Annotated in this window: 55 protein-coding genes and 1 riboswitch (2 of these 56 cut by a window edge); of the genes, 4 read left to right on the top strand and 51 right to left on the bottom strand. The window is 38.9% G+C overall.

All coding sequences use genetic code 11. From position 1 onward, the window contains the following. A protein-coding gene (gene plsY / locus IGJ99_RS05750) for a glycerol-3-phosphate 1-O-acyltransferase PlsY (RefSeq protein ID WP_226076324.1) crosses the window boundary here: on the top strand, nucleotides 1-368 show its 3' portion. Its footprint begins 268 nt before the window's first position; the window shows 368 of its 636 coding nt (coding positions 269-636); the start codon falls outside the window, past its left edge; the stop codon is at nucleotides 366-368. A gap of 137 nt (nucleotides 369-505) precedes the next feature. Here the strand turns inward: plsY and IGJ99_RS05745 are convergent, their stop codons facing one another. From IGJ99_RS05745 to IGJ99_RS05690, 12 genes are all read right to left on the bottom strand, one after another. Then, nucleotides 506-1,381: an aldose 1-epimerase family protein gene (locus IGJ99_RS05745; protein WP_010735737.1), complete on the bottom strand. Its 876-nt coding sequence runs from the start codon at nucleotides 1,379-1,381 to the stop codon at nucleotides 506-508. A gap of 66 nt (nucleotides 1,382-1,447) precedes the next feature. Next, nucleotides 1,448-2,239 (bottom strand): GTP-sensing pleiotropic transcriptional regulator CodY, encoded by a 792-nt coding sequence (gene codY / locus IGJ99_RS05740; RefSeq protein ID WP_010735738.1) that lies wholly within the window; start codon nucleotides 2,237-2,239, stop codon nucleotides 1,448-1,450. A 15-nt stretch (nucleotides 2,240-2,254) separates the two neighbouring features. Continuing rightward, entirely contained in the window at nucleotides 2,255-3,652 is a 1,398-nt protein-coding gene (gene hslU / locus IGJ99_RS05735) for an ATP-dependent protease ATPase subunit HslU (protein ID WP_010735739.1), read from the bottom strand. A gap of 11 nt (nucleotides 3,653-3,663) precedes the next feature. Then, the gene (gene hslV, locus IGJ99_RS05730) at nucleotides 3,664-4,212 is read right to left on the bottom strand and encodes an HslVU peptidase proteolytic subunit (protein ID WP_010735740.1); all 549 of its coding nucleotides are present in this window, start codon (nucleotides 4,210-4,212) and stop codon (nucleotides 3,664-3,666) included. A gap of 24 nt (nucleotides 4,213-4,236) precedes the next feature. Then, the gene (gene xerC / locus IGJ99_RS05725; protein ID WP_438770673.1) at nucleotides 4,237-5,133 is read right to left on the bottom strand and encodes a tyrosine recombinase XerC; all 897 of its coding nucleotides are present in this window, start codon (nucleotides 5,131-5,133) and stop codon (nucleotides 4,237-4,239) included. A 277-nt stretch (nucleotides 5,134-5,410) separates the two neighbouring features. After that, the gene (trmFO, locus tag IGJ99_RS05720) at nucleotides 5,411-6,736 is read right to left on the bottom strand and encodes an FADH(2)-oxidizing methylenetetrahydrofolate--tRNA-(uracil(54)-C(5))-methyltransferase TrmFO (protein WP_023519489.1); all 1,326 of its coding nucleotides are present in this window, start codon (nucleotides 6,734-6,736) and stop codon (nucleotides 5,411-5,413) included. 22 nt (nucleotides 6,737-6,758) lie between these two features. Next, nucleotides 6,759-8,837 (bottom strand): type I DNA topoisomerase, encoded by a 2,079-nt coding sequence (gene topA, locus IGJ99_RS05715; RefSeq protein ID WP_023519488.1) that lies wholly within the window; start codon nucleotides 8,835-8,837, stop codon nucleotides 6,759-6,761. A 126-nt stretch (nucleotides 8,838-8,963) separates the two neighbouring features. After that, nucleotides 8,964-9,821 carry a DNA-processing protein DprA gene (dprA, locus tag IGJ99_RS05710; RefSeq protein ID WP_409173813.1) on the bottom strand — a complete coding sequence of 286 codons (858 nt, stop codon included), beginning with the start codon at nucleotides 9,819-9,821 and terminating at the stop codon, nucleotides 8,964-8,966. Between the two features lie 55 nt (nucleotides 9,822-9,876). Further along, entirely contained in the window at nucleotides 9,877-10,644 is a 768-nt protein-coding gene (locus IGJ99_RS05705; protein WP_010735745.1) for a ribonuclease HII, read from the bottom strand. Next, complete coding sequence (gene ylqF, locus IGJ99_RS05700) at nucleotides 10,637-11,497, bottom strand: ribosome biogenesis GTPase YlqF (RefSeq protein WP_438770672.1); 861 nt, start codon at nucleotides 11,495-11,497, stop codon at nucleotides 10,637-10,639. Before ylqF ends, IGJ99_RS05705 begins: the two co-directional genes overlap by 8 nt. 120 nt (nucleotides 11,498-11,617) lie before the next feature. Continuing rightward, nucleotides 11,618-12,394 carry an aminoglycoside phosphotransferase family protein gene (locus IGJ99_RS05695; RefSeq protein WP_010735747.1) on the bottom strand — a complete coding sequence of 259 codons (777 nt, stop codon included), beginning with the start codon at nucleotides 12,392-12,394 and terminating at the stop codon, nucleotides 11,618-11,620. 677 nt (nucleotides 12,395-13,071) lie between these two features. Continuing rightward, nucleotides 13,072-13,716, bottom strand: coding sequence for a helix-turn-helix domain-containing protein (locus IGJ99_RS05690; RefSeq protein ID WP_438770671.1), 645 nt, complete (start codon nucleotides 13,714-13,716; stop codon nucleotides 13,072-13,074). Nucleotides 13,717-14,074: 358 nt separating this feature from the next. Between IGJ99_RS05690 and IGJ99_RS05685 the strand changes: the two genes are divergently transcribed. Beyond that, on the top strand, nucleotides 14,075-14,473 hold the full coding sequence (locus IGJ99_RS05685; protein WP_010735749.1) for a VOC family protein: 399 nt from the start codon (nucleotides 14,075-14,077) through the stop codon (nucleotides 14,471-14,473). A gap of 52 nt (nucleotides 14,474-14,525) precedes the next feature. On the opposite strand, the gene lepB is transcribed toward IGJ99_RS05685, so the two are convergent. The 14 genes from lepB to IGJ99_RS05615 all read right to left on the bottom strand — a co-directional run bounded on the left by lepB (nucleotide 14,526) and on the right by IGJ99_RS05615 (nucleotide 27,486). Further along, nucleotides 14,526-15,077 (bottom strand): signal peptidase I, encoded by a 552-nt coding sequence (gene lepB, locus IGJ99_RS05680; protein WP_010735750.1) that lies wholly within the window; start codon nucleotides 15,075-15,077, stop codon nucleotides 14,526-14,528. A gap of 248 nt (nucleotides 15,078-15,325) precedes the next feature. Further along, nucleotides 15,326-15,553: a YozE family protein gene (locus IGJ99_RS05675; RefSeq protein ID WP_010735751.1), complete on the bottom strand. Its 228-nt coding sequence runs from the start codon at nucleotides 15,551-15,553 to the stop codon at nucleotides 15,326-15,328. Further along, nucleotides 15,550-16,068, bottom strand: a complete 519-nt coding sequence (gene msrA / locus IGJ99_RS05670) for a peptide-methionine (S)-S-oxide reductase MsrA (RefSeq protein ID WP_010735752.1) — start codon at nucleotides 16,066-16,068, stop codon at nucleotides 15,550-15,552. The genes IGJ99_RS05675 and msrA overlap by 4 nt, the downstream gene beginning before the upstream one ends. A 32-nt stretch (nucleotides 16,069-16,100) precedes the next feature. After that, nucleotides 16,101-16,757, bottom strand: a complete 657-nt coding sequence (locus tag IGJ99_RS05665) for a YpmS family protein (RefSeq protein WP_010735753.1) — start codon at nucleotides 16,755-16,757, stop codon at nucleotides 16,101-16,103. Then, nucleotides 16,750-17,646 carry an SGNH/GDSL hydrolase family protein gene (locus tag IGJ99_RS05660; RefSeq protein ID WP_438770670.1) on the bottom strand — a complete coding sequence of 299 codons (897 nt, stop codon included), beginning with the start codon at nucleotides 17,644-17,646 and terminating at the stop codon, nucleotides 16,750-16,752. Before IGJ99_RS05660 ends, IGJ99_RS05665 begins: the two co-directional genes overlap by 8 nt. A 242-nt stretch (nucleotides 17,647-17,888) precedes the next feature. Next, the gene (locus tag IGJ99_RS05655; protein WP_409173808.1) at nucleotides 17,889-18,731 is read right to left on the bottom strand and encodes a DegV family protein; all 843 of its coding nucleotides are present in this window, start codon (nucleotides 18,729-18,731) and stop codon (nucleotides 17,889-17,891) included. 264 nt (nucleotides 18,732-18,995) lie between these two features. Beyond that, nucleotides 18,996-19,508 (bottom strand): dihydrofolate reductase, encoded by a 513-nt coding sequence (locus IGJ99_RS05650; protein ID WP_010735756.1) that lies wholly within the window; start codon nucleotides 19,506-19,508, stop codon nucleotides 18,996-18,998. Between the two features lie 14 nt (nucleotides 19,509-19,522). Next, nucleotides 19,523-20,470 (bottom strand): thymidylate synthase, encoded by a 948-nt coding sequence (locus IGJ99_RS05645; protein WP_010735757.1) that lies wholly within the window; start codon nucleotides 20,468-20,470, stop codon nucleotides 19,523-19,525. Nucleotides 20,471-20,480: 10 nt separating this feature from the next. Beyond that, nucleotides 20,481-22,367 carry an ABC-F family ATP-binding cassette domain-containing protein gene (locus IGJ99_RS05640; protein WP_010735758.1) on the bottom strand — a complete coding sequence of 629 codons (1,887 nt, stop codon included), beginning with the start codon at nucleotides 22,365-22,367 and terminating at the stop codon, nucleotides 20,481-20,483. A gap of 221 nt (nucleotides 22,368-22,588) precedes the next feature. Beyond that, on the bottom strand, nucleotides 22,589-24,685 hold the full coding sequence (locus IGJ99_RS05635; RefSeq protein WP_010735759.1) for a cation:proton antiporter: 2,097 nt from the start codon (nucleotides 24,683-24,685) through the stop codon (nucleotides 22,589-22,591). A 12-nt stretch (nucleotides 24,686-24,697) separates the two neighbouring features. Beyond that, nucleotides 24,698-24,973, bottom strand: coding sequence for a hypothetical protein (locus IGJ99_RS05630; protein WP_010735760.1), 276 nt, complete (start codon nucleotides 24,971-24,973; stop codon nucleotides 24,698-24,700). Between the two features lie 228 nt (nucleotides 24,974-25,201). Next, entirely contained in the window at nucleotides 25,202-25,657 is a 456-nt protein-coding gene (locus IGJ99_RS05625; protein ID WP_010735761.1) for a hypothetical protein, read from the bottom strand. Nucleotides 25,658-25,922: 265 nt separating this feature from the next. After that, entirely contained in the window at nucleotides 25,923-27,128 is a 1,206-nt protein-coding gene (locus tag IGJ99_RS05620) for a CCA tRNA nucleotidyltransferase (RefSeq protein WP_409173805.1), read from the bottom strand. A gap of 19 nt (nucleotides 27,129-27,147) precedes the next feature. After that, entirely contained in the window at nucleotides 27,148-27,486 is a 339-nt protein-coding gene (locus IGJ99_RS05615) for a nucleotide pyrophosphohydrolase (RefSeq protein ID WP_010735763.1), read from the bottom strand. Between the two features lie 247 nt (nucleotides 27,487-27,733). Between IGJ99_RS05615 and IGJ99_RS05610 the strand changes: the two genes are divergently transcribed. Next, nucleotides 27,734-28,615, top strand: coding sequence for a YitT family protein (locus tag IGJ99_RS05610; RefSeq protein WP_153830375.1), 882 nt, complete (start codon nucleotides 27,734-27,736; stop codon nucleotides 28,613-28,615). 724 nt (nucleotides 28,616-29,339) lie between these two features. Here the strand turns inward: IGJ99_RS05610 and IGJ99_RS05605 are convergent. The 10 genes from IGJ99_RS05605 to IGJ99_RS05560 all read right to left on the bottom strand — a co-directional run bounded on the left by IGJ99_RS05605 (nucleotide 29,340) and on the right by IGJ99_RS05560 (nucleotide 39,774). Further along, nucleotides 29,340-29,900, bottom strand: a complete 561-nt coding sequence (locus tag IGJ99_RS05605; protein ID WP_023519477.1) for a YpiB family protein — start codon at nucleotides 29,898-29,900, stop codon at nucleotides 29,340-29,342. Nucleotides 29,901-29,905: 5 nt separating this feature from the next. Next, nucleotides 29,906-31,165, bottom strand: coding sequence for a tetratricopeptide repeat protein (locus IGJ99_RS05600; protein ID WP_096081468.1), 1,260 nt, complete (start codon nucleotides 31,163-31,165; stop codon nucleotides 29,906-29,908). Further along, nucleotides 31,166-32,212: a hypothetical protein gene (locus IGJ99_RS05595; protein WP_137072176.1), complete on the bottom strand. Its 1,047-nt coding sequence runs from the start codon at nucleotides 32,210-32,212 to the stop codon at nucleotides 31,166-31,168. Nucleotides 32,213-32,439: 227 nt separating this feature from the next. Next, complete coding sequence (locus tag IGJ99_RS05590; RefSeq protein WP_002290178.1) at nucleotides 32,440-32,715, bottom strand: HU family DNA-binding protein; 276 nt, start codon at nucleotides 32,713-32,715, stop codon at nucleotides 32,440-32,442. 246 nt (nucleotides 32,716-32,961) lie between these two features. Then, nucleotides 32,962-34,272 carry a ribosome biogenesis GTPase Der gene (gene der / locus IGJ99_RS05585; RefSeq protein WP_010735768.1) on the bottom strand — a complete coding sequence of 437 codons (1,311 nt, stop codon included), beginning with the start codon at nucleotides 34,270-34,272 and terminating at the stop codon, nucleotides 32,962-32,964. 211 nt (nucleotides 34,273-34,483) lie between these two features. Then, nucleotides 34,484-35,716, bottom strand: a complete 1,233-nt coding sequence (gene rpsA / locus IGJ99_RS05580) for a 30S ribosomal protein S1 (protein ID WP_010735769.1) — start codon at nucleotides 35,714-35,716, stop codon at nucleotides 34,484-34,486. 133 nt (nucleotides 35,717-35,849) lie between these two features. After that, nucleotides 35,850-36,530: a (d)CMP kinase gene (gene cmk / locus IGJ99_RS05575; protein WP_010735770.1), complete on the bottom strand. Its 681-nt coding sequence runs from the start codon at nucleotides 36,528-36,530 to the stop codon at nucleotides 35,850-35,852. 126 nt (nucleotides 36,531-36,656) lie between these two features. Further along, nucleotides 36,657-37,292 (bottom strand): SAG1386/EF1546 family surface-associated protein, encoded by a 636-nt coding sequence (locus tag IGJ99_RS05570; protein ID WP_010735771.1) that lies wholly within the window; start codon nucleotides 37,290-37,292, stop codon nucleotides 36,657-36,659. Nucleotides 37,293-37,376: 84 nt separating this feature from the next. After that, nucleotides 37,377-38,768, bottom strand: a complete 1,392-nt coding sequence (locus IGJ99_RS05565) for a RecQ family ATP-dependent DNA helicase (RefSeq protein ID WP_023519474.1) — start codon at nucleotides 38,766-38,768, stop codon at nucleotides 37,377-37,379. Next, the gene (locus tag IGJ99_RS05560; protein ID WP_010735773.1) at nucleotides 38,755-39,774 is read right to left on the bottom strand and encodes a helix-turn-helix domain-containing protein; all 1,020 of its coding nucleotides are present in this window, start codon (nucleotides 39,772-39,774) and stop codon (nucleotides 38,755-38,757) included. The genes IGJ99_RS05565 and IGJ99_RS05560 overlap by 14 nt, the downstream gene beginning before the upstream one ends. A gap of 29 nt (nucleotides 39,775-39,803) precedes the next feature. On the opposite strand from IGJ99_RS05560, the gene IGJ99_RS05555 reads away from it, so the two are divergent. Then, nucleotides 39,804-40,025: a ferredoxin gene (locus IGJ99_RS05555; protein WP_010735774.1), complete on the top strand. Its 222-nt coding sequence runs from the start codon at nucleotides 39,804-39,806 to the stop codon at nucleotides 40,023-40,025. Nucleotides 40,026-40,282: 257 nt separating this feature from the next. Here IGJ99_RS05555 and IGJ99_RS05550 read toward each other — a convergent pair whose 3' ends face one another. The 15 genes from IGJ99_RS05550 to IGJ99_RS05480 form a co-directional block, all read right to left on the bottom strand. Beyond that, on the bottom strand, nucleotides 40,283-41,014 hold the full coding sequence (locus IGJ99_RS05550; RefSeq protein WP_023519472.1) for an alpha/beta hydrolase: 732 nt from the start codon (nucleotides 41,012-41,014) through the stop codon (nucleotides 40,283-40,285). A gap of 213 nt (nucleotides 41,015-41,227) precedes the next feature. After that, nucleotides 41,228-42,568 carry a M20 family metallopeptidase gene (locus IGJ99_RS05545; RefSeq protein ID WP_438770669.1) on the bottom strand — a complete coding sequence of 447 codons (1,341 nt, stop codon included), beginning with the start codon at nucleotides 42,566-42,568 and terminating at the stop codon, nucleotides 41,228-41,230. Nucleotides 42,569-42,944: 376 nt separating this feature from the next. Further along, complete coding sequence (locus IGJ99_RS05540) at nucleotides 42,945-44,468, bottom strand: YfcC family protein (RefSeq protein ID WP_010735777.1); 1,524 nt, start codon at nucleotides 44,466-44,468, stop codon at nucleotides 42,945-42,947. A 556-nt stretch (nucleotides 44,469-45,024) separates the two neighbouring features. Further along, nucleotides 45,025-45,636: an ECF transporter S component gene (locus IGJ99_RS05535; RefSeq protein WP_019723230.1), complete on the bottom strand. Its 612-nt coding sequence runs from the start codon at nucleotides 45,634-45,636 to the stop codon at nucleotides 45,025-45,027. A 127-nt stretch (nucleotides 45,637-45,763) separates the two neighbouring features. Then, nucleotides 45,764-45,886, bottom strand: a riboswitch (FMN riboswitch). A gap of 84 nt (nucleotides 45,887-45,970) precedes the next feature. After that, on the bottom strand, nucleotides 45,971-46,687 hold the full coding sequence (locus IGJ99_RS05530) for a pseudouridine synthase (RefSeq protein WP_010735779.1): 717 nt from the start codon (nucleotides 46,685-46,687) through the stop codon (nucleotides 45,971-45,973). Further along, a complete protein-coding gene (gene scpB, locus IGJ99_RS05525; RefSeq protein ID WP_010735780.1) occupies nucleotides 46,687-47,262 on the bottom strand; it encodes an SMC-Scp complex subunit ScpB in 576 nt (191 codons plus the stop codon). Before scpB ends, IGJ99_RS05530 begins: the two co-directional genes overlap by 1 nt. Then, entirely contained in the window at nucleotides 47,246-48,016 is a 771-nt protein-coding gene (locus IGJ99_RS05520) for a segregation/condensation protein A (RefSeq protein ID WP_409173800.1), read from the bottom strand. The genes scpB and IGJ99_RS05520 overlap by 17 nt, the downstream gene beginning before the upstream one ends. Continuing rightward, a complete protein-coding gene (locus IGJ99_RS05515) occupies nucleotides 48,013-48,381 on the bottom strand; it encodes a GNAT family N-acetyltransferase (RefSeq protein ID WP_019723231.1) in 369 nt (122 codons plus the stop codon). Before IGJ99_RS05515 ends, IGJ99_RS05520 begins: the two co-directional genes overlap by 4 nt. Before the next feature lie 19 nt (nucleotides 48,382-48,400). Further along, nucleotides 48,401-49,288: a site-specific tyrosine recombinase XerD gene (xerD, locus tag IGJ99_RS05510; protein ID WP_023519470.1), complete on the bottom strand. Its 888-nt coding sequence runs from the start codon at nucleotides 49,286-49,288 to the stop codon at nucleotides 48,401-48,403. Nucleotides 49,289-49,384: 96 nt separating this feature from the next. Beyond that, a complete protein-coding gene (fur, locus tag IGJ99_RS05505) occupies nucleotides 49,385-49,858 on the bottom strand; it encodes a ferric iron uptake transcriptional regulator (RefSeq protein ID WP_023519469.1) in 474 nt (157 codons plus the stop codon). Nucleotides 49,859-49,962: 104 nt separating this feature from the next. Continuing rightward, nucleotides 49,963-50,826 carry a CvfB family protein gene (locus tag IGJ99_RS05500; RefSeq protein WP_010735785.1) on the bottom strand — a complete coding sequence of 288 codons (864 nt, stop codon included), beginning with the start codon at nucleotides 50,824-50,826 and terminating at the stop codon, nucleotides 49,963-49,965. 280 nt (nucleotides 50,827-51,106) lie between these two features. Beyond that, the gene (locus IGJ99_RS05495) at nucleotides 51,107-53,161 is read right to left on the bottom strand and encodes a cell division site-positioning protein MapZ family protein (protein ID WP_438770668.1); all 2,055 of its coding nucleotides are present in this window, start codon (nucleotides 53,159-53,161) and stop codon (nucleotides 51,107-51,109) included. A gap of 290 nt (nucleotides 53,162-53,451) precedes the next feature. Then, nucleotides 53,452-54,561, bottom strand: a complete 1,110-nt coding sequence (gene rpoD, locus IGJ99_RS05490; protein ID WP_010735787.1) for an RNA polymerase sigma factor RpoD — start codon at nucleotides 54,559-54,561, stop codon at nucleotides 53,452-53,454. A 23-nt stretch (nucleotides 54,562-54,584) separates the two neighbouring features. Continuing rightward, the gene (gene dnaG / locus IGJ99_RS05485) at nucleotides 54,585-56,426 is read right to left on the bottom strand and encodes a DNA primase (RefSeq protein WP_137072163.1); all 1,842 of its coding nucleotides are present in this window, start codon (nucleotides 56,424-56,426) and stop codon (nucleotides 54,585-54,587) included. A gap of 168 nt (nucleotides 56,427-56,594) precedes the next feature. Next, nucleotides 56,595-57,671, bottom strand: the 3' end of a protein-coding gene (locus tag IGJ99_RS05480) for a cation-translocating P-type ATPase (protein ID WP_438770916.1). Its footprint extends 1,293 nt past the window's final position; only the last 1,077 of its 2,370 coding nucleotides appear in the window; its start codon lies beyond the right edge, outside the window — the gene reads right to left on this strand; the stop codon is at nucleotides 56,595-56,597.

The raw sequence follows: 57,671 nt of genomic DNA, 5'->3' as shown, positions 1-57,671 counted from the left end.
TAGGACATACATTTCCAATCTTTGCTAAGTTCAAAGGTGGCAAAGCAGTGGCGACAAGTGCCGGTATGTTATTAGGCTTCAATCCACTGTTCTTTCTTTATTCATCAGCAATTTTCGTGATCAGTTTATACTGCACGAGCATGGTAAGCTTAACGAGCATGATCAGTGCGGTCTTGATCACTTTATCCACCATCTTCTTACCATACATTGCACCAGCAATCTTACCAGAACCAAATTTACTTTTGACGTTGATTGCTTGTGGTGTCTCCGCTTTTATTTTTTACCGTCATAAAGACAATATCAAGCGTATCAAAAATAAAACAGAAAGCCGAATCCCATTCGGTTTGAATAGTAGCAAAAAGAAATAATCTTTTTGATGAATGATAAAAAACAATGCCTTCTAAACAAATGACTGATCGATTGCTCAACAATTCGTTCATTTGTTCAGAAGGCATGTTTTGTTTCATCGAACTAGATCAAGAGAACACATGTAATCGACTTGTGTTTACTTGACAGTGATCGAATATTTCGTCTTGAATAATTCGTGAGCGCCTAATTGATTGATTCCTGCTTTTTCGTTCAACTGCCCATTACTATCAACAGTGTCTGCGATTCCAAACCACGGCTCGATACAAACAAATGGTGCTTCTTTAGGATAGGGCGACCATATCCCAACGTAAGGCATATCTTTGTAACTGAGGGTGACACTGTGACTAGACTTTTCACTACGGATACTGTAAGCATTCAAACCCCTTGTTTCAAATACTAACGCATCCTGGTCAAACAGCTCCCGAAATAACGCAAGGTTGGTGTTCGTTTGTCCAATCGTTTTTTGTTCCATGTCGATGAATGGTCCAGCTAATGGTAAACGCAAACGTGATTTTCTAGGAGAGAAAGCCAAATAAAAGTCTTCAAAAGTCAAACCTTCTTCTAATGGCACATTGAATGCTGGATGACCGCCAATCGAGAAATACATCTCTTCTTCCCCAATATTTTCAACTTGATAATGAACAGTGATCCCGTCTCCCCCTAATTCATAAACAAGTACCAATTCAAAATCAAACGGATAATTCTCTTTTGTTTCAGGGGTACTTTTCAGGACAAACTTCGCACGTTCTTGTTCGTGCTCCACCATCTCAAAATCCATATCACGAGCAAAACCATGTTGACCCATTGAATACGTTTTTCCTTGGTACACATATTGATCGTTTTTCAAACGTCCAACAATAGGGAAAAGAACGGGGGCATGTCTTCCCCAATACTTAGGATCGCCTTGCCAAATATATTCTAGATCATGTTCTTTTGATTTCAAACTGATCAATTCTGCTCCATGTTCGGAAATTTCAGCAATCAGCTGATCATTTTGAATAATAACAGTCATCGTCATCCTCCATCTTTTCTCAGACACTCACTTCTTCGAGTAGCAAGCCTCTGAAAAATCTTCCTTTTAATAACTATGCTTCGTCAGCTCATCTTTAAAACGAGCATTCAATACTTTTAAATACGTGCCTTTCATTCCCAAAGAGCGGGATTCAATGATTCCAGCTGATTCTAATTTACGTAAGGCATTTACGATGACCGAACGAGTAATACCGATCTTGTCCGCAATATTTGAGGCAGTCAATCGGCCTTCATTACCTTCTAAAGCATCAAAAATGGCTTGAACTGCTTTTAATTCACTGTATGACAACGTATTGATCGCCATTTGGACAGCGGTCGTACTGCGAACATCCGCTTCGATATCTCGTGATTTTTGATAAAGGATCTGCATCCCTACTACTGTCGCGCCGTATTCTGCTAAAACAAGGTCTTCATCGTTAAAGGCTTGTTCCATTCTTGCTAAAATGATCGTTCCTAAGCGTTCACCAGCGCCAAAGATCGGCACTACTGTCGTCAATCCAAAAGGATATTTTTCGCGACTTTCAAATGGAAATGCCGTCATATCGCTTGTGATTGGGATATTGGACTCTGTTTTCGTGATCATATCGACTGTTTCTGTGTAGGCATCAGGAAATTGTTTTTGCACAAACATTGTTTTCACACGATCATTGTTCACATCGTGCCGTTCATTATAACCAAGTAAAACCCCTTCACTGCCAATGATATACGTATTGCTGTCTAAAACAGCACCTAAAGTGACCGCCATTTTATCGTAAGGTAAATCCGCCTGCATATCAAACGTATTTTTTTGTTGCAATAATTTGTTTATCTTTCGAGTGTTCGTCAACAAATCCGTCATTTTTTTCCTCCGATTTTATAATATATAGCGACTTAGATCTTCATTTGCCGCAATTGATCCTAATTTATCATTGACATAGGCTTCTGTAATGGTAATTTCTCCCATTTGCATTTCTGGCGCTTCGAATAACAAGTCTTCCAACAATTTCTCTAATATCGTGTGTAAACGTCGTGCACCGATATTATCGGTATCACGATTCACATCATAAGCGATTTGGGCAATCCGTTCGATTGCTTCTTTAGTAAATGTGACAGTCACATTTTCAGTACCAATCAAGGCAATATATTGTTTGACTAACGCATTGTTTGGTTCAGTCAAGATCTTGACAAAGTCCTCAGCAGTTAAGTCATCTAACTCAACACGGATTGGGAAACGACCTTGTAATTCAGGAATCAAATCGCTTGGTTTTGATAAGTGGAACGCTCCTGAAGCGATAAATAAAATGTGGTCTGTTTGTAAGGTACCGTATTTCGTATTGACTTGTGAACCTTCAACGATCGGCAAGATATCTCTTTGGACACCTTCTCTTGATACTTCCCCAGATTGTTGCGATTTAGAAGTGATTTTATCGATTTCATCAATAAAAATGATGCCGCTTGATTCAGCTAATTTGATTGCCTCACTATGGATATCCGCATCATTGACTAATTTTGCTGATTCTTCTTTGATCAATAATTCTAAGGCTTCTTTGACGGTCACTGTTCGTTCGATTTTTTTCTTCGGCGTCAACGCACCAAGTGTTTCATTCAAATCGATTCCCATTTGTTCCAGTCCATTGTTCATCATCGGTGCTGGTTTTTTTTGATCTTGGACTTCGATCGTCACTTCTCGGTTGTCAAGCAAGCCTTTTTGCAATTGTTCTAACACCGTGCGACGATTCACTCGAATCTCTTCTGTGACTTCTTCTTGTGTTTCTGCCGGTTGTTGCGAAGCATTGAACATATTCATCATTTGCTCAAACTGGTTGTTTGATTGTTTTTGTTCTTTTTTGATACCTGGTACAAGGATCTTCACTAATTGTTTTTCCGCATTTTTCTTGGCTTGTGGACGAACACGAAGATACTGATCTTTTTCAACGATCTGGATTGCATTTTCGACAAGATCACGAACCATCGATTCCACGTCACGTCCTACGTAACCAACTTCAGTAAACTTCGTTGCTTCAACCTTAACAAAAGGTGCGTTGACGATTTTTGCCAGACGACGAGCGATCTCTGTTTTACCGACCCCAGTTGGCCCGATCATCAACATATTTTTAGGTGTGATATCTTGTTGCATCTTTTCATCTAATTGAAGACGTCGATAACGATTTCTAAGGGCAACTGCCACTGATTTTTTTGCTGCTTGTTGGCCAATGATATATTGATCTAATTCACTGACGATTTGTTTTGGTGTTTGTTTTAATTCATACATGTCATTCACCTCTATAATTCTTCTACAATAATGTTGTGATTTGTAAAGACGCAGATGTCTGCTGCAATATTCAACGCATTTTCAGCAATCTCTTTTGCACTCATCTCATTTTGTGCATAGTTTTTCATTGCTCGTGCGGCAGCTAACGCAAAGTTCCCACCAGAACCAATGGCTAAGATCCCATCATCCGGTGTAATCACTTCACCTGTACCAGAAACTAGTAACATTTCTTTGTCATTCATCACGATCAACATCGCTTCTAGCTTTTGCATCGACTGTTGTGTACGCCATTCTTGGGCTAATTCAACGGCTGCTCGTTGGAGATTTCCGTTGTATTCATTTAGTTTACCTTCAAATTTTTCTTCTAAAGTAAACGCGTCAGCAACGCTTCCTGCAAAGCCAACGACTACTTCATCGTTGTAAATGCGACGTACTTTTCTCGCACTGCCCTTCATCACGACAGATTCGCCCATCGTTACTTGGCCATCACCTGCCATCGCGAATTTCCCGTTTTTTTCAACTGCACAAATGGTTGTTGAATGAAACTGTGATTCTACCATAGATATTTCCTCCTAATAATGTGATCACGCTCGTGGATGGAAAGAGCGATAATTTTTTTGTAAGCTTTCTTTTGTGACATGCGCATAGATTTGAGTCGTTGATAAATTTGCATGACCTAAAAGTTCTTGCACTGTACGCATATCGGCACCATTATTCAATAAGTGCGTCGCAAAAGTATGACGTAACATGTGAGGATGGATATCACTATCCAAACTACTCTTTTTAATGATTTGATTTAATACATACTCGATCCCAGTAGGTGTGATTGGTTCTCCATGATGATTCACGAAGACATAGTCATGTGACTTATGGTATTTCGTCATTAAGACGCTGCGCCCTTTGGCAAAATACTCTTGCAAAGCATCTTGCGCAAATGAACCCAACGGCGCATAGCGTTCTTTATTTCCTTTTCCATGGATCAACATCACCTCTGAGCCAAAATCGATGGCAGACATCGTCAATTGGCTACATTCACTCAAACGGATACCTGATCCATATAGTACTTCTAATAATGCTCGATCTCTTAATGCTAAAGGACTATCCCCTGTCACACTTTCAAATAAGCTTTGCACCTCATTCTCATAAAAAAAACGAGGAAGTTTAACATTTTTTTTCTTCAAATGAACATACGAAAATGGATTTTCAGCGATTTTTTCTTCACGAAGAAGGTATTGATAAAATGAGCGTAAACTCGCAATTTTCCGACTCACCGAATTTCGACTGTACGACTTATCAGATAGATAACTTAGATAAACTCGTACATCCAAATAGCTGACTTTCAGTAGATCCGATTCCCCCGATTCCGCCAAGAATCGTTGAAAATCATTGATATCTTCTTCATAGGCAGATTTGGTTTTTTCTGAATACCCGCGCTCTATGATTAAATAACGCAAAAAATCTTCTTGTAAAGTTGGCTTCATTCTTTTTACACCTACCTTTAGATCCCAAAATAAATTTAGCATAGCCCCAGAGAAAAAACAAACAAATTGTCAGAATTTAACTAATATTTCTAAGTTTGTTCACAATTCAATTCGTTTGCTTGACAATTAAGGGATGAGCTGTCCAGAATCAACATAAAAAAACCATGGTTATTATATAAATTGGCATGAGTTCAGTCAATAACCGAGAAATAAGCCGAAGTACTCAAAAATGGCAAACACCATCCTGAGACACTTCGACTTATTACATAACATCCATTTAACGAGAAGCAAATTCTTTATTCAAGACTTCTTGCTTCACTTTTTCATTGGCTGCTAAGGCACGTTGTGCAATTGCTTCATACCGAGATTTTTTATCACGGATTCGTTCAGGTAATTCTGGGAATAATCCGTAGTTTGCATTCATTGGTTGGAAATGTTTGCCTTCCGCATGTGTGATGTAGTAGGCCATACTTCCCATGGCTGTTTCTTGTGGCAACGTCACAGGTTCCAATTCTTTCGCTAAGCGAGCAGCGTTGATCCCTGCAAGCAAGCCACTTGCCGCACTTTCAACATAACCCTCTACACCCGTCATTTGTCCTGCAAAAAATAGATCTTCGCGTTTAGTCGATTGATAAGTCGGCTTCAAGAGTTCTGGTGAATTCATGAAACTGTTGCGATGCATTACACCATAACGGACAAATTCTGCATTTTCTAATCCTGGGATCATGCGGAACACGCGCTTTTGTTCGCCCCATTTTAAATGCGTCTGGAACCCAACGATATTATAAAGAGAAGCGGCTGCATTATCTTGTCTTAACTGGATGACTGCATATGGTCTTTTTCCTGTTTTAGGATCTTCTAGGCCGACTGGTTTCATTGGTCCGAATAGCATTGTCTTAAAGCCACGTTGCGCCATTACTTCGATTGGCATACAACCTTCAAAATATTTTTCTTTTTCAAAAGATTTCAATTCAGCAACTTCCGCATTGACCAAGGCTTCATGGAAAGCTTTAAATTCTTCTTCGGTCATCGGACAGTTTAAGTAAGCCGCCTCGCCTTTGTCATAACGTGATTTTAAATACACCTTGTCCATATCGATCGTTGATTTGTCGACGATCGGTGCCGCAGCATCGTAGAAATAGAAACCGTCTGAGCCATTGAATGCTTTGATGCTTTCTGCTAAAGGATGAGAAGTCAGAGGTCCTGTCGCTATCACCGTGATTCCTTCTGGTATCTCAGTGATTTCTTCATTCACCACTGTGACTAAAGGATGCTCTTTGACCTTACGAGTGATAGTTTCAGAAAATGAATCGCGGTCCACTGCTAAGGCACCGCCTGCAGGTACAGCTGTTTCATCTGCTGAATGGATGATCACTGAATCTAAGCGACGCATTTCTTCTTTCAATAAACCAACTGCGTTCGCAAGACTATTCCCTCTTAGAGAATTGGAACAGACTAATTCAGCAAAATTATCTGTATGATGCGCTTCTGTCTTCTTAACTGGTCTCATTTCATATAACTTTACAGGTACACCCGCTTGAGCGATTTGCCATGCTGCTTCGCTTCCAGCTAGACCTGCACCTACTACATTGACGATTTTCAACTAAAAACCTCTTCTCATTTCTTTATTTTTGAACATCTTCTTCGTAATCGCCATTCGTACAAACCACTTGTTTGCCGCCTTTGACTTTTTTCTCGACCAAATAATGGTCACATTTCGGACAATTTCTGCCGATTGGTTTTTCCCAAGAGGTGAATTCACATTCTGGGAAACGAGAGCAGCCATAGAATAGACGATTTTTCTTAGATTTACGTTCGATGACTTGTCCTTCATGACACACAGGACAAGTGACGCCGATTTCCTTGACGATTGGTTTGGTGTTTCGGCAATCTGGAAAATTACTACATGCATAGAATTTACCATACTTCCCTAATTTTATCACCATCGGATGCCCACACAAATCACAATCAAAACCAGCTGGTTCATCTTTGATCTGGATTTTCTCGATTTTTTCTTCGGCATTCGATAATTCTTTTTCAAATGGTTTATAAAAACGATCGACGACTTCGATCCATTCTTCTTTTCCTTCTTCGACTTTATCCAAGTCATCTTCCATTTCAGCTGTAAAATGGATATCTACGATTTGTGGGAAGAACTCACAGATCAACGAATTGACGATCTCACCTAATTCGGTTGGTTCAAAACGTTTTTGTGTCAACTTCACATAATATCGTCGTTGGATCGTATCTAACGTTGGCGCATAAGTCGAGGGACGACCTACCCCGTTTTCTTCCAATGCACGGATCAATGTCGCTTCACTATAACGTGCAGGCGGTTGTGTGAAATGTTGTTTCGGTTCGATATCGACAGATTGCACCGTATCGCCTTCTGCTAACTCTGGCAAAATGTTTTCTTTTTCTTCTTTCCCATCATCGCGGCCTTCAACATACACTTGCATGAACCCTTTGAATTTGATTTTTGAGCCATTCGCAATGAATCTTACATCATTTTGTTCCAACGTGACTTTCATCGTATCCAATACAGCTGGCGTCATTTGACTTGCAACAAATCGTGACCAAATCAATGTATATAATTTCAATTGGTCTTTATCCAAGTATTGTTTCAACTCATCTGGTGTACGTAATGCACTGGTTGGACGCACTGCTTCATGGGCATCTTGTGCCCCTTTAGAGTTCGTTGCTTTACGTTCCGAATGACTGGAGAATTCTTTTCCGTATGTTTCTTCGATGAACGTTGCGACTTCGGCTTTAGCAGTATCGGCGATCCGTGTAGAATCGGTACGCATATACGTGATCAACCCGATCGTGCCTTGTTTTCCAAGTGAGATTCCTTCATACAACTGTTGCGCCACCATCATGGTTTTACGTGTTCTGAAATTCAATTTACGAGCGGCTTCTTGTTGCAAACTACTTGTCGTGAATGGGTTCGCAGGATTTCGCTTGCGTTCCTTCTTTTCGACTTTTGTTACTGCAAACTCTTTACCAGTGATCCGGTCAGTCACTTCTTTGACAGTTTCGGCATCGGACAATTTTTTCTTTTTGCCATCGACTCCCCAAAAGTTTGCTTTGAACTTCTTACGTTCTTTCTTAAAGTTTCCGTCAATACTCCAATACTCTTCCGGCGTAAAATCACGGATCTCTTTTTCGCGTTCAATGATGATCTTCAATGCGATCGACTGGACTCGACCAGCACTCAAGCCTTTTTTTACTTTACGCCATAAGATAGGACTAATCGAATAACCAACGATACGGTCAAGCGTTCGACGTGCTTGTTGCGCATCGACAAGATCCACATCGATCGTACGTGGTTCTTTAAATGCCGCTTTGACTGCATCCTTGGTGATTTCATTGAAGACAACACGATTTTTATCGTTGAGATCCAAGCCTAACAAGTAAGCCAAATGCCAAGCAATTGCTTCCCCTTCTCTATCCGGGTCACTTGCGAGGTAAACTTTTTGCGCTTTTTTTGCTGCTGCTTTTAGACTTTTGATGACATCGCCTTTTCCTCGAATCGAGATATAATGCGGTTCATAATTATTTTCAAAATCGATCCCCATCTTACTTTTAGGTAAGTCACGAATATGTCCTACACTAGCCATTACTTTATAATTACGGCCAAGATATTTTTCAATCGTCTTGGCTTTTGCAGGTGATTCTACGATCACTAAATATTTATATGCCATTCCTGAATGGACTCCTTTCCATTTTCGGGTTCCTACTATATATATGTTACAAGGACTTTTACAAATCGTAGCTTATCATATCCATTCAGAAATCGTTTGTCAAGGAAAGCAATAATAAATCAATCGTTATGATTCCAATTCATTAAGGATATCTTGTCCTGAAAAGGTACATATCGCTCCATCTTGGATCAATTGGTGACAACCAGTGGATTGACCTGTCAAAATATTCCCAGGGACAGAAAAAATCGGACGTCCAATCTCTAAGCCTTGCTCTGCTGTGATCAATGATCCGCTTTTTGCTTTTGCTTCAATCACACAGATTCCACTTGATAAAGCGGCAATCAGACGATTTCTCATAGGAAAATGAAATTTTTGTGGACCAACATCTGGTAAAAACTCACTTAATACAAGATGATCTCTAGCAATCCCTCGTTGCAACTGCTGATTTTCTTTCGGATAACTATGATTGATACCCGTACCGATCACTGCAATCGTTCTGCCTGAACAGCGGATCGCTACTTGATGCGCATAAGTGTCTACGCCTTTCGCACAGCCACTAACAACTAGATAGTCTTGGTCAATCACAGGAGTGATCACTCGCTCTACGATTTTTCGCGCATAACCAGATGTTTGTCTACCACCAACGACAGCGATCATTTTTCGTTTCATCAGCGAAAGATCCCCTTGATAAAATAATAAGATCGGGGGATTTGCCAAATGAAGCAATTGTGAAGGGTAGATCGGATCAAGAAAAGTTATGTATGGATTCTCTCCTATTCTATTCCGCCAAGTATAGTTGATCTGGCTCCAATAGTCATAAAAAATTGCTCTAGAGCGATTGAAGTGCGAAACTGTCAACATATCATCAACCGACAACCATTCTTTCTTTTCACTTAATAGATGACGGATCACACGCCATTTTTGCTCTCCGCTCAGTCCTTTGACTAATGCCAACTTTGTAATAAATTCATTGTATATAACCATAAAGCGCCACCTTTTCTAATCTTTTTTATAAGATACGTAAAAAGTGGCGCATCGCTTATGATAAATATTGTTTGACTGGTGCAAAACTTTTACGATGGATTGGCGTGATGCCATGTTGTGCTAATCCTAACAGATGTTCTTTTGTTCCATAACCTGCATTCTTGGCAAAACCATAGCCAGGATATTGTAACTCGTATTCTTTCATCAAACGGTCGCGATAGACTTTTGCAATGATACTTGCAGCAGCAATCGAAATTGAACGGGCATCTCCTTTGATCAATTTATTTTGTGCAATCGGCAGATCTAAAGTCATCGCATCGATCAATAAATACGTAGGTTCTGGTGTCAATTCTTTAAGAGCTTCACACATCGCTAATTTACTTGCTTCGTAGATATTGACACGATCGATCGTCTGCTCATCGATCACACCAATCCCGACGGAGAGGGCTTTTTCTTGAATCTGTTCATACAGTTCTTCACGTTTTTTTTCAGATAATTGCTTGGAATCGTTCAATCCGTAAATCTCTACACCTTTAGGTAAAATAACAGCTGCGGCTACAACAGGGCCAGCCAAGGGGCCTCTTCCTACCTCGTCGATCCCTGCAATCAGGTCATACCCTTGAGCATATCCTTCATTTTCGTAGAAGGACATCGTCTCATATTTCTCACGAAGCAAAGCTTCCTTTGCTAAGCGTTTTTCAAAAGAGCTTAACGCTTGTTGGACACCTTTTCTTGTGTCTAATCTTAGTTGTGTGACTATCGGATCATCAAGCGTTGTGAGTTGTTTCAGTTTTTCTTTGATACTCTGGATCGATTCACTCATGAGTAGTCTCTTCCATTTCTTCACAACGATCTAAAGTATAGCGACCAAGTTTCCCTTGGCGGATATCAAAAACGACTAGCTCGCTCCCACGGTCATAATCTTGGCGATACCCTCTACGTTCCGTGATCGTCATCAATAACTCAGGTGCAACTTGTTGCTCTTCTTCTATTGATAGTCCATAACGTTCGCTGATTTTATTAGGGTAGTAACGGGCAAAGAAATCTAAGCCGTAAATTGCTAGATCATCAAGGTGTACCAATTGGTCTTTGATTGCACCAGTCAAGGCTAGTTTTTTACCGATTTCTTCATCTTCAAACTTAGGCCATAAAATACCAGGTGTATCTAATAGTTCTAATTCACTTCCTAAACGAAGCCATTGTTGCCCTTTCGTTACCCCAGGCTTATTCCCTGTTTGTGCAATCTTTTTGCCCACTAAACGATTCATCAATGTCGATTTTCCTACATTAGGAATTCCTAGGACCATCGCGCGGATTGCTCGAGGTTTGATGCCACGAGCTGAGTCTCTTTCGCGTTTTTCTTTCAATGCTTCTTTTGCCGCAGGGATCAACGCTTTGATTCCTTTACTTTCTTGAGCGGTGATTGCTAAGGCTTGATGTCCTTGCTTTCTAAAGTATTGTTGCCATAATTTTGTTTGTTGCGGATCCGCTAGATCAGCTTTATTCAATAAAACAAGTCTTGGTTTTTGTTGGATGATTTGATCTAACATTGGATTACGTGAAGACAAAGGTAGTCGTGCATCAACTAACTCAAAGACGATATCAACATATTTCATCTTTTCTGAAACTTCACGTCTAGCTTTCGCCATATGTCCTGGGAACCATTGAATAGTCATTGGTGTTTCCTCCTCTAAAACTTAAAATCTAAAAAAGTTGCTCTTTACTTATACAGTACTTGAATGAACTACACTTCTAGGAGTATACAAGAAAAAAACTAAAAATCAAACGGCTTATTCTCAAGTTTCTTCATTTTGCAACTTTCTAAGAATTTTTTTCTCATTATCGAGCAACCATTGAATATCTTGCTCATATTTTTTTAGATGGCCTTCTTGTATATTTTTTTGAAAATTTGCTTCCCCGCGACTCGCTGCTTTAGTGATGAAGTCCATCATATAAGAAAGTCGCTCGATCATCGTAGGAATCAAATTTGGATACTCGGACTCATCTAGTCTGTATGCTTCAATAAATTTTTTTAAACGATGACACGTTTCATCCGTGATTGGATCTCCTTGATTCATCTCTAAAGGTACCCAGCGATAGGCGGCATAGCTTACATCCCAGGTTCTTGATCCTGGTGTGATCGTGTCAAAATCAATGATACCAATGGCTATACCATTTTTCGTTGTCACATTGTATGGCGCAAAATCATTGTGACACATTACCTCACGCTCTCCGAACGAATGTAGCATCCACGGTTCTGTGCCACTTAAGGAAGTAAGGTATCCTTGATTTTGGTCGTGGAAATCTCTTAACAACCGACCTGCTGAACAAATGGCACTGTCCGTCAACAATTGAGGGGGCAAAGGATAATCATAGACCTCACCTGCGAGATAAGATACCACTTCATTTCCTTGCTCATCATAGCCTAGTGGTTCTGGCACATAAGTTACACCTTGGTTCCTTAGGTAACTTAAAAATTTTTGGACCTCCTCCGACCAGACTTTCTTAGGACGAATCACTTGCTCTTCTTGGATCACTACACCGTCTCTTCCTTTTGGTTTCTTTTCGATCATCTAGCTCCTCGCTTTCGACTCTTTTCTTCAGTTTACCATATCGATTCCACCTCATGTTCTAAAAATGGAAAGAGAGACGTCCTTTCAACAAGCAAGTTTCCATTTGTTAAAGTCATTCAAGGAGAATGTTGGCTATCCTAGAAATATTTACCATTGAAACAAGTCTTCTATTTCATAGTTATCTCAGAACGTGTACCGACATATTATGCGAAACTCTGGAGAAGTGAATCCATGCTTATTCAGATCGTAAACTGGACAAAAATATTTGATGAGGAGGGAATACCTTAACAGGATAAAATCCTTTGTCCGATCTACTCACAAGAGGAATACTTTATATTTCTGATTCCTAGCCGATCTTTTGGCGTACGCCATGAGTCAGTTTTAAGAAATGTCAAACGGTCAATCAGCCAACGTTAGAAAGCAATCAATGTAAAAAAGAATTTGCATAGTAATGAAAAAAGTAAGCTCCGTAAAACAATCGACTGAACGATTCGTTTCATGAAGCTTACTTTTTAACCTGATCCGACTCGAAGTATACAGCTCGTTGACAAGAAGATTCCCCTGATTTCTAAAAGTTTTTTAGAAGATTTTTATTTTGCCATACTTACCTTCACTAACCATAGAACTCCTTCATTTGTCCTCATACAGCTATTTTTGAATACTTCTTGCAATACGCTTTATTTTTTATAATTCACACTAATTTTATTCACTTTTGTAAACATATCTAAATCTACTTCAATCAGTCCATCATGTACTAATTTCCGCTGATTGACATCAGAATCAGCAGTCTTATATAAATCAAGGTTTACAAATCCTTTTTGATTACTTCCGTCAACATAGTAGCCAACATATTCACTGTCTTTAGGTATAGTAAAAAGAACAGTCATTTTCTTGTCTTTGAGGGTAATATCTTTGATGTCTTCTTTGTTAAAGAGCGCTACCTCTTCTGAATCGGCGTTTTCAACTGCATTCAAGACAATCGTCGGTTGCTTAGAAAATGAAAAAAATAAAAGCGACATGACTGGAACAATCGAACAAAGTGTTACTACAAAAAACAATTTTCCTCGCTTTTTTTTCTGATTCATCGCCATTTCTTTAGTAGTATCAATCATCGTCTCAGTCATAGTAGAATTTTCCAATAGTTCGTCTAAAGACACACCTAAGCTGGTCGATATTTCCACTAGTGTATGTATGTCTGGGTAATTTCTGCCGATTTCCCAATTAGAAATAGCTGAACGACTAACATTTAATCTCTTTGCCAATTCTTCCTGTGTAATTCCTGCTTGATGCCTTTTTTCTTTTAATATTTTACCAAAATCCACAACATCGCCTCCTTATTCTATCTCTCATTATAACCATTTCATAAAAGAACTTAAAAGCGAATTATTGAAACGAATTGATATATTTCCGATTATTCGATGTCACAATCTGTGACACCTTGTAAAACAAGGATTCTTGCTATTGAAAATGTGAAACAAAACACTTATTATCAAGAGGTGAACGTCCACTAAAAAATAACAAAAAAGGAGTACTTATGAAAAAATTATTTTTATAGTACTGTTGATTATACATTTAGCGGATACGTCCAATAAAATAAAAAATTCTTCCCCAAGTTAAATACTTTGACAACGCTTACCGACGAGCGCATGATAGAGGAAAATTGAAAGGAGCTGTAGCAAGATGAACACAATGGTTTTTGTCAATTTCCCTGTGCAAGATGTTGGTCGCTCGGTCGAATTCTATACAAAATTAGGATTCAAACAAAATAAAGAATTTTCAACTGAGGAAGCAAGCGCAATGGTTTGGGATGACACATTTTGGGTGATGCTCTTGACACATGACTTTTACAAAAAATTCTTGAAAAACAAAGAAATCGCAGACACAAAAAAAATGAGCGGTGCACTGATTGCTTTTAGTTTAGCAAATGCTGCAGAAGTCAAACGTTTTGGTGAAATTGCAAAAGAAAATGGTGGTAGCTACCATACAGTCGAGATGGGAATACCGGAAGAAGAAATGTATTCTCTTGAAGTACAAGATCCTGATGGAAACACATTGGAACCAATGTGGATGAAAATATAATCAAAAAAAGAAGACTTTCCAACATATTGCTATTGGGAAGTCTTCTTTTATTTTACCTGATCCATTTGATTTCATTTAATGGGTAATACACAAATCTCGCTTTTCCTAAAATTTCATCTCTAGATATTGTTCCAAATGAACGACTATCTTTTGATACACGACGATTATCCCCCAAAACAAAATAGCTATCTTCAGGTAATTCTGTATATCCTGTCAACTCTTCCAAGGTAAAATCGGTAGTATAAGGTGCATTTTCATGGTCCGAACGGATATTTTTACTTAAATAAGGTTCTTCGATTGGCTGGCCGTTGATTTTTAGTTGGTCCTTTTCATAACTAATAGTTTCTCCCGGTAGACCAATGACTCTCTTGATATAGATCGTGCCATCTGAAAGTTGGAAAACGACTACATCAAATCTTCTGATTTCAGAGAATTTTTCCATAACGACCATATCACCTTGCTTAAGGACATTCTCCATCGAGTTTCCTTCCACTGGTACTGGGATCAATATAAATCCCCGTAAAATAAATGCAATCACTATGGAACAAAGTAAAAATTTAATAAATAACCAAAAACGGTCAATATAACGCTGCTTTTTTGTCAAAGCCCATCAATCCATCCCTCGTAAAATCTTAACCTATTATCCTCATTATATAGAATAACTACAGAAAAAGCGAATGGTTCAATAATCATTTACAGATAGACGCGAAAAAAGACGGACATACGTACGATGCTTTAGAAATAATTGAATAGACCAAAATCACTGTATCAAATAGGACTATTCAAAAATATTGTCTAAGCAGTACTTGTCTCGTCTTTTTTAAGTCATACCCTTCATACCAGATCCATTGTTCAGGCGAGATGATTATTCTCTAGATAATGATCCCAAGCTTTATCAAAGATATCCATAGAGGGCAAATAATCAACATTCATTTCTAAATAATCAGAGATTTCTTCATAACTCGTACTATGTTTTGGAAACTGGATATCTTTTCCAGCTTCGGTTGCAAACGTTGATAACGCATCGGAAGATTTCCCTCCACGAAGAGTCATCAGATAGTGATAGAAGCTGCGATTCATTGCTTTCCCTCCCAATTGTCAGCAATAAATGCCGCACGACGCGCATGATTACGCTCAAAGTTCTCAGGATTTTTTTTGTAGTAATCTTGATGTTCATCTTCTGCTAAATAGAAGGTCTCCGCTGGCTCAATCGTCGTAACGATGGGATCACTAAAGCGACCACTTGCTGCAAGTTGTTGTTTGCTTTCTTCAGCTTTTTGACGTTGTTCTTCTGTAGTATAAAAAATCACAGGTCGGTAATTGTCGCCTCGGTCTTCAAATTGACCAAAAGCGTCTGTAGGATCTGTTTGTTGCCAATAAAGCTCAAGTAATGCCTCGTATGAGATCAATTCAGGATCATACAAGATTTCTACTGCTTCAGTATGTCCTGTTGTTTTGGCTTTCACTTGTTCATACGTTGGATTTGGCACATGACCTCCAGTATAACCGGACATGATCGTGTGGATGCCAGGTAATGTGTCAAAAGGCTGGATCATGCACCAAAAACAACCTCCTGCAAATATTGCTCGTTCCATTGTTGATTCCTCCCTTACTCTCGAGATATCACTTAATTAGTACTAGATTCGGTCGTTTCTTCCGTCGTTGAGGAATCTTTTGGTAAATACAAACTAAAGCGAATATCATCGTTGACTAAATCAATTTTGTCCGCTTTGATGTACATTCCATTTTGCATACGGAATTGGTCTAATCGTAACATGATCGTTAAATCGTCTGTATTGATCTCGATCCATTCAGGTAGTTTGTAATTTCGCTTGATCATATTCATCACATCTTTGATCGGCAGATTCAATGTACCGATCGATAGACTTTTTGCTTTTAACTGAACATTACCATTTTCCATTACATACGGATCAAAATACAAGTAAAAGTCGATAGGGAATCCTAACACTTCAAACGTCCCATTAAGCAATGCTTCATTTTCTAAATAAAATTTGTACTTGATATCTTGTCCTTCTTGGAAATCTGTCAAGAAAAAGCTGATCAGTTGGTTGACTTTTTCTTTTTGAGTATTGATCGTCAATACTGGATCGCCTTGTCTTTCTGTAATCGCTGGTACTTCTGGCAAATCAGGTTCACGATTGGCGAATATCCGCGTACCCAAGAAAATCGTCGAACCAATGATCAGGCCTAATAAAATCAGAAATGCGTATTTCCAGTAGTTATGCCTTTTGTTTTTTACAACTGTTGAACTACGTTTATCCATCCTTGTTTCCCTCCTTGACCAGCCATTTTTCATGCGTTTCGATTAATTGATCTCTCACAGCATTAGCCATCAATTGATAGCCTAAGTTATTAGGATGAAAATGATCTTCTTCATATAACACATTATTTTTCGTCCCGTTCGAACTATCGCTAGAAGCTGACTGATCAGAAGCTTCAGTAATTCCGACCTCTTGATTTAATCCTTGATACAATAGATCATTGATCGGGATAAAATAGCTATTTTCTGCTTCATTTACTACTTGCTGTGTTCCTTCATTCCAGTTATCCACAATCGTTTGCATATCTGTAATCTCAGGGAAGTTCAAATAAAATGGATTGTAGATCCCTAAAATATAGATAGGTACCTCTTTATTTAACCCTCGTATCTCTTCGATGATGGCTTGGACGTTTTCTTGATACTTCTTGATTGGTTTATTGAATGAACGGATACTGATACCAAAAAGGTTATTTTGGATCACTTTCATTAAATCATTCCCACCAACAGTCAAGGTAATAATGTCTGCGGTTTCGATATTCTTTTGGATTTCTTCATTGCTTTTCAATCTTTTTAATATTTGATCACTTCGTTCGCCATTTACACCATAGTTTTCAATTTCAATGGCTGTCAAACCGTATCTTTCTTTTATGTCATTTGCGACTAACGGAACAAAACCACCTTGTTTCGTCTGGTCGCCTACTCCTTCAGTCAATGAATCGCCAATTGCTACATAGTGTAACTTTTCCTTTTGATTGCTTTCAGAAGTAACCGATGCTGCCGGTTTTAACAAAGGCTGTGCTTTCGGCACGCTCAAAGAGAGTCCGACAAAGAGAAGAACTGCAGTGAACAAAGGGATCAAAACAAGCAACCACTGTTGTTTCATTTGTTTCATTGTTTCACCTCTAGACCATGATTGTTTCTTATATTACCAAAATTCCAATTAAAAAAATAGCCCTTTTCTGAAAAAAAGAAAGAGGCTGTTTCTCATCTGCTAAAGGAAGTGGAGCATCTCAAAATGTCTTTTCCTCCTCACTTCCTTATGCTAGTAGCACTTGAACGAAAAAAGACAGATCACAAAGAACACGTTTATTTGTCTTCACATGATCTGTCCTTCTATTCCTTATTTTACATTCATCAATCGGTATAATACATGATTGCAAAAGCATTTTCCCCTGTATGGGTAGCAATCACTGGATTTGTATGCAATACTGGGATGTCCATATCGGGAAACAATTGTTTCAAGCCTTCTTCAAACTCTCGAGCAAGCTCTGTGGCACCTGCATGTGAGATACCGATCTGGCGAACGTTCGGTAGAGCCTTCAGTTCTTTCTTCAAGCCATCAAACCACTTGTCGAAAGTCTTTTTCCCACGACCTTTTGTCACAGGAATCAGCTCTGAATGAGCAAAGTTCATCACCACACGAATGTTTAACATACTTGATAGTAAACCAGTTGCACGACTGATTCTTCCACCTTTTACTAAGTTATCCAATGTGGAGATACCGATATAAAGTTTGGTATTATTTTTGATCTTCTCGATTTCAGCAAGGATCTCTTCTGCTGATTTACCTTCTTTGGCCATTTCAGCCGCACGAATCACTTGGAAAGATAAACCTTGGTCAGTCGTATCACTATCAATGACTGTGACGTTTGTTTTCGTTAAGTTGCTTGCTTGTCTTGCAGCTTCAACCGTTCCACTTAACCCTTTCGTCATATGGATGGAAATCACTTCACTACCATCTTGTCCTAATTCATCATACGTTGAAATGAATTCGCCGATCGGCGGTTGACTTGTTTTAGGTAATGATTTTGATTTAGCCATCATTTCCATGAATTTCTCTCCGCCTAGTTGATCGTCATCAGGATATACAACGCCATCGATCATAATTGATAATGGCATAACATGAATATTCAAATAATCTCGTACTGCTTTTTCCATTGTACAAGAAGAATCTGTTACTATTTTTACGTTTGTCATTATTTCACACTCTTTCTTTCACAAAGTGCCTAGCATTTTTCAGGCAGGTCCACTTTCAGTATACCAAAGAACTTCTGTTTTTTCATCAAATTCAGTTATAAACAAATTAAAAATAAATTGTTTGTTATGATAACATGGTTCTACTCAGTTTTCTTTATCTGTTCTACTTTTTTTGATGGAACGACAAAATAAGCAGAAGAAACCTGAATGATAAAAAATCCATTTCGGTTTCTTCCGCTTTGAATCTATAGATTCAACGAAACATTATATCTCTTCTGTTGTGTGTTCTTCTTTACGTTTATACGTCTCAAACTGATGTGCATAACTATTTTTTTCATCTATTTCTCCCGGACTGATATTGATCAATGACCATGCTTGCCAGTCTACAGCAGGAAAATACGTATCTCCTTCGAAAGAGTGATGGATCACCGTACGATACAAAATTGTGCAGTAAGGTAAAAATTCTTCATAGATTGCTGACCCTCCAGCAACAAATAAAATTTCATCTGCTTCTTTTTCATAAGCTAATACTTCATTGACATCATGCATCACTAGTACGCCCTCGGCTGTAAACTCACGGTCTCTTGTCAAAACAATCGTTTTACGATTAGGTAGTGGCTTACCGCCCATCCCCATAAATGTTTTTCGTCCCATGATCAATACATTCGCTTCAGTCATTTGCTTAAAAAATTTCAAATCATTCGGCAAATGCCAAGGAAGTCTATCTTCTTTTCCGATCAGGCCATTTTCATCTTGTGCCCAGATTGCAGCGAACATTTTCTCATCCTTTCTTAGACCGCGATAGGTGCCTTTATTGAAGGATGCGGCTCATATCCTTCAACTTTGATATCATCCATTTCAAAATCAAACACAGAGTTTTTTTCTGTATTCAATACTAGCTTCGGAAATGGACGAACTTCACGAGACAATTGTTCTTTCATTTGTTCTACGTGATTTGAGTAAAGATGCGCATCGCCTAAAGTATGGATAAATTCACCAACTTCTAATCCCGTTTCATGCGCAATCAGATGTGTCAATAAAGCATAGCTAGCAATATTGAACGGGACACCTAAAAACACGTCAGCACTTCTTTGATACAGCTGGCAACTTAGTTTATTGTCATTTACATAGAATTGAAACATCGTGTGGCAAGGAGGTAAAGCCATACTTGGCACATCTTCTGGATTCCATGCTGAGACGATCAGTCGTCTTGAATCAGGTGTCTGCTTGATAGCTTCGATCACTTCTTTGATTTGATCGATGAAACTACCTTCTTTGGTTTCCCAATGACGCCATTGATAGCCATAAATATGACCAAGATCTCCATGTTTTTCTGCAAATTCTTCATCTGCCACTATCTTTTCACAGAATTTCTTGCTTTCTTCTTGATAGATTTTATTGAATTCTGGATCAGTCAAACTACGATGTCCAAAATCTGTCATATCCGGCCCTTGGTAATCCTCACTTTTGATATACCGTTCAAATGCCCATTCATCCCAAATATGGTTATTATTTTGTAAAAGATAACGGATATTCGTGTCTCCTTTTAAAAACCATAATAATTCGCTTTTGATCAAACCAAAAGGTACACGTTTTGTCGTCAATAACGGAAAGCCTTTTTGCAGGTCAAATCGCATTTGATAACCGAATAAACTAAATGTTCCTGTTCCCGTACGATCACCTTTTACATGTCCATCAGATAACAACTTTTTCCCTAGATCAAGATATGCTTGCTCCATCTTTTCCCTCCTAATTATCTGCCCATTCACTTAAATATTCCCAACGTGACATTTTTTCTTCCAGCAGTTCTTCAGTTGTGGTTACTTCTTTTTGTAATTCTTGCAATCGTGTGAAATCATCCCCTTGATGGTTCATCTCCTCTTGCAATTCATCCAAACGATTCTCTAGTTCCGCAATCTCATCTTCGATTGTTGCCCATTCTTTCTGTTCCATATAAGAAAGCTTTTTCTTTGGCTCAGATTTTTTTTCTTCTATCTTAGCTTTGACTTTTTCTGGTTGAATCTGTTGATCTTCTTTGCGTTTGGCTAAATAGCTAGACATATCGCCATAATAAAGCTCTTGTTTGCCATCTCCTAGAAAAACTAACAGTTTATCAACTACCTTATCTAAGAAATAACGGTCATGAGAAACGGTGATCACCGCTCCAGGGAATGTCCGGAAATAATCTTCCAAAATCGTTAAAGTAGCGATATCTAAGTCATTGGTTGGCTCATCCAGCAATAGAACATTTGGTTGCTGGATCAATAATTTGAGTAAATATAAACGACGCTTTTCCCCACCAGACAGTTTACGGATCAGTGTTCCGTGCATGAATCTTGGAAACAAGAACCGCTCCAAAAGTTCGGCGACACCGATTTGCGTTCCATCCGCAGTTTGGACTTCTTCTGCCGCTTCTTGCAGATAAGCAATCATTCGTTTGTCCGGAGACATTTTTTCATTTTCCTGTGTATAGTAAGCTAATCGAACAGTTTCGCCAATCGTATAGATGCCACTATCTAAGGATAATTTCCCTGCTAAGATATTTAACAACGTTGACTTTCCAGCGCCGTTCTCTCCAGTGATTCCTAGACGCTCTCTTGATTGGATCAATAGATCCAAGTGTTGGAGCAAAGGTTTTCCTTCAATCGAATACGAACCATCCTTGATCTCGATCACTTTTTTACCTAAACGTTGTGTCGCGATATTTAGTTCGATATCCGTATCATGATTGACTTGATATAAGTTTTCTTTTAAATCTTCAAAGCGATTGATACGTGCTTGCTGTTTCGTCCCACGAGCTTGTACTCCCGCTCGCATCCAAGAAAGCTCCTGCTTATACAGGCGTTTACGCTTTTCTTCTTGTTCGACTTCGACACGATCTCGCTCGGCTTTTTCAATAAGATAAGCTTCATAATTGCCTTTATATTCATAAAGATTCCCAAAGGCAAGTTCAAAGATCCGATTCGTGACACGATCTAAGAAATAACGATCATGGGTAACCATCAATAAGGCACCACGATATTGTTTCAAGTAAGATTCCAACCATTCGATCGCTGCATAATCTAAGTGGTTTGTCGGCTCGTCAAGTAATAAAAGATCAGGTTCATCGATCAAAACCTGTGCTAAGCTGACACGTTTTTTTTGTCCACCCGAAAGCTCACCGATTTTCTTTTCTAATTGACTGATCCCTAATTTTTGCAAAATGATCTTGGCATTTGTATCCGTCGTCCAAGCGTCCTCTTTATTCATTCGCTCTTCTGCCAATGCGTAGCGTTTTTGGACTGCTTCATCATCGCCATTTTCAGCTAATGCAATCAAGGCTTCCTCATAGAGTCGTACAGTCTGGATCAATGGACTATTCCCTTGAAAAACAGCTTGTAAGACCGTATCATTTTCTGCAAATGAATCGGTTTGTGATAAATAACCGATACGGTAATCATTCGGATAAAAAACTGTCTGCTGATCACCATCTCCACTGTCAAGTCCAGCGATGATATTCAAAAGACTTGTTTTACCAGTTCCATTGGTACCAATCAAACCGATGCGATCATGTTCATGGATCAAAAAGGAGATCTGATTAAATAATTCTTTTTCTCCATATGTTTTTTTGAGGTCAGTTATTTTTAGCTCTTTCACCAGTACTCCCCCCTTATCTTGGATATTGTAACATAAAACAATTGTTTAAAAGATAGTTTTTTTCGAATATTCTTTTTTTTAGGTAGCATTGAAGATACGTGTTCTCTCACTTCATATAACCAAATACACAGGATTCAAAAACCTGACTTCCTGGATGAACTTAATTATTAAGGTTAAACGACTTCTGTCACAACCTCAAAAAAAAGAGGAGCTGTGCTTTGTCACAACTTCCTCTTTTGGTCTTGTTTCAATTGAAATTTCTTTGCTTTCGCTTGGAACGCAAAGCGAAATGAAAAACGATCTGTCGGTTGATTCATTGTATAGGACTCCAACAGATTGATATTTCGTCTATATTGATTCGCAGAAAAAGTCGTGATCGTTTCTGCGACTTCATATTCATCAATGACTTTTCTTTCTAAATAGTAACCTCTTAGCATCTTCTTCGTAAACAAACGATCTTGTTGGATCATCCAAGTGGAAATCAGATTACCACTCATCATCCGAATCCCCTGAGCTTTTCGTTGTTCGATAAAGAATCCGATCATCGTATCATCATAAACGTCCGTTAGATTCTCCAAACTTTCGATGATCAATTGCGTATTCTTTTGATACGTCTCTCGAATTTCCTGAATGTCTTTATCAGAGATCATAGTTTGGCGATCACTTTGCCGTCTTTGCCAAAACATTTTGGGGTGGAGAACGATCCGCATCAATCGGCGTACCACAATAAACCAAAATCCAATGAATGACAAAATTTGACTTGTGATCGACTGTTCAAAGTTAGCTAGGAATCTTGAATAAAAGCGATAGCCATTAGAAGACAACTTCCCAGAACGATATCTTTCATCCAAGCCATCTCGCTCAATCGATAAAATCAACGCTTGGATTTCTTGGACTTCTTGCTTTTCATCTCCACTCAAATCAGATAAATAAAGCTCACTGATTCTTTCTTGATAAGTCTCAATCACTGCTTCTATCGCTAAATAAGCTTTTGATCCTGGTTCTTCCGCTTCTTTTTCTAAGCGTAGTGTTTCAATCACTTCTTCCAAGATCATCAAAGCTTTTAAATCAGTTGTCGCTGCTTCTTCTGTTTCAGTCAACATTGGCAATACAATGATCCCGATAATCAACGTGACCAAAATAACCCCTGCCGTTAAAAATAAGAGCAATGATCGTTGATTGAATGCCATTTGATTGATCGTGAATGGTAAAATAAAAATAGTCGCTAAACTGACTGTTCCTTTTACACCCCCGAAAGTTAAGATCAAGACTTCATTCAGTTGTTTTTTGAAACTTTGAAAACCGCCCTTAAACATATAAAATAAGCTGATTGAAACGAAGCGTATGACGAACAGCATGATTGAAACCAATAAAATGATCATTAGCAACAAACTATTCGAATACAGTCCATCTCCCCAAACTGGTGTAAAGACTTGTGTCAGTTCAATTCCTAAAAATATAAATACCAGCGCATTCAATGTGAAGGCAATCGTTGTCCATGTACTATTCGATAAAGTTGACAACTCCGCATCAAAGACTGAGATTTTTTTAAATCCTGAGGCTTGTAATACCCCTGCAACCACTGCTGCAATAATTCCTGAAACATGAAAGACTTCGGCTAAAACATACGCTAAGAAAGGCAACAACAATTCAATCAATAAGTAGCCTGTTACGTCACGTGCCGATGCTTTCTCGATCAAACCAATGATTTTTCTTTTTACCCAGACAAGCAAAAAGCCGACTACTGCCCCGCCAATACTTGATAAAATCAGTGTAACGCCTGCGTTTACCGCAGAGAACGTCCCAGTGATCAAAGCAGCTAAGGCAAATTGGAAGGCTGTTACGCCAGAAGCATCATTCAGTAACCCTTCACCTTCTAAAATATGCATGGCTTTTTTCGGAATGTTCACACGATTGGAAAGCGAACTGACTGCCACCGCATCTGTCGGACCTAGTGCTGCACCAAAAGCGAAACACGCGGCTAAAGGGACACTGGGCAACAGAAATGATAACGTTGCTCCAACGCCAATCAAAGTCAAGATCACCCCACCAAAAGCGAGAAACAATATCGTATCGAAATTTTTCAGGATCGAGGCGATATCCGCTTTTTCTCCTTCTCTAAAAAGCAAGGGGGCGATGATCATCACTAAAAATAATTCAGGTTCAAAATTGATGGATTCACCCCATTCGGTCAATCCTAAAACCACGCCAAGAAATATTTGGATCAGTGGTGCAGGGATCATTGGCAAGATACGACTTGCTATGTTGGATAGCGTGATCGTGACTGCAAAAACAATCACTAACTCTGCAAATTCCATGCTTGATCCCCTTTATTTTTTATTTTGTGCAAGAACTTTCAAATATTGCTCTTTTTTCTTTAAAATTTTGTTTTCAACAATTTCCGCTTGGGTCACCCGACCATCTAACTCACATTGCACACGTTTTGATTCTAAACGGAGCAATTCGTGTTTCAAGCGTCCTAATTGACGATACATCAAGATATTCCTTTTACGCAACTTACATAAGATCTGGCGACGATCTTCCATTGAAAAAGTACCATAGTGATCAACCAGTCGTTTCTTTTGTTCTTCAAAACTCTCTCTCATTTTCAAGATCTCCTATATTCAAACTGCACCAATTATAGCAAAAAGTTTTTAGAATGCAACTAAAACCTTTTTACTTTTAGGATGAAGTATTCGTTTCAATTCTAGAAACTCATTCTAGTCCAATCACTATAAAATATCAACTGTAATCGTAAAATAAAGACAAAAGAAAAACACATGCAAAACCCATTCAAAAGTTTTGCATGTGCTATTTTTAAACGTCATTCGCTCTTATTCGAAATATTCGCCATAAACATCGTCAACACGTTGTTCTGGGTTGATCACAATGTATAAGTTACCAGTTTTTTCACTGATTTTTGTTGATTGATATTGATTATCTAATCCCTCTGTTCCTTTGTCCAAGTAAGGGAAGTATACTAGATCAGGTGTACCATTGCGATACAAGATTTCCATACGTTCAATATCTTCATATTTCAAAGCACGATTGAACATACCCATTTCCAAACCACCTAGATTGATATCATGAGTAGCTACTGAATCTCCCTCATGGAAGATTTCGATTTTAAAACCGGCACATGGATGGATCTCGATAAATTCACTCCCATTGATACGACCAAAACTTGTCGTGATTTGTTTGATCCAAAGGTCGCCGATGTGACGACGATTGATCGTCCATGTTTCGCCGTTACGGAAATAAAATTTTAGCGCTGTCATTTCTTTGCTCATTAAAAAAATCTCCTTTTTTGACGCATTATATTCTGTTTCATTACTAGTTTAGCATAAAACAACAAAAGCGGTCATCTCTCATGTTTGCTTTTCTGTCAGCTTTTTTGATAACAATCCTCCTCTAAAAGAGAAAAGGGACATGAGAAACATCCTACAAAAAAGCCAAACGCTTCTATAGATAACTTTCATGCCCTTAATTTAGCCATGTCAGTATATGATTAGCCCGCCAAACAGACGTAATTAGTGATTGTCACGATTTCGTTGACTAACCTTGTTGCTCTTTCAGATAGGTTAATAATGCAGCTTGTTCATTCTGTACCAGTCCGTTCACTACCGCTGACTCCGCAAGTGCTAACGCTTCACTGACCCATTTACCTGGTTTTTTTTCACTCGTAGCTAATAACACCTTGCCATCAATCGCCAACTCACCCATTGTCTTGATAGGAAGTGCATGATAGATGTCTAGCACAGTTGTTGTGTCAGGGGTTTGTTGGAAGTAAATCATCAATTCTTCCACATCCAACGATGCGTCTTTTCCAAGATGATAAATCTCCAATGGTGTTAATCGTCGTTCTTGTCGCTTCGCCAATCCTTTGACCAAACGTTGGACTTCTCGAATCATTTGGTTGGAACATTTCCATGCTTTTAAGAAAGGTGCCACCTCTTGCTCAGATCGACCGAGTTGATTGAGTAATAATGCCCAAGCTTGACTTTCTTTTTTTAATGGAATAGATGGTAAATCGGCAAATCTTAATAATGCCTCACCATCTTCTTTTAATTGTGGACAATAGATGTAACATTTTGTTTCGACAAATGCGGCCAAGCCATGATTACGAAAATCCCCTAAAAGCATTTTGATAAATTCAACATTCATTCGCTCAACAGAGATTTTGTCCAATAACGCATGGTTGTCTTCGATCGCCTTGGCCGTTTCTTCTTCCAATTTGAACCCTAGCTGACTCACAAAACGAAGCCCACGCATCATTCGTAAAGCATCTTCATGAAATCGCTCGAAAGGTCGTCCAACTGCTCGTAAGACGTGATTTTCTAAATCAGTTAACCCGTCGAATAAATCAATGATCTCACCATCTTCTTTCAAAGCAAAAGCATTGATCGTAAAGTCTCTGCGCTTTAGATCCTCTTCTAGTGTACGAACAAATGAAACACTATCAGGACGCCGATAATCTTGATAAGTCGATTCCGTACGAAATGTCGTGATCTCATATTGCTCCTCTTCATGCAAGACGAGAACCGTTCCATGTTCTATCCCGATATCGATCGTTTTTGGAAACAACTGCTTGATTTCCTCTGGAAACGCACTAGTAGCAATATCTACATCATGAATTTTTTGTCCGAGTAACGTGTCCCGCACACTACCACCAACAAAGTACGCCTCAAATCCAGCTGCCTCAATTTTTCTTATTACTGGAATTGCTTTTTTATATTCGATCGGTAATTCATTTAGTCTCATTTTTACTCCTTCTATCCTCTCACTGTTCCTCATCTTTTCGGGCAAAACGATGATGGTCCCTTCGATTGAACTTCTCCATATTTTTTTCAAATACCGTCGTCAAATCAATTCCTAACGAGTTTGCCATGATCATTGTTACAAATAGAACATCGCCTAATTCTTCTGCCACTGAATTACTAGGTTCTGTTGCTTTTTTACTTTTTTCGCCATATGAATGATTGACCTCTCGTGCCAATTCACCTACTTCTTCGGTCAGACGTGCCATTTGCGCCAATGGCGAAAAATACCCAACTTTAAATTGTTGGATGTACGCATCGACCTCTTCTTGCATACTTTTTAGTGAACGCTCTTCTTTCATTAAGAACCCTCCAATCATCTCTTCCTAAAAAACTTTACAGCAAAACCGCAAGAAGTGCAATTGTGAAAACAAAGAATACATGCTACATTATGTTAGGTATACTTAATAAATTCTTAGCAACAAGCCAACTTGGTCTATTCTATAACTATAAAAATGAAGAACCAGTGTCCTAATCCCTAGGTCTATATCTAGGATATACCGCTTGTTGCACAATGAATCATATCATATAGTAGAAAGTGGGGATTCGATGACATCATTGAAAACAATGAAAGAAGTTTTTTTTATTATTTTAGGAACAAGTATTTATGCTTTTGGACTAGTCTATTTGAATATCGCAAACCAGCTAGCCGAGGGTGGAGTTTCAGGTATTACCTTGATTTTGCGTGCTCTTTTTCATATCGACCCAGCTTATTCTACTTTATTGATTAATATTCCATTGATCCTACTAGGCGGAAAAATCTTAGGAAAACGCGCGCTCGCGTATACTGTCTTAGGCACTGTCTCGCTTTCTGCCTTCTTATGGATTTGGCAAAGGATTCCCTTACAAATCAACTTAGAGCATGATTTACTGATCGTCTCTTTACTTGCAGGACTGATTGCCGGAGTCGGCAGCGGGATCGTTTATCGTATGGGAGGTACTACAGGAGGAAGTGACATCATCGCTCGGATACTTGAGAAAAATCATGGAATCTCTATGGGACGTTCCCTTTTAGCTTTTGATGTCATCGTTTTACTTGCTTCATTAACTTATATCGATTTGAAGCGGATGATGTACACGTTAATCGCTTCCTATGTATTTAGTCGTGTCATCGATTTTATCCTTGATGGTGGTTACTCTGCCAAAGGGATTCTGGTAGTCTCAAATAAAAGTGAGGAAATTGCACCTTTATTGATGACCGGCTTACAACGTGGTGTCACATTCTTGCATGGAGAAGGTGGCTTTTCTGGTGTCGATAAAAAAATGATCTATATGGTGGTAAGTGCCAGGGAATTAAACGAAGTAAAACGGATCATTCATGAAATTGACGAACATGCCTTTCTTTCAATTCTAAATGTCCATGAAGTAGAAGGAGAAGGCTTTACCTATCTTAAACCACAAACGAGGCGATTTAAAAAAATAACAGAATGATTTTGAATCAATCAACCTGATACTGAAGCTTTCTACGTATATAGAATAACGTAGTTCTGCGTACTTCATGATCAAGGAGTTGCACATGTCTACTTAGAGATATTCTCAGTTCATTCAGAAGTACCTGGGCGATTAGGCCTTTTGTACTTCCTAAAACCGAATATATGGTGCTCCACAAGCTTACCTTCATAAATAAGCGTGAAAAACGAAAATGGCTCTTCAAATTTTTGGGATTCACGCTTATTTCCCATAGCTGGATACTTATGTCACATCTTTTTTTGATCAATAGCTTTATCGTTTCATATTTTTTTGCACAGAATGAAAGATAGATGCACTATTTAAAATATAACTGATAATATTTAAGAGAGCCTATATTACTATCTGAAAATATCACTGGAATCAAATATGTATACATTTCTAACAGATCAACGCACCTTCCAAAAATCTAGAATATGTAAAGATCTCTGGACATTTCGTTCATACGGATCAACCAAAGGAATTTAGGGAAGCGACCAGAGATATTCTGGAACAAATTTGATTATAATAAGCTTTTTAAGAAATTTTGTTATTGAAATCCATTTTTTGTTGACCAAAAAACTTAATAAAAACTAGGCTTCCTTTACGAATATTACTCGGAAGGAAGCCTAGACTTTATTATATATATTTTCACTATAGTTACTTACTTATCATAATGTTACTTTTCCCTGGTCAGCTTTCCCCACACTCAGCTCTTACTCTTCTGTGGCGCTTGAAGAATCATGCGGTTCACTTCATCAGATAGTTCAAGAAACGCATCTTTATCGCCTTCTTCTAATGCCTGATCGATCTGTTGGTAAAGCATGTTTAGTTTAGCTGCTTGCTCTTTTTCTTGGAAATAATGCTCGATTAATTCTGTTGATTCTTCGCTGATTGCATCTTCCCATGAGGCTAACGGGTTATCTTCGATGATTTCTAAATATTCTTTCGTTTGCCACGCATTTTCAAAAAGGCATTCGACATAGAGTGGATTTTTCCAATTCAGACGGATTTCGTGGAAGATCTGATCAGTGTCAGTAAATTCCTTTCCATCTAAAAATAGCTTCATCGGCTCACCTTCATAGGAAAGATCGGTGATCTGTAAACCACGTCTTGTTAAGTTTGCACCTTCAACAAAACGCACATTGTGTAAGATTGCTTCATGATTTGCCAGATAGTTCAAAATCCAAAATACTTCTCTACGACTGAAAGAGACATGGTTAACCATCCAAGTTAAGAAATTCTTCTTTTCTTTAACATCAATCAACATATTCATCACCTCTCTGTTAAATCATCTAATAGCGACAATACCTCCATATCCCCTGGTTCATAAGTTAAATATTGTTCCAATAATTCTCGTGTTTTTGCTAATTGGCCCTCTTCACGTAAGAATAAAGCATATTCTTTCAAGAAATCTGGCTCATGATCTAATTCGTGGGCTGCTTGTTCATAGTGGACTGCTGCTACCGCAAAATCTTCTAATTGATTATAGGCATGAGCGAGGTTCCATTCTGCATATGGATTAGCAACTTCTTCCATTTGGTTGACTGTTTGAACAACGTCTTCATAACGTTCTTGATCCAAGTAAAGATTACTCAACGTCAACAACGTTTCATCTTGTTTGTCGCCGACGTTCAAGGCATCAAGTAGTAACTTCTCTGCTTTTTCTTTGTCATGTAGACGAAAGGCATTTTCCGAAGCTAGGTGATAAAGTTCTACTTGGAATGGATTCTCTTTGATACCATCTTCTAAGACTTGTTGTGCTTCTTCGATCATCTCTTCTTCTTGAAGGGCCTGACCTAGATAAAGGTATAAGGATTGATACTGTGGATTCAATTCCCGTAACTCTTGCAAATAATTGATAGCTTTTTCGTTCTCATGTAATTGTAGATTCGTGAACGCTAATTGGAACAAACGATCATCTGTCCGCTCTTCGGCTAAAGCTGCTTCCAGTGGTGGGATTGCTGCTTCAAAATCCCCTTGCATACTCAACGATTGTCCTAAGCGTTCTTGCATGGAAATACTAGAAATTTCTTCTATACCATTTGCTAACAACATTTCGTAAAGTGCGGAAGCTTCATTGAAACGGTCAACTGAATAATACAATTCAGCCAATGCAAATTGAATCAATGGTTCTTCTGGTAATAGCTTCGCTGCTTCTTTCAATTTTGCTTCACTTACTTCAGGAATACCGATTACTTGGTACAAGTCAGCGATTGCTAATAGTGCTTGTGGATAGTACTCACTATCTTGCTGGATTTTTTCTAAATAGTCAAATGCCTGATCGATCTCATTGTCTTCGATAGCGATCTCTGCCAACGGAATATTCCATTCATCATTTTCAGGCGATACAGTTAGCAGATGTTCAAAAATTGCTTTTGCTTCTTCTAAAAAACCGATGGCTAATAATTCTTCTCCTAACTCATGTAACACATCAGCCGGATCTTCTTGGAGCGCCTTTGCCAAATATTCATTTGCTTCTGTCAAATTTTCGTCTGCTAATGCTTGTAGCATTTTTTCACTATTTGTCATCATCTAAATCCCTCTAATCTCTTGAACGATCCTTTCATAGGACGCCATTGTTTTCAATAGTTCTTGCTCGTTTGGCAATTGATATCCATCTATTATACCAATTTTTTCCAAAACGAGAATTTTTTTGCTCTTTTCTGCTAAAACCAGCACATTTTCTAGATAATCCATTTTTGATATCTCTTCAGGCCAAATAATTGGATAACCTAGATGCTGCAGCCAGATAAAAAAATTCTTCAATTGGAAAGAAAGCGACTTGATTTCTGAATTCCAGATAAGTTGCATCAAGATACCTAAAAATTTTTTCATACTGGCGGAAAGCAAATGACTATTTTCAGTCAGATAAAAAGCTTGCTCAAATAGTTTACCATAATTTGCCACTTGTTCAGCGTCTTCTTGATAAAAATAAATGATTTCTTCTAGCATGCCAGCAAAAGGACGATTGAATAATTTTTCGCGATTCGGATAATTTTTGTAAAGATTTTGAAGAAACGGATGATCACAGACTAAACCACAACAGATAAAAATCAAAAAATCGATTTGTTTCCCTTCGATTTGTTTTTCACTGATCGTCCGATCATAAATGATCCGTTCTGGAAGGTTCGTCGTTTGAAGAGCCGATTCGTTCGACCCATGTAAAATCTCGCATTGAGGATTAAGTGCCCGTGCCATGGAGCGGATCGAGACGGGGATCAACCAAAGTGTAGTCTGAAGATACGTATGTTTTTGAAAGAAGCCCGCCAACTCCATAATTCCCTCATTGCCAAAACCTATTACTAAAAGCGGTCGATTTTCAGGATAGCGTCTCGCATAGGACAAGAGGCTATGCAATTCAGATAATTGATTACACTGCGTATTGCCACAAATATACCAATCAATCGCTAACTTGTTCGTGAATGACTGTGTCATTTTCTCAGCGTATAGATCATAATAACGTTGGTTCGTTAAAAAAAGAATCGCTTGATCAATCGATTCATTTTTCAACTGACTGACAAATGTTTCCCCATAAAAGATTGTTGTTTCTTCTTGTTGGTAGCGATAGGATAACTCCATGTTGCCCTCCCCTTTTCTTTTATTTTACCATTAGTAAGTAAAATAAAAAAAGAATAAGAAAAACGAGTGAATGAACCCATGCCTTTTTTGATCAACTCTATTCTTTTATTTGGTATGTAACGAGTTCCATTTGGTTGTTGCCTTTCTACTGCTTTCCGCCTCTTTTATCCATCTATATAAAAAATAAAGCGCCTGTAGCCGTAGCCACAAGCGCTTTTTCAACTGTCTTATTTAACAGCGTCTTTCAATGCTTTACCTGGTTTAAATGCAGGTACTTTGCTAGCTGGGATTTCGATTTCTTCACCAGTTTGTGGGTTACGTCCTTTACGAGCCGCGCGTTCGCGTACTTCAAAGTTACCAAAACCGATTAATTGAACTTTTTCGCCGTTAGCTAAAGCATCTTGGATAGTTGAAAATACAGCGTCAACTGCTGCAGTTGCGTCTTTTTTAGTTAAATCTGTAGCTGAAGCAACTTTTTCGATTAATTCTGCTTTATTTGCCATGGATAGATTCACCTCCTCCAACAAGAGATATGATAGGAACATCATTTTAGTTTAAAAACTTTCTGAGTGGTCCAGAAGTTTATAAGAAATATTGATTAAGTTTCAATATTCTGTTATCACGATATCATATGAATCGCTTAATAGCAAGGTTTTTGGCATTATTTAACCGCTTTTTTTAGTCATAAAAACGTAATACAAAAATATGCTTATTTTTTTTGAAAAAAACGGACTACTATGGTAAAATGCCTATTTTCTTCGACGTGGAATAATTCGGATCGAAGTTCCTTCAAACGTAAATGCTTTTCTGATTTGATTTTCCAAAAAACGTTCATAAGAGAAATGCATCAATTCTTCTTCATTAACAAAAACAACAAAGGTTGGCGGTTTAACTGCAACTTGTGTGGCATAGAAAATCTTTAATCGTTTACCTTTATCTGTCGGTGTCGGGTTGATCGCTACGGCATCCATGATCACATCATTCAAGACTGCTGAAGAAACACGTAAGTTTTGGTTCATACTCACTTCTTCGATCATTTCAGGCAAACGTTCTAATCGTTGCTTAGTCACAGCTGAAACAAACAGAATCGGCGCATAGTCTAAGTAACGGAATTCTTCACGGATCTCTTGTTCGAAGTCACGCATCGTATTCGTTTCTTTTTTTACTAGATCCCATTTATTGACAACGATGATCACACCACGGCCAGCTTCATGCGCATAGCCAGCTACTCGTTTATCTTGTTCACGGATGCCTTCTTCTGCGTTCAAGACCATTAACACGATGTCTGAACGGTCAATCGCACGCATGGCACGCATCACGCTGTATTTTTCTGTGGTTTCATAAACTTTCCCACGTTTTCTCATTCCAGCTGTATCGATCATCATGAATTTTTGACCGTCTTCTGAGACGAAGTGCGTATCGATAGCATCACGCGTCGTTCCTTCGATGTCCGAAACAATCACTCGGTCTTCACCTAGGATCGCATTGATCAAGGAAGATTTCCCTACATTCGGGCGACCGATCAAACTGAATTTGATGGTATCATCCTCTTCTTCTTCTGCTTCTTCATCAAAGAATTTCACTGCCTCATCTAAGATGTCGCCGATCCCTAATCCATGACTTCCAGATACAGGGTAAGGATCACCTAGACCTAGTGCATAAAATTCATAGATATCGTTTCTCATTTCAGGATTGTCGACTTTATTAACGGCTAAGATCACCGGTTTATTGCTGCGATATAAAATTTTTGCTACGACTTCATCTGCATCAGTGATGCCTTCACGGCCACTGACGACACAGACGATTACGTCTGCTTCATCGATTGCGATTTCTGCTTGGTGCTTGATTTGATCCATAAATGGTTCATCGCCTAAGTCGATCCCACCAGTATCAATAATACTGAAATCACGACCTAACCATTCCCCTTTAGCATAAATACGATCACGAGTAACTCCTGGAGTATCTTCGACAATCGAAATACGCTCACCGGCGATACGGTTAAAAATCGTCGACTTACCGACGTTTGGGCGACCAACGATTGCAATTGTTGGATTTGCCATATTTTTTCCTCCTCACATGTTTCCAATCTCACTTAGTGTACCGAATACTTCGCGAACTTTCAAGCTTAGATCGGTGAACATTCAAGTATTTTTCTGGATCACTGCCTATTACAAAAGAAAATGGTCTGGGGCGTAATCCCCAGACCACTTGTTTTACACATGTACAACTTCCCTTGATGCTGTAAATTGCGCTTCGGGAACGATCATTCATTTATTTTTCAGAATCATCTGTTGCTGTTTCTTCTACTTCCCCTTTTAAGGCTTCGCCTAAGATGTCACCCATTGTAAATCCTGTGTTTTCTTCAGGTAACTCATAAGACTCAACTTCTTTTGGTTCTTTATCAGAAGCAGGTTTTTCTTCTAATGCTTTGATACTTAATGCAATCCGATGCTCTTCTGGATTGACTTCTAAAACTTTCACTTGGACATCATCGCCCTCATGCAACACTTCATGTGGTGTCGCGATGTGTTTATGTGAGATTTGTGAGATGTGGACAAGCCCTTCCACTGTTGGGAATACTTCAACAAAGGCACCAAAGCTAGTTAATCGTTTCACTTTACCTTCAAGTACAGCGCCTACTGGAGCTTTTGTTTCGATATCTGTCCAAGGTCCAGGCAATGTGTCTTTGATCGATAATGAGATACGTCCTTGTTCTGGATTGATTGAAAGAACTTTGACTTTCACTTCATCGCCAACAGCTAAAACATCACCGGGTTTAGCAACATGTCCGTGAGAAATCTCAGAAACGTGTACTAATCCATCGATGCCGCCTAAATCAACAAACGCACCAAAATCTGTGATACGAGCAACGCGTCCTTCGATCACGTCATTTTCTTGGATAGTTGATAGTAATTCTTTTTTCTGTGCTTCTTTTTCTGTTTCAACGACTGCTTTGTGTGAAAGGATCAAGCGATTTTCTGATGGTTCGATTTCAACGATTTTGAATGTCATCGTTTTTCCTTTGTATTCAGAAAAATCAGCGACAAAATGATCTTCTACCATTGATGCCGGAACAAATCCACGAACACCGACATCGACAACTAAACCACCTTTAACTACATTTGTCACTGGTGCTTCGATGATGTTTCCAGCTTGGAAATCTTTTTCGATATCCTCCCAAACTTTTTTCGCATCTAAGCGTCGTTTTGATAAAAGGTAACTTCCGTTTTCTTTGTCTTTACCAATCGTGCTGATCACGACTAGATCTAACGTATCGCCAACCTTTACCACTTCGTTGATATCTTCAACCGGTAAAGTAGATAATTCTTTTGCAGGAACTACGCCTTCAACACCCGTTCCTTCGATTCCAACGATGGCTTGTTTGTCTTCAATAACTAAAACTTCTCCTTTGACGACATCGCCAACGCTCACTTCTTGAACGCTATTCATTGCATCTTCCATAGATTGGTTGTTATCTGTCTGATTTTGTTCAAATTCTGTCATAACACTTGTCCTCCTAACCAACATTCTGCCGTTAACTACGGTACTGCCTATAGTTTAATTGATTATTTAAAAAAAATAAAGCGATTTCGTTTGTTTTCCATTAAAATGGTCGGATTCTTCGCTTTTTTTCTATTTAGTCAAGAAAATATCCTTTTTGTTGAATCACTTCTTTGATCGCTTGGACAACTTCTTGAATCGTTTTACCGGTTGTATCGATCCGTATCGCATCTTCTGCTTGCTTCAGGGGTGAAACTTTTCTAGTAGAGTCATATTCATCACGTGCTTGTATTTCTTTTGTCAATTCTTCTAAGTCTGTTGGAATATTTTTTTCAAGGTTTTCTTTGTGTCGTCTTTGTGCCCGTTCAGATACGCTGGCTACCAAGAAAATCTTCACTTCGGCTTTTGGTAAAACAGCGGTACCGATATCTCGACCATCCATGACGACACCACCATCTTCACCGATTTTTTTCTGGATCGCAACAAGAGCTTCGCGTACTTTTGAATGCGCAGCTACTTCAGAGACCGCTCGTGTAACGTCTGGTTGTCGAATATCTGAAGTAACGTCTTGCCCAGCTACAAAGACATGTTGTCCATCCGCCATTTGCTCAAATGAAATCGGGTGTTTGTTGATCAAATCGACTAACTCTGTTTCATCTGAAAAAGCAATGTGATGTTTGATTGCCAAGTAAGTGACTGCACGATACATCGCGCCCGTATCTGTATAAATATAGTTCAATTCATTTGCGATGATTTTAGCTACCGTACTTTTGCCTGAAGAGGCAGGACCGTCAATTGCGATACTAATTCGTGTCATTTTTCATAAACTCCCTTTTCTCAAAAAAAAGGGGCTGTGGCTCAAGCCACTGCTCCTTATTTAATTACATTTTATGAAGATACTCTGAGGAAAAACAACTCTTCAGTATTATCTTTTTAACTCCATTTATTGGACTCTAAGTTCTTGTCCTGGATATAACATGTAGTTGTTTGGATCGATTCCGTTCAATTGGAACAATTGGTCGACTGTAATGCCTGCGCGTTCTGCTACTTGTCTAGGACCTTCACCCGCTTGAACGACTGTGGTTGAGCCTGAAACACCTGTGCCTGCCTCTGGTGTTGAAGTAGGTGTTGTTTCTTGTGGAGCCACACTGCTTGGTGTTGTTTGTTCTGGCTCTGTTACTGTTGAAGATGGTGTTGTTTCTGGTGTCACAGCACTCGTGGGTGTTGTTTCTCCAGCAACTGATTGTGTATCAGAAGTTGGTTCACTAGAAACTGTCGTCGATTCTACAGTTGATTCTACAGTCGAACTTTCTACGATCGATGAAGTCGTAGAGGAAGAAGATGCAGCGGTCGCACTATTACTTGATCCGTTTCTGATCCAGAAGTAAGCTCCTGCCGGAATGGCAATACATAAAACTAATAAAATCAAAAATAGCGATAAGAACAGGGTGTTCCCTTTCTTTTGCTGTCTTTGCGTACTTCTTGAAGATGCTTCATCCTCTGTATCGTAAATTGGTTGCTCCCATGGTTCTTGTGTTTCGTTATTTTCTGATGATTGATGTCTATCTTTTCTACTCACCTTATTGACCTCCTAAATTCTTTCCTAGTTATTATACCATAGGATAATCTTGATTGTACGAAAAAAATACCTCGCACCATTTTTTTAAAATAAATTTAGTAAAATGGTTTGCCAGTCTGTTGCTTCTACGGTTGGACTAGTATGTCCAGTTTCAGAAAGAAATAAGGACGCACCATCTCGATCACAACATTTTTCAGGTTTTTCTTTGAGGGTTTCACCGAAATAATCCATCAGACGTTCTCGTCTACATGATGTTGTATGGATATAAGCAAGCATCTGCTGTAGTTGCTTGATTTTCACTTGTTCTTGTTTTTTTAATTGCAGAAGCCATGTATCAGGACTTTGCATTTCATTTACCAGCATCAGCCATTTTTGCTGGATCTCATCGAACTGGGGCGCCTCTGTTTGCCCAGTTGACAGATGTTCTTCGAAAATCTGACGTTGTTCTTTAGATAATTGTTGGAAAAAGTAATGGATCCCTTCGTCCCCTGGTTGATAAAGTAAGATAGCGCTACTTGGTTGTTGATCTCTGCCTGCTCGACCAATTTCTTGCATATAATTTTCCAGGCTATCTGGTAGATCGTAATGGATGACATACCGAATGTCTGCTTTATCGATTCCCATACCAAATGCATTCGTCGCAATCAAAAATTGCAGTTGATTTTGACTGAATTGTTGTTGAAGTTGGCGGCGTTGTGAGGCATCTAGCCCTCCATGATAATACCCCACAGCATAGTCTTTGCGAAGCAGTTGATAAAGACGTTCGACTTCTTTTTTAGTCGCGCAATAAATGATCATTGCTCCGTCTGCTTGTGCCATCAACTGACGTAATTGCTGGTCTTTTTCATCTGTATGAAAGACAAATAATGAGATGTTTTCTCGATTAACTGAATGTTTGACGAGGGCAGGTTGTGTGCGAAAGAGAATGTGTTCGATCTCTTCTTGTACCGGTCGCGTGGCTGTTGCCGTCAAAGCTAAAGTAGTTGGTGATCCTAATTCTTTTGCGACTCTTCCGAGAGATTGATACTCAGGTCGAAAATCAATGCCCCACTGTGACACGCAATGAGCTTCATCGACTACGTACAACGAGATTTTTTGTTGCTTCAGGGCATGAAGCACTTCCGGTTGCTGCAACATCTCGGGACTGACAAAGACAAATTTATATTCGGATAAATGAGCTAACACATACTGTTTCTCACTTCTAGTGAGTAAGCTATTATAGGCAACCACCCTTTTCTCCCCTCGTTTTTGCAATTGCCCTACTTGATCTTCCATCAAAGAGAGTAACGGAGAAACGATCAATACCATCCCATCTTGCAAATAGCCAGTCAACTGATAACATAAACTTTTGCCATTACCAGTTGGCAGGATCGCTAAAACATCTTTCTGATTCAATAAGGTGGAAATGATCTCTTCCTGTCCTTGGCGAAAAGAGGTAAAACCAAAGTACTGTTTCAATGGATCAAGCAAATCCATTTTTATCCCCTCCTTTAAATGCCTCGATTTGTGCCAAACGAAATTCTCCGTAATCAATCGTTTGTCCTTCAAGATCTTTATATCTGAGCGTAAGAAGTGGTCGATCCAACGAAGCTAAAGATCTTCTTGTCTCGGAGTGGATCAGGCGTTCAAAAGGAAAATCATCAAAAAAGATGGCCCACTCAATCAAATGGTCATTGATCGTGCCTTTCTTCAGTCCTCGTTTCACCATCACTTGCTCCACCGAATCCCCAGATAAAATCAATGCTCTCGTCGTCAACATGCTTTGATTATAATTTTGTCTAAGCAACGGTGCAAGCAAATCGTATAATAAGAAATCTGAATGCTGTTCGATAATCGCTAATAAGCGATGGATACACTGATCTTGGAATAATTGCTGAGCTGTGCCATCTTCAAGGGTAGTCAGTTGGTACGCGAGTAAGCCTGTTTGCTTTTTACCAGAAAATTGGTTCGCTAAGAAGTTCGCTTGTTCGTCTGGCATCAGAGTAAAAATAGTAGAAAGTTCCTTTGATACTTGAGCAACCAGCTCCGTTTTGGTACACGTTGCTTCTTTCAACCATCTCTTAACTTGGTAAGCATAAAAAGGACCCGTCTCTACTGGTAAATAAGCTGTTTCATTGGCGGATAAGTGAGAGACGACTTGTACATAGAATTTCAGCAAACGCCAACTAACAGTAGCTGTACGTCCATACTTATCATAGTGTAGTCCAAGGAGGGATTTATTTTTTCTTCGCATTTCCCCTTTTTTCGTCAGTTGCAACTCTCGGTCTTCCCACTTTAATAATCCCTCATCTATCATCTGTTGGATCTGCGTATCAAACGTTGCTTGTTCAAGTGAAGGAAAACAACCATGAACAACTAATAATCGCTGAAAAAAGCCAAAAAGTAGTACCGAGGATGTACGCTTGCCACTTAATAATTGATAGAGTGAGCTTGCTCGTAACTTGTCACTTGAAGAAAATAAAGATAAAATAAACTCAGTCATAGTAATCCCCTTACGTTAGGATGGTGAATATGTCATTATTATGTAAATTAGTTCCTGAACGTTGTATCGCATGTGGTCTATGTCAAATCGAGGCGCCTGATATCTTTGATTATGATGAAGAAGGAATCGTCTTATTTGCACAAGAACCAGAAGCACATCAACAATTCGTTCAGCCTTTAGAAGAAGCCAACGTAACCAAAGCTTATCAAAAATGTCCGGTTCGAGCAATCTTATTGGAAAAAGAAAATTGACCGCTCTCTTACAACTAACTTTTAGCAGGACTGTCCGATGATCTACTTGTTTTTCTATGTTACAAAAATAGATGAGGTAATCGTATTCCCCTCAAGTGATAAGGCGTCATCCACGAAAATGATTCTTAAATTTTTTTGTGGATGACGCCTTATTTTTCTAGGAGCTTCCTTTGAGACGTCTGTATCCGCCGATCAGCTTGTGAAATTTTCAATTATAAACGGATCATTTCTTTTCGCCGGTCCGAAAAGTGACGCTCTTACTTGATTTGATTCAGCCAATTCATCATGGTCGTGACGATTGCTGTTTGTTGGTCTTCATTACTGATTGTTGCTTCACCATCACCTTTTTGATGACCATAACTACCAAATCCGCCATGGTTCCCTCCAGCGATGGAAACAAATTCTGTTTGTTCAGGTAAATAAGCTTTTGCTTCATCAGCTGCTTCTTGGTTCATGACTTCATCTTCACTTCCGGTGATACTGATGACCGGTAAATCAGTTTTTGCCAATGTCCCCTTTTCATCCGGATAACTTGCCATGAAATAAATACCTTTTAATCGTTCATCATCCAGATTTGCATTAGCATAACGACTTGCCATCACCCCACCTAAAGAATGTCCTCCAATCACAAAATCTTGATCTTTGAAATCCTCTCTGATTTTGTCTGCTTTGTTGCCACTCAGGATCGCCAGTTCAAAAGGCATTTTAGCAATGGCTACCGTATAGCCATTTTCTGCTAGTTGCTCTGCCCATATACTATAACTTTCTGGTTCGACGAGCGCACCAGGATAAAAAATCACCATTGGATGTTTCGCCGATTTTTGCGATTCGAATAATAAATAATCCTCTTTATCTATTCCTTGCTTAAATGATTGCTCTGCTTGAGTCGATGGTTCGTACACACTTTGTTGCCAATAAAAATAACCTCCAATAGCACCTAATCCCAGTACGAGCACTAATCCTATCAGGACTCTTTTGAATATTTTCAAAAACATCACCTTCCGTCATCTTTCATTTGATACTCTTATACACTAAATAAAATACGGTAAAATTGCAAATGATTTTATGTAAGATGTTATTATTGGATATCTTTGTAAGGAGGAACAACTGACAATGAAAAACCACCCCTATTTTGACAAAGTTCCTCAAAATAGGGGTGGTTACTTTTATGACTCTTATTCGTTTCTTAACTAACTATTGGTTTACTTCCCACACAAGCGATAAACCGCTTCTGCGTAGATTTCCATCGCTTTGTACATACTGCTTAATTCCCATCGTTCATTGGCTTGGTGCATGAAGTCTGGTGTATCAGGGAACATTGCACCGAAAGCGACACATTGGTTCATCGTACGAGCAAAGGTTGCTCCACCAGAAACAAATGGCTCAGTCATATCCCCTGTGATATCACGGTACGTTGCTAATAAGTTTTGGATCAATTCACTCTCCAAAGGAACGTATAATGAATCCAAGAAATCAAATTCTTCATATGATAAATCGTATGCTTTGATTTTTTCTGTCAGTTTTTCGACAAGTTCATCTTTTTTGAAGGTGACAGGGATACGCATGTCCACCCCGATTTTTGTTTGCTCAGGTGTGATTTCTAAACTAGCGAAGTTCATCGTCAACTCACCAGATTGTTCATCAACAGTCTTTCCGACTACTTTTTCACCAGTCGCATTTTCTTGGACTAATTCTCCTAAAAACTTGATTGGCGCAAAATCAAAAAATTCAGACAAAGCGATCGCTAAACGAGAAATCGCATTGACACCTTCTGCGGCATCCTTTGCATGGATACTTTTTCCTAGCACTGTGATCGAGTCACCTTGATCTTCAAAATCGAAGTTGTGTTTCGTTAACGCTGCTTTCACTTCTGCCAATTTTTCACCTGAATAAGGTGCTGAATCCGGCACTACGTTTAGTGCCCCACCAGCATTTACAGAGAATTCATTTGTGCCAGGACCGGTCAAGTAAGCTTGTAGCAAACCTTTTTCTGCATAGATCAAAGGAAACTCTGCATCTGGCGCAAAGCCTTGTGTGATTCCTTCTTCTTTTTCATTGTATTTATCTAAACAACGCCAAAGATTTTCTTCGTCCGTTCCGAAGATGAAACGAATGCGCGTATTAAATTCTACCCCTGCATCCATCAATGCTTTCACTGCGTACATTGCAGCAATCGAAGGTCCTTTATCGTCTTGGGAGCCACGGCCAACTAACCAGCCATCTTTGATCGTTGGCTCAAAAGGTTTAGATTCCCAGTTTTTTTCATCGCCTCCAGGGACAACGTCCATATGGCATAAGATACCAAATAACTCGTCTCCTGAGCCTACTTCTGCATAACCATAGTAGCCTTCGGGATCTTTAAATGTTTTGAAACCTAATCCTTCACTGATTTCTAACACTTTATCTAAAGCTTCTACAACTTTTTTCCCAAAAGGATGTCCCTCTCCAGAATCAGATTCATCCAACACAGAAGGAATTCTAATCAACTCACTTAATGATTCTAATGCTTGTTCATGATGTTGTTCTGTTACAAATTGTTTCATCAACTTTGCCTCCTCATTATTTTAAAAAAAAGATGACGGCAGAAAATACTACTTTGATCCACATGTACATCTGCTCGAGTGCAATAGGACACTATTCACGAAATTTTCTGTGAAAAAGCCAACGCCTTCGGAAATAAGCGACAAAACCCAAAATCCAAGTTTCGGGTTTTGTCGCTTATTTCTTGGCGCTGGATTCTTCAGTCACCATTTCATCAACAGAGTAACTCGTTTTTTCAAAGGTCTTGTTTCTACCGACGATCTCTTACATACAAGTGATACATCGTACTTGATGAATAAAGGATTCATGTCTCTTTATTCAGTCAATAGATATTGTTTCTTCATTTATCATAGAACTTTGGCTGTCATTTGTCTAGAATTAGAACATTGCTGCTACACCTAAGATCACACAGATAGCAACAAATAAGATGGCAATCAACTTCCCAGTGAATTTCCACCAAACGGAAATATCAAAGCGAGCAATGGCGATTGCACCCATTACGATAGCAGAAGTTGGCGTGATCAAGTTCACTAATCCAGATGCTGATTGGTAAGCAGTGATTACTAGATCTTTACCGACACCAGCAAATTCTCCCATTGGTCCCATGATGCCCATTGTAGCAGCTGCTAAGCCAGAAGTTGATGGAATCAAGAATGACATAGGGATATAGAAGATAAATGTAAGGATCAAGAAGACACTTGATGATAATGAGCTTAATCCTTGTTCTCCCCAATGTAAGATCGTATCTGTGATCAAACCGTTGTTCATCACTACTTGGATCCCACGAGCAACAGCAACAACGATTGCTACACCAATCAAGTCTGAAGCACCTGCTAAGAATTCTTTGACAAAATCAGATTCTTTCATACCAAAAGTGATTGCCACAACGATTGACATTACTAAGAATAACATTGTGATTTCAGGGAAATACCAATCACCTAGAGGCAACATGTTTTTACCTAAAACAGTTCCAATTACAGGTAGGCCAGTTAACCAATTTGTCAATGACTCAAAAATAGTGAAGTTTTCATTCAATGTTGTCCATGGAATCAAACTAATGATCATGATACCAAAAGTAAGGAAGAACAATACATTGACATGTTTTTGTTTCTTCGTGATCATTTCTTGACGATTGATTGCTTCGATATCAAAGTGTTTCATGTCTTCTTCGCGCTGATTATATACTAAAGATTTGGTTGGATCTTTTTCGATCTTCGACGCATAGCGATACACATAAATAATAGAGATTGCTAGTAAGACAACGAACATAAAGAAACGTAACCCGATTCCTTCACCCATTGAAATACCAACAGCTTGTGATGCAACTCCTGTCGCAAATGGGTTAACTGTTGATGCCAAACAACCCACTTGAGATCCGACCAACACGATGGCTACTGCTGTGACAGTATCAAAACCGACGGCCATCATAACAGGAATCAATAATGCGTAAAATGGAATCGTTTCTTCCGCCATTCCATAAGTTGAACCACCTAAAGCAAATAAAAGCATCAATACAGGGATCAACATTTTTTCTTTTCCTTTGAAGCGTTTCACAACAGTTGCGATCCCAGCATCTAATGCGCCAGTTTTATTGATGATTCCTAAGAAACCACCAACAATTAAGATAAAGAAGGAAATTGGAATTGCCGCAGGTGTTTCTTTCGTTAACTCACCCGCTGGTACACCCAACATCCCGTTGACTGGAGCCATAAAGATATCCCAAAGTCCTTGTGGATTTTGTTGGACTCTTTCGTAAGACCCTGCAATGATATTACCGGCTTCATCCACACTGTAGTGTCCTGCTGGGATGAACCATGTAAGTACAGCGATAATGGCAATAATAATGAATAAGACCGAGTACGCTGAAGGCATTTGAAATTTCTTCTTCGTTGTTTGTTCCATTTTCTTCTTCCTTTCTTGTTTCAAAAATCTTTGACACATCGGTATTTTATCAAAAAGATGATAAGAACAAAAATAATAACTAGTAGATTCGATAAATTTTATTCAAAACCCTCGTTTATTGTCCCTCCTTTGATTATTTAATTGAAATGCTTTATTCATACTAATTGTAGCGTTTCCGTCGTCTATTATATCCGGTCCATCTAACAAACAAAAGGAGAAGAATTTCACATCAAAACGTATAAAATACATTTTTATACAAAAAGGCAAAAAATACTCAGACACGATTTATAAAACGCTTACACAATGTCGGTTATTGAATTTTTTTTCATAACAAAATATTAAGAAAAACTTTAAAAAAATAAGTGTTAGCTATGCGAATACCTATGATTGGTCATTTGTTCCCCTCCCATATAACCTATCTAGTCTCTATATAAATAACTGAAAATGCTCTTTTTCATAAAAAAAACTTGAAAGTAGGAATTCCTACTTTCAAGTTTACTTGTATTCTTTGTATTATATGCTATCCTAGTCTTTTTTTTAAAAGAGTCATTTACTTTTATTTTACAACGCTATGCCGTTTTTCTAACTGGTGTTGTTTTCTGCTCAACCAAGGCAGTAGTTTGGCGTGTAAGACAAGGAATGCCACACTAACGATAAATCCTTTGATCAAGTTAAAAGGTACAATACCGATCAAAATGTAATTTGCCAGTGGCATACCTAACATTTGGGTTGCGTTTAGGCCTAAAAATGTTAAATAAAGAGGTGTGATTACAAAATAGTTCGCAATACTCATGAAAATGGTTAGTGCAAGTGTTCCACTGATCACGCCTAAAATTTGATTTTTTCCTTTTTGGTATTTGTTTCTTTTGAAGATGTAGAAAATCGGTAAAGTAAAGACCGCTGTTGAAAAGAAACTAGCGACGTCGCCAACTAGATTCTCCGGACTAAAACCAGTCATGATCAAATGTAAGATCGAACGTAAAAACGCGGTAACGATCCCCGCTAACGGGCCAAATAAAAACATGCTGATCAAAACTGGGATATCACTAAAATCGATTTTCAAAAAACTAAATGTTGGCATGATTGGAAATGAGAAAAATTGCAAAACCAATCCGATTGCAGCAAATAATGCGACCGCAACCATTTTTTGTACTCGGGTGTTCTTCATGTTGAAATCCTCCTGTTGGGATTCCTCTTCAGCGAACTATTCAACCACGTAAACACAAACAAAAAAACTCTATTTTCGCAGGGGAAAATAGAGTTAGAGTCATTTGTACATACGTATGCCAAATAAGCTCTATCTTCTTTATCCAGACTTTACTGTCGGTATCGGAATTTCACCGATTCAGCTACTCGCAAAAGTAGGTCGTGGACTATAACCACCGGTCGGGAATTTCACCCTGCCCCTGAAGACGAACCATATCTAATTTTTGTTTACCATTTTATTATACTTATTTCATAACAAAAAAGCAAGGTATTTAGCCTTACAAAAAGTAAGTTATTTATTTTGATTGATTCAATAACTGACTGATTTCTTTTTTATTCAGCTCACGATACTCACCAGGACGTAAACCTTGCAAGGTCAATTCGCCATATTTTTCTCGTTTTAATTTTTGCACAGGTAACCCGACGGCTTGTAGCATGTTTTTTACTTGGTGGTTACGGCCTTCATGGATCGTTAATTCTACGATACTATGATTCGTATGAGGATCAACAGATAAAATGGCATACTTTGCAGGTGACGTTTTCTTTCCTTCAATTTTGATTCCTTTTGTCAATGGGTTCAGCGCTGACTTAGTGGCGATTCCTTTGACTTTGGCAACATATACTTTATCAACTTCATGCTTGGGATGCGTCAATCGTTGCGCAAAATCACCATCATTCGTCAATAAAAGTATGCCAGAAGTATCATAATCTAGTCGTCCAACTGGATAGATACGCTCTTTGACCATTGGTAATAGGTCTGTCACTACTTTCCGGCCCTTGTCATCTGCTACAGCAGAAATGACCCCTTTTGGCTTATAAAGTAAATAATAGCCATATTCTTCTTGATAGATCGGCACTTGGTCGACTTCCACTGTATCGTGTTTGCCAACTTTTACGCCAAGTTCTTTGACGACTTGACCATTTACTTTTACTCGACCAGCCAAAATATATTCCTCGGCTTTACGGCGAGAGGTAATTCCTGCGTGAGCAATTACTTTTTGTAATCTTTCCATTATATGTTTTCTCCTTCATGCACGCCATCAAAAAATAAATCAAGGGGTGCGTCTTCTTCCAGTGAACGTTCGATATCTTGAATATCGGGTAACTCATTTAGCGATCTCAGACCAAAATAATCTAAAAAATGACTTGTGGTCCCGTAAAGGATCGGGCGACCTGGTCCATCGACTCGCCCTTTTTCTTCGATCAGTTGGTGTGCAGTCAAGCGTTGAATCGCGCCAGAAACTTGAACGCCACGAATCAACTCGACCTCACTTCTAGTGATCGGTTGTTTATATGCAATGATTGCTAGTGTTTCGACTGCCGCTTGTGACAAGGTATTCGATGTCCCTTGCGCGTATCTTTTGACGATCGGCGCTAACTCCTTTTTGGTAGTCAGCACGAGTTGTTTTTCTGTTTCAAAAAGATGTAACGCTGTGTTGTCATTTGCTTCATAACTAGCTGCCAACTCTGCCACTAAAGCAGTCGTTTCTTCTCGTGTATAGGTCAGTAAGGCACTCAATTCTTCGATTGTCGTTCCTTCTTCTCCTACTATAAATAAGATTGCTTCAAGTTCACTTAATTTCGTCATGTTGTGTATCTCCTACTGCTGGATAAAGCATGATTGATTCATAATTTTTTTCTTGCTGAGCCACGATCTGTCCATTTTTCATCAATTCGAGGATCGCCAAAAATGTTGTGACGACTTCGTTTCTAGAAGGCGTTTCAAAAAAAGATTCGAACAAACAGCCATTTTTTTGAGAGACGATGCGCTGTTGGATAAATGTCATTCGTTCTTCGATTGTCGCATCATCAGGTGCGATCGTTTTTTCTTCTTTTTGAGCAAATTTCTTTCGTTCTAAAATTTTCTGCATGGCTTGAAATAAATCGATTTTTTTCACTTGTCCACGCTTCAATGGTTTGTCTTGCCCCAATAACTCATCGATTGCAGAAGGTTCTTTTGTGAAATACAAACTACGTTCTTCTGCCTTTTCAGTAAGCTTCTCTGCTGCATACTTGAATTTGCGGTATTCTAACAGCTGATTGACTAATTCGTCACGCGGATCTTCTTCCCAAAATTCTTCTTCGTCATTGCTTACTTCTTGGATAGGCAATAATGTCTTACTTTTGATTGCCATCAGTGTTGCTGCCATGACAAGGTACTCTCCTGCCACAGCTAACTCAAGCGTCTTCATCGTATGGATATAGTTCATGTATTGTTCCGTGATAGTGGCGATCGGGATATCGTAAATATCGATCGACATATCTTGGATCAGATGAAGGAGTAAATCTAATGGACCTTCAAAGACATCTAATTTGATATTGATTTCTGACACATCATTCACTCTTCCTTATTTTCATTGATCCATCTACTTAAATAAGCTTCTGTGATATCCGTTGGATGGATCAACACATCGGGGTATTTTGCTTGCAATTCATTCAACATTTGAAACCCGATATTCTCCCCCCGGTAGGAAGGATTCAACGAAATATCGTGAATCGTCATCTGATCTTTATCATTCCAATGCACACCAATGATTCCTTGGATATTTGTAGAATCTTCTGGCGTATAGAAAAAAAGTTCATAATCCTCAGCAGATTCATAGGTATCGATCTCTTTTAGTAAACTTGATTCTGCATTTAACTTTTTATGAAAGCTCAATAGTCCCATCGCGATTTTTCGGTTTTCTTTTCGATAATGTGTTAACATTTTCTCACCATCCTATAAACTAAGCCCTTGGGAAATGCTGCTTGTAGACATCTGTCATTCTTTTTTTCGTGATATGTGTATAGATCTGTGTCGTTGAAATATCTGCATGACCTAATAGTTCTTGAACGGTACGTAAATCCGCCCCATTCTCTAGTAAATGTGTCGCAAAACTATGCCTCAATGTATGAGGGGTCACGTCTTTGTAGATCCCTGCTTCTCGAACAAGTTGTTTTAAATTTTTCCATATTCCTTGTCGAGAGAGACTTGAACCATGATGATTCAAAAAAACGTGGTTTTCAGATGGATTTTTGACTAGTAAAGGACGAACCTCATCCAAATAACGTTCTAACCATTGGATCGCATAATCGCCTAAAGGAATGATTCGTTCTTTATCTCCTTTACCTAAGGTTTGAACCAGCCCTAAAGACAAGTGCAAATCGCCTAACTTCAGTCCGACTAACTCACTCACACGCATCCCTGTTGCATACATGACTTCTAAAATAGCGCGATCTCTGATCCCTAAACTTTTCGATGTATCAGGTGTTTCGATCAGCCGTTCTACTTCCTTTAAAGACAATGTACTTGGCAACTTTTGGGCTTTCTTCGGTGTCTCGATGTGTTGCATTGGATCTTGTTCTGTATACCGTTCTTGTCGCAAAAATTGATGGAATTTTCTTAAACTTGTAATCATACGTGTAATCGTTGCAGAAGCCTTATTTTCCGCATGCAACGTTTCTAAATATTGGATGACGACAAATCGATCAATTGTTTGCCAAGAGGTTATCTCGTGTTCTTTTAGATAGTGCAAGTATTGATTCAAGTCTCGTTCATAACTTTTTCGAGTATTAAACGATAATCCACGCTCGATACTTAAATAGCGAAGATATTCATTGATTTCTTCTTCCATCCTTCTCACCTCATGCTTCTTTATCATATCAGATAGCCTTTGGTTTCGGTAGTCTATTTTTCAGTAGACACTTCAAAGAAAAAGCCGTCTATCAATTCAGACGGTCTTTCTTTCTTTTTTCTTATTATAGCATTCTTGGCAGATACCATGAAAGGTCAAACGATGATCTTTGACAAAAAAGTGGTAACGCTGTTCGATCACTTGTTCAACTTCACTTAGCAGATCTTCTTCGACTTCCTCGATCGTTCCACAATCTAAGCACAGGAGATGATGATGAAAATGTTTGGCTCCTTCTTTTCGCAGATCATACCGAGCCACACCATCATTGAAGCTAACTTTGTCGATGACTTTTAGATCCGTTAGAATCTCCAACGTCCGATAAACGGTGGCCAAACCGATCTCTGAGTTTTTCTTTTTGACTAGAAAGAAAACTTCTTCTGCTGACAAGTGTTCTTTTTCGTTCTCTAAGAGGACGAGCAAGGTTGCTTCTCGTTGTGGGGTCAGTTTAAACCCAGATTCATGTAGCTGTTGTTTTGTTTTTTTCATTACTGACATTGTATTCATGCCCATTTTCTCAACCCCAACAATTTATAATGATTATAATTAAGATATCTAATCAACCGTTCTAGATTAAAATTATTATAAGCTAGACGAGAAAAACATGCAAGTCATTCTCAATTAGATTTTTTCGCTAGTTTCGTCACGCCATCCTCTTGTTTGATCAATCCTTGTTTCAATAAATTACCAATTGCTCGCTTAAATGCCCCTTTACTGATCCCAAAGGCACGCATGATCTCATCTGGATCTGATTTGTCAGTGAATGCGATTTGTTGATCTGCTGAACGTTCTAAAATCGTTAAGATCATTTGTGCATCATCAGAAATCGCTTCGTGTGCACGTGGTTTCAAAGAGATATTCAACACACCATCAGGTCTAGCCCCAACTACGCGTCCTTCTAATTTTTCACCTAAACGTGGTTCGCGGTAACGTTCTGAAGGATGGATGAACCCAATATAAAAATCATCCGTCAGCAGATACGTGCCAGTCAGCTTCAAACGATAAGCGATTCCTGAGATGTTTTTATTTTTCAATTCTTCTGAACCATGCTTACTTAGTGATTTGAAGATTCTTTCTTCTGCTAGGCTTCCCCAAATGCGATCTTTCGCGTCAACACGCAAAGCGATCATCAACTGATCCCCTTTTTTGGGCCACAACTCAGTCATTGTAGGTAACTCATCCAGTGAAACAACAAAATCTTTATCCGGTAAACCAATATCAATAAAGACACCTAGATCTTTTCTTGAAGAAGTGACTGTTCCAAAAGCATAATGACCAATGCGACTCTTCGGGATCACCGTTGTAAAACGATTCTCTTGTTTTTGATTCTGATAACCAAAACCTTCGACTGCTTCGCCGATCGTATGCTCTCCCTCCTCTTTGCTCAAACGGAAAGTTTGTCCATTTTTTTGGACAAAATAATTTTTTTCATTTTCGTCAATCACCATTGCGGTAAAGACGTTTGCTAATAATTCGTTCATCTTTTTCTCCTTTTCTAAAAGGCCTTTGTATTCCAACATTTCTTTGCTATCATAACATAACGCCATGTTTATAGATAGAGATTCTCCATAAAAGCTTAAGCCGTCAGTGTTCGACTGAAATAGGCCATAAAACCCGAAAATATCCTCATATTTTTGGATTCTAAGGCCTATTTTTGACGCTATGATAGAAAGAAAAATTGCTTCTGGACCATTGTTGTTTTGCTTTGTAGGAATAGCAAATCAGGCTGATAGAACTATACTCTAGCTAACTACCACTGATCTAGTTACTACCGTTCCCACCAAACCAACCAGTTTTACAATTGATTGTGACAATATAAAATGGTAGAGCACTTTCACCGATACCATTCATCAAAGATGATTTAGTAGAAGTCGCATAAAGGTTGTAGTATCCTTCACCGTTTTCGATGCGAGCTTTCTCTAATCGATAGCCGCCCTCTACGATGTAGCCTCGTGCAATACTTGTTGCGATCACACTTTCTTTGACTCCTGGTGCCCAATTCCAAGCAGGATTAGAAGCATCTGCGACATCACTGGCTCTTGTTTCCATGATTGGACGGTTTGCGGAGTTAGTCGCTGGCGTTGTTTGTGTCGCCTCAGTTTGTTGAGCAGCTGCCTCAGCTTGTGCTTGCGCTTCAGCCTGCGCCTGCGCTTGTTTCGCTTCTTCGGCTTTCTTCGCTTCTTCAGCTTTCTTTGCTTCTTCGGCTTTCTTCGCTTCTTCTTTTTTCGTCAAAGCTTCATCGACTTTGTCCAATTCGGTCACAAGTGCTTTGACTAATTCTGTATTTTTTACTTTCGCCACTTCTGCTTTTGCTGTGTCGTACTGCTCTTTCGTTGCTGAATCTTTTACTTGACCATCTGCATAGATCACAGCAGTTTTTTCTTTTGCTGTTTGAAGTTGTTGATACTGTTTAGTTGCTTCATCTGTCGCTTTGTCGATCAATTGACCAAATGCTGTATCTTCTGTTTCAAAACTTTGGATCGCTTGGTCAGCTTTCAATTTGGGTTCTGCGATCAGTTGATCATCTGCGATAACTGGTGTAACAAACCATTCATTGACCGTTTGGATCTGTTTGATCTTTGATTGGATATCTTCAAAGGTTTTTTCCAGATCTGCATACCCTTTTTCATCTTTGACCTCATTCAATGATGCCCTTAATTTTGATAAGTCTTGATTGATCATACTTGTACGAATGAACTGTTCATCATCATCTGAATAAAACGCAGCTAAATCTGATTGTAAATCAGCCATTTTATCTTGTTTACGTTGGGTTTCGGCAGCGATTTCTGCTTGGACTTTTTGCTGATGATCATAATACATCCAACCCCCTGCACCAAGTAAAAGCACTGCCGCACTCGTCAGGTATAATCTTTTTTTGGATTTCTTTGATCCTCGATCATTTGGCAATTCTTCTTTTTTGATGGACGCATTGCTTGTTTCTTGTTCCTCAACCTTTGTCTGTTCCGGCTGTGTTTCCACCAGTTCAGTTGTTTCAGGAGCTTCTTTTGGTTGCGGTGCATCTGTTGAAGCAGCTTTCGTACTCTCAACCTTAGAACTTTCCTCTTCGATCGGTTCAGTCGTCTCTACAGGTTCTTCCGTAGAAACTGGGGCAGTTTCTTCTATATTTGTAATTACGTCTACTTGTTCTTCTGTACTTGTTGAAGAATCTTCGACCACAGTATCTTCAATGATCGTTTCTTCTGTTGGTTCTTCCACTGGTGGCTCTTTTATTGCATCCTCTTGAGATTTTTCAGGAGAAACTTGCTCCGTTGTATTTTCCGACAAGCGAATGTCGACTGAATCCTCACCCGTTGCTGCCGCCGTTTCGATCATTCGAAGCAGCTCTTTTGCGTGTTCTTCAGTCGTATCTTCACGATGCGCCTTGATGTAAGCAGCTAGAATGGAATTTTCTTCTTCATTGTTTACTGCTTCTTTTAATTCAGCTACTCGTTTTTTCTGCTGCGCTTTTTCTCTTTGCTCAGAGGTAGCAGAGTGATCTGTCTCTGTTTTTTCTTTGCCAAGATTGGTATTTTCTTTTTTATCTACTTGATCATCCTTTGACTCAGTGCTCGTGTCACTTGAGTCAAACAACTCCATGACAGACTCCAACGGTAGATCTTTTAGTTCTGACCACTCGATTGGATCATTTACGATACTGTCTGGATAAACTTCCTCAGCTGTTTCGTCTAACGATTGATTTCCATCTGTTTGGGGTAATTGTGTCAGTTCATCTTGTTGTGGTTCAAAGTCACATTCTGGACATTTTGATTGATCTTTGATTTTTTCTGATCCACATTTTGGACATTTTTTTATCACTTAGCGATCGGCTCCTTTACTAGGTTTTCGCTACCATTAAATCTACCATAATCTAATCCACACGCCAATAGGATATCCTAAGGATTTTATAAAAAAACAAATAAGTCTTTCAGTAAAAAATAAATAACGACCGTAATGAGCTACTTTGTTTAAACGGACCTTTGTTGAAAGTTAGTCGAATTGTTTGATAAAAAACAAACCCTCAATAGCTGGAGAGATCTCCTACTTTGAGGGTTTTCTATCATTCAAGAAAAATGATCTGTTTTTTTGTTTAAAAAATTATTTCTTGATTATTCCAAGAAATCTTTCAATTGTTTTGAGCGTGATGGGTGGCGAAGTTTTCTTAATGCTTTTGCTTCGATTTGTCGAATACGTTCACGAGTCACGCCGAAGACTTTACCTACTTCTTCCAACGTACGTGTACGGCCATCATCTAAGCCAAAACGCAAACGTAAGACGTTTTCTTCACGATCTGTCAAAGTATCTAAGACATCTTCTAATTGTTCTTTCAATAATTCATACGCTGCATGTTCCGCAGGACTAGTTGCTTCTTGGTCCTCGATAAAATCACCTAAATGTGAATCATCTTCTTCACCGATTGGTGTTTCTAATGAGACAGGTTCTTGAGCGATTTTTAAGATTTCGCGTACTTTTTCTGTAGGAAGATCCATTTCAGCACCGATTTCTTCAGGCGTTGGTTCTCTTCCTAAGTCTTGTAGTAATTGACGTTGGATACGGATCAATTTATTGATGGTTTCCACCATATGCACTGGAATACGAATCGTACGGGCTTGGTCAGCAATCGCACGTGTGATCGCTTGACGGATCCACCAAGTTGCGTAGGTAGAAAATTTGAACCCTTTACGGTAGTCAAATTTTTCAACAGCTTTCATCAATCCCATATTTCCTTCTTGGATCAAATCTAAAAATTGCATCCCACGACCCACATATCTTTTGGCAATACTTACAACTAAACGAAGGTTAGCTTCAGCTAAGCGTTGTTTCGCTTCCTGGTCACCTTCTTCGATCTTCAATGCTAATGCTACTTCTTCTTCTGCAGTTAAAAGGGAGACGCGGCCAATTTCTTTGAGGTACATCCGAACAGGATCATTGATTTTGACGCCTGTCGGTGCAGAAAGATCTTCTGTTTTCGCTTGTTCTGCTTTTTTCTCAGCACTTTTCAGACTATGGATCGATGGTTCACCATTTTCGTCAACGACGCTGATACCTGCGTCCTCTACTTTTTGGATCAACTTATCCATTTCATCTGCATTTAAAGTGAATGGTGTCGCAAGTTTATTTGATAGATCATCATAAATCACTTGCCCTTTTGGTTTATTTTCTTTAATGAACGCTGCCACTGCTGCTTCATATTTTTTAACATCTGTTCCATTTGCCATAAAAGAAGGCCCCCTTTAAGTAGCTATTCGGCTTGTTTTAACTGTTTCGTTAAATTGATGATCTCAATCGTCAATTCCAATTCTAACTGTTTGTTCCCAGTACGTCGTGCTTCTTGCTGCATCTGTTTTTTTGTTATGATTTCTTCAGCTAAGCCCGATTTACTGATCACTCTCAGTAAGTCTTGGATCTCACGTGGCGTACTTTCTTCAGCCATTCGCATATATTCGATCTCGACCACTATCCGCCTTAAATTTTCATCTTGCAAGAAGTCTAAAAACTCCGCAAGTTTGAATTCTCCATTTTGAGATACAAACGCATCAAATAAAAAATAGATTTCTGCATAAGTATCATGAATAAATTGAACGCCTTGTTCCTTGAGTAGATTACGCACAGCAAGTTCTTTGAACGCTCGATACAATAGCATTTGTTCTGCTTTTTCAACCTGAGATAGTGGGCGTTTTTGTCTGATCGTTCCAGATTTTACGGACACCTGCTCTGTCGTTGGTTGAGCTTGTTCTTGCTTGGTTGGTTGATTCTTTCGGCGCAAATCACGTATTTGTTTTTGCATCGTTTCTCGACTCAGCTGAAATTCTGCTGATAACTGCGTTAGATACATGTCTTGTTCGATTGGCGAAACAACTTTACTCAATTCACTTAGTACCGCTTCAAGATATTCAATTTTATCTTTTTCATTTTCCAGATTTTTTTCTTGCTTCAAATAACGCGATTTAAAAGCAAAAATGGTTTCTCGTCCGTGTAAAACTAATTCTTGAAAAGCCTCTTCCCCATACTTTCTCAAGTACTCATCTGGATCGAGTTTTTCTGGGATCGCTACGACAGATAATTGCATTCGACTATTTTGACGCAGTAGTTCGATGCCTCGGTTCGTAGCTTCTACACCCGCACGGTCACCATCATAACAAAACACTAATTCTTTTGTCAGTTTTTCCATCTGCTGGATCTGTTGAGTCGTCAGACTTGTTCCCATGGAGGCTAAACCAGTCTTGAGACCCGCTTGCCATGCAGCGATAACATCCATAAATCCTTCGAATAGTAAGATTTCACCCGACTTGCGGATCTCACTACGTGCTTTGTCTAAGTTGAATAAGACTTGTCTTTTGTTGAATAGATCCGTTTCAGGACTGTTCAAATATTTTGGTTGATCTTTTGCATCGTGTTCACTAGCCAAGTAACGACCAGAAAACCCGATCGTCCGACCTTGACCATTACGAAGAGGAAACATGATCCGTTGATAAAAACGATCCGACATCCGTCCATCATCATGTGTCACAAACAAGCCGGACTGCTTGAATACTTCCTCAGAATAGTCTTCATTTTGGAACACTTGTTGTAAAAATGAGCGTTCATTTGGCGCAAAACCGATCTTGAATTCTTCGATCAACTCGGTGGTCAGACCACGTTCGAGTAAATAATTTAACGCTGGCTCACCTACTTTTGTGTGCAACAACATGTGATGATAAACTTCTACTGCTTTTTCATGAGCCGCGATCAATTTACCAGTAGCTGAATCTCCGGTTTGAGTAGTCAGCGTTTGTTGTCGCCACTGATCTTCGAGTTGGATCTGTTCTAAATCAGCGACCTTGACCACTGCTTCTGGAAAAGACAGACCTTCCAATTCTTGAAGAAACGTAAAGACATTCCCACCTTTTCCACAACCAAAGCAATGGAAAATCTGCTTATCTTCCGCAACCGAAAATGAAGGAGTACGTTCTTCATGGAAAGGGCAGAGACCTAAATAATTCTTCCCAGATTTTTTCAACTGGACGTATTGCCCAATCACCTCAACGATATTCGTTTGATTACGAATCGTCTCAATGGTCTCTTGAGGGATCCTTTGAGCCATATTCTCACCCCCTGCATTAGTTGATATCTCATACTCATCGACAAGACATTTCAGGAGAATAACCGGTAAAAAATCGCACTAACGAAAATCAGTGCGATTTTAAAGGACACAATTATACATGTTTCATTGTACCATATTCCTATACTTTTTCAAGTGATAGATACTGGATTATATGACATTTTCTTCCACTTGAGTATGATGAGTTTTATTTGCATTTACTTTATTCAATAATTTGTTTTGTATGCCTAATTTCCAATATCCTAAACGTAATAACACATTCAAAATCATAAAGCCAACAAAATATGGCCAAGTATTTCCTAACCCAAGATTGACTTCTAATATATGATGGAAAAGCATCGCAGCAACATAAATACCGACCACTGTGGTAACTGCTAAGAAAATTCGTAATAGATTGAATGGCAAGCAGGCTTTGATCACTGCCAGACAGCTGATCCCAATCAATAAATAATACATCAATGTCGTTGTTTCACCAGATGTCCAACCTTGGTTGTGACCGATCAGGTAAATCGCCACAGTATTGAAAGCAACAAGCAATGCATTAGGTAATGCATTGACTAGCGCAGTAGGCAGATAGCGATAATCGACTTTTCGTTTATCATTCTCAAATGATAAGAAGAAAGATGGATACCCTTCGATAGCAAGATCGATCAACGTGATCTGGATCGGAATAAATGGGAATCCGATAGCCGTCACTGCACATAAAATCGATAAGATAAATGAATAGATTGTCTTAATAAAGAAAATACCTGAAACTTTCGTTACGTTATTCACGACTCGGCGTCCCTCAAACAATACCTCGGGCAATGTCGTAAAATCAGAATCTAACAAGACAAGATTAGCAATTTGTCGTGTCGCTCCGTCTCCTTCTGCCATCGCAATACTACAATCGGCTTCACGTAAAGCCAATACATCGTTTACGCCATCTCCAGTCATTGCAACTGTTCGTCCACTTGCTTTCAGTTCGTTGACTAAGAGTTTCTTTTGTTGCGGACTCACTCGCCCAAAAACTGTATATTGATGCGCCGCTTTTCTGACTTCTGCTTCTTCTGTCAAATCAGATAGATCAACATACGATTGATAGTTGGGCAAATCAGCACGTCGCGCAATATTTGACACCGTAAAAGGATTGTCTCCAGAAATCACTTTCAAGTCTACCCCTTCTTCGTGTAGATAAGCTAAGGTTTCTTGCGCGTTTTTACGGATAGGATCATCGATTTCAAACAA

It is taken from the genome of Enterococcus sp. AZ095b, from assembly GCF_051714725.1.
Classification (GTDB): Bacteria; Bacillota; Bacilli; order Lactobacillales; family Enterococcaceae; genus Enterococcus_B; species Enterococcus_B pernyi.
Note: the sequence above shows the minus strand (reverse complement) of the source record. Positions and strands in the feature narration are given on the sequence as shown.

Coding starts and splice junctions, on each gene's coding strand:
- IGJ99_RS05745 (WP_010735737.1), bottom strand. CDS start 1,381: ATGACTGTTATTATTCAAAATGATCAGCTGATTGCTGAAATTTCCGAA.
- codY (WP_010735738.1), bottom strand. CDS start 2,239: ATGACGGATTTGTTGACGAACACTCGAAAGATAAACAAATTATTGCAA.
- hslU (WP_010735739.1), bottom strand. CDS start 3,652: ATGTATGAATTAAAACAAACACCAAAACAAATCGTCAGTGAATTAGAT.
- hslV (WP_010735740.1), bottom strand. CDS start 4,212: ATGGTAGAATCACAGTTTCATTCAACAACCATTTGTGCAGTTGAAAAA.
- xerC (WP_438770673.1), bottom strand. CDS start 5,133: ATGAAGCCAACTTTACAAGAAGATTTTTTGCGTTATTTAATCATAGAG.
- topA (WP_023519488.1), bottom strand. CDS start 8,837: ATGGCATATAAATATTTAGTGATCGTAGAATCACCTGCAAAAGCCAAG.
- dprA (WP_409173813.1), bottom strand. CDS start 9,821: ATGGTTATATACAATGAATTTATTACAAAGTTGGCATTAGTCAAAGGA.
- IGJ99_RS05705 (WP_010735745.1), bottom strand. CDS start 10,644: ATGAGTGAATCGATCCAGAGTATCAAAGAAAAACTGAAACAACTCACA.
- ylqF (WP_438770672.1), bottom strand. CDS start 11,497: ATGACTATTCAATGGTTCCCAGGACATATGGCGAAAGCTAGACGTGAA.
- IGJ99_RS05695 (WP_010735747.1), bottom strand. CDS start 12,394: ATGATCGAAAAGAAACCAAAAGGAAGAGACGGTGTAGTGATCCAAGAA.
- IGJ99_RS05685 (WP_010735749.1), top strand. CDS start 14,075: ATGAACACAATGGTTTTTGTCAATTTCCCTGTGCAAGATGTTGGTCGC.
- IGJ99_RS05675 (WP_010735751.1), bottom strand. CDS start 15,553: ATGAATCGCAGCTTCTATCACTATCTGATGACTCTTCGTGGAGGGAAA.
- msrA (WP_010735752.1), bottom strand. CDS start 16,068: ATGGAACGAGCAATATTTGCAGGAGGTTGTTTTTGGTGCATGATCCAG.
- IGJ99_RS05665 (WP_010735753.1), bottom strand. CDS start 16,757: ATGGATAAACGTAGTTCAACAGTTGTAAAAAACAAAAGGCATAACTAC.
- IGJ99_RS05660 (WP_438770670.1), bottom strand. CDS start 17,646: ATGAAACAAATGAAACAACAGTGGTTGCTTGTTTTGATCCCTTTGTTC.
- IGJ99_RS05655 (WP_409173808.1), bottom strand. CDS start 18,731: ATGACAAACGTAAAAATAGTAACAGATTCTTCTTGTACAATGGAAAAA.
- IGJ99_RS05650 (WP_010735756.1), bottom strand. CDS start 19,508: ATGTTCGCTGCAATCTGGGCACAAGATGAAAATGGCCTGATCGGAAAA.
- IGJ99_RS05645 (WP_010735757.1), bottom strand. CDS start 20,470: ATGGAGCAAGCATATCTTGATCTAGGGAAAAAGTTGTTATCTGATGGA.
- IGJ99_RS05635 (WP_010735759.1), bottom strand. CDS start 24,685: ATGGAATTTGCAGAGTTAGTGATTGTTTTTGCAGTCACGATCACGCTA.
- IGJ99_RS05630 (WP_010735760.1), bottom strand. CDS start 24,973: ATGAGAGAGAGTTTTGAAGAACAAAAGAAACGACTGGTTGATCACTAT.
- IGJ99_RS05625 (WP_010735761.1), bottom strand. CDS start 25,657: ATGAGCAAAGAAATGACAGCGCTAAAATTTTATTTCCGTAACGGCGAA.
- IGJ99_RS05620 (WP_409173805.1), bottom strand. CDS start 27,128: ATGAGACTAAATGAATTACCGATCGAATATAAAAAAGCAATTCCAGTA.
- IGJ99_RS05615 (WP_010735763.1), bottom strand. CDS start 27,486: ATGAAAGAAGAGCGTTCACTAAAAAGTATGCAAGAAGAGGTCGATGCG.
- IGJ99_RS05610 (WP_153830375.1), top strand. CDS start 27,734: ATGACATCATTGAAAACAATGAAAGAAGTTTTTTTTATTATTTTAGGA.
- IGJ99_RS05605 (WP_023519477.1), bottom strand. CDS start 29,900: ATGTTGATTGATGTTAAAGAAAAGAAGAATTTCTTAACTTGGATGGTT.
- IGJ99_RS05600 (WP_096081468.1), bottom strand. CDS start 31,165: ATGATGACAAATAGTGAAAAAATGCTACAAGCATTAGCAGACGAAAAT.
- IGJ99_RS05595 (WP_137072176.1), bottom strand. CDS start 32,212: ATGGAGTTATCCTATCGCTACCAACAAGAAGAAACAACAATCTTTTAT.
- IGJ99_RS05590 (WP_002290178.1), bottom strand. CDS start 32,715: ATGGCAAATAAAGCAGAATTAATCGAAAAAGTTGCTTCAGCTACAGAT.
- der (WP_010735768.1), bottom strand. CDS start 34,272: ATGGCAAATCCAACAATTGCAATCGTTGGTCGCCCAAACGTCGGTAAG.
- rpsA (WP_010735769.1), bottom strand. CDS start 35,716: ATGACAGAATTTGAACAAAATCAGACAGATAACAACCAATCTATGGAA.
- cmk (WP_010735770.1), bottom strand. CDS start 36,530: ATGACACGAATTAGTATCGCAATTGACGGTCCTGCCTCTTCAGGCAAA.
- IGJ99_RS05565 (WP_023519474.1), bottom strand. CDS start 38,768: ATGGATTTGCTTGATCCATTGAAACAGTACTTTGGTTTTACCTCTTTT.
- IGJ99_RS05560 (WP_010735773.1), bottom strand. CDS start 39,774: ATGACTGAGTTTATTTTATCTTTATTTTCTTCAAGTGACAAGTTACGA.
- IGJ99_RS05555 (WP_010735774.1), top strand. CDS start 39,804: ATGTCATTATTATGTAAATTAGTTCCTGAACGTTGTATCGCATGTGGT.
- IGJ99_RS05545 (WP_438770669.1), bottom strand. CDS start 42,568: ATGAAACAATTTGTAACAGAACAACATCATGAACAAGCATTAGAATCA.
- IGJ99_RS05540 (WP_010735777.1), bottom strand. CDS start 44,468: ATGGAACAAACAACGAAGAAGAAATTTCAAATGCCTTCAGCGTACTCG.
- IGJ99_RS05535 (WP_019723230.1), bottom strand. CDS start 45,636: ATGAAGAACACCCGAGTACAAAAAATGGTTGCGGTCGCATTATTTGCT.
- IGJ99_RS05530 (WP_010735779.1), bottom strand. CDS start 46,687: ATGGAAAGATTACAAAAAGTAATTGCTCACGCAGGAATTACCTCTCGC.
- scpB (WP_010735780.1), bottom strand. CDS start 47,262: ATGACGAAATTAAGTGAACTTGAAGCAATCTTATTTATAGTAGGAGAA.
- IGJ99_RS05515 (WP_019723231.1), bottom strand. CDS start 48,381: ATGTTAACACATTATCGAAAAGAAAACCGAAAAATCGCGATGGGACTA.
- xerD (WP_023519470.1), bottom strand. CDS start 49,288: ATGGAAGAAGAAATCAATGAATATCTTCGCTATTTAAGTATCGAGCGT.
- fur (WP_023519469.1), bottom strand. CDS start 49,858: ATGGGCATGAATACAATGTCAGTAATGAAAAAAACAAAACAACAGCTA.
- IGJ99_RS05500 (WP_010735785.1), bottom strand. CDS start 50,826: ATGAACGAATTATTAGCAAACGTCTTTACCGCAATGGTGATTGACGAA.
- rpoD (WP_010735787.1), bottom strand. CDS start 54,561: ATGGCAAATGGAACAGATGTTAAAAAATATGAAGCAGCAGTGGCAGCG.
- dnaG (WP_137072163.1), bottom strand. CDS start 56,426: ATGGCTCAAAGGATCCCTCAAGAGACCATTGAGACGATTCGTAATCAA.